This is a genomic window from Halomonas sp. 11-S5 (assembly GCF_029889825.1).
GTDB lineage: Bacteria > Pseudomonadota > Gammaproteobacteria > Pseudomonadales > Halomonadaceae > Halomonas.
In genome coordinates this window covers 1-55,876 of the sequence record NZ_JARANW010000011.1, presented here as the reverse complement: position 1 = coordinate 55,876, position 55,876 = coordinate 1, and the positions used below count along the sequence as shown (strand labels likewise).

Genomic DNA, 55,876 nt, shown 5'->3' with positions numbered 1-55,876 from the left:
GGGTCTCCTTGCGTCCGATGGCGGCATTGCGCGCCTTCTCGGTGGCGACGTCGGCGCTGAAGGGCGGGGCACCGTCGAGGCGGCGCAGGCCGAGGAGGTGGCCGCCGTCGTCGGCCACGGCGATGGTCACGGCCCAGCCGTTGGCCTCGGCTTCCTTCTGGCCAGCGTGCAGCAGGGCGTTGACGTCATCCAGGGTCAGGACGGGCTTGGTGTTCATCAGTAGGATTCCTTTATTTGAGTGAAGCTATAACGGATAGCAGGACTCGTGGCTGCCTCGTCGGCAAGCCCCGACGTGTCGGACCATCGGGGAGGCGCTGTGAATACATCCTTGTACGCTACCGACGCCCTGCTTCGCTCTCGCGTCCTGCTCCGCTTGCAGGACCTGTGCTGGCCATCCATGGCCAGCCCGTTCGAAGCGGTGCTTCTCACCCATGGCGTAGGACCTCCCCTTCGGCTTGCCACCGACGCCCCTCGCTATCAGTTCGAGGTGAGCATCATGCCAGTGCCTCGTCGACGATCTCGATCCAGTGGCGTACTGGCGTTCTGTTGGCGCCGGCCAGGTGGGTCTGACAGCCGATGTTGGCCGTGACGATCACCTCCGGGTTGCCGGCCTCGAGGTTGTCGAGCTTGTTGTTGCGCAACTGGGTGGCAAGTTCCGGCTGGGTGACGGAGTAGGTGCCGGCCGAGCCGCAGCAGAGATGGGCGTCCTGCACCGGGGTGAGGGCGAAGCCGAGCCGGCCGAGCACCTGCTCCACGGCGCCACCGAGCCGTTGGGCATGCTGCAGGGTGCAGGGGCAGTGGAAGGCGAGCCGGCGCTGTTCCTTCGCCTCCAGGGCGCTGAGGTCATCGTCGCGCAGCACCTCCACCAGGTCCTTGGCAAGCGCACTGATGCGCTCGGCCTTGTGGGCATAATCAGGGTCGTCGGCAAGCATCTCGCCATACTCCTTGACGAAGGCGCCGCAGCCGCTGGCGGTCTGCACGATCGCTTCGCAGCCGGCCTCCACGTGGGGCCACCAGGCGTCGATGTTGGCGCGCATGCGGGCCCGCCCGGCCTCCTGGGCGTTGAGGTGGAAGTCGACGGCGCCACAGCAGCCGGCTTCGGGGGCCGGGGTCAGGCCGATGCCCAGGCGGTCCAGCACCCGGGCGGTGGCGGCGTTGGTGTTGGGCGAGAGCCCGGGCTGCACGCAGCCCTCGAGAATGAGCATCTGGCGCGCGTGGCGCTTGCCCTTGGGGCGGGCGCCCGCATCTACCGGCGTCGGGGGCATCTTGTTGGCCAGCGCGCCAGGCACCAGTGGGCGGAAGGTCTGGCCCAGCTTGAGCAGCGCCTTGAAGCGCTTCGGCTCCACGAGTGCCTTGCGCAGCCCGTAGCGCAGGGCACGGTCGGCGGGCTTGCGCGGCACCCGCCGCTCGATCTCGGCGCGGCCGATATTGAGGAGCTTGTGGTACTCCACCCCGGAGGGACAGGTGGTCTCGCAGTTGAGGCAGGTGAGGCAGCGGTCGAGGTGCAGCCGGGTCTCCTCGGTGACCTGGGTGTCGTCTTCCGGGCTCTCGAGCATCTCCTTCATCAGGTAGATGCGTCCGCGGGGGCCGTCGCGCTCGTCGCCCAGCAGCTGGTAGGTGGGGCAGGTGGCATTGCAGAAGCCGCAGTGCACGCAGCTGCGCAGGACGCGGTCGGCCTCGCGGATATGGGGTTTCTGGAGGTCTTCCTCGGTAAAGTGCGTCTGCATCTCAGAGCTCCGCGTAGAGTCGGCCCGGGTTGAAGATGCCCTTCGGATCCAGCTGGGCCTTCAGGTTTCGATGGTACTTCGCCACCACCGGTTCCAGCGGCATGAAGGGGTCGGGCTGGCCCGGCCCCTCGCGGGACCCCAGGCAGGTGGCGTGGCCGCCGCCGCGGGCGCAGGCCTCGCGGATGATGTCGGCGGGCAGGTCGCTGCGCAGCCAGCGCTGGGTACCGGCCCAGTCGTGGAGCAGGTCCGCTTTCTGGACACCGGCAAGCGCCAGCGAGGGCGTGTTGTGGGGCAGCGAGAGGCGCCACAGGGCGCGGGCGTCGTCCCGGGAGAAGAAGTCCAGCGTCTGCTCGCGAAGCGCCGTCCAGAAGTCGGCGTCCAGCTCGTCGCCCCCAAGGCGCTCACGCGTGGCGGCGACCGAGCTGGGCCCGCCCTCCAGGCGCAGGTGCAGGGCACCGGCGTGCCAGGCGGCGGCGGTGATGGGCAGTGGCTGCCGCCCCCACTCGGCGAGCTTCGCCTGGGCGTCGGCCAGCGGCATCTCGAGGCGCAGGCTGTGGCTGGCGCCGGGCCGGGGCAGCACCTTGAGCGAGACCTCGGTGATCGGCCCCAGGGTGCCCTGGGCGCCGACCATCAGCCGCGACAGGTCGTACCCGGCGACGTTCTTCATCACCTCGCCGCCGAAGCGCTGCTGATGCCCCTCGTGGCTGATCACCCGGGTGCCCAGCACGAAGTCGCGTACGCTGCCGGCCCAGGGCCGACGGGGGCCGGAGAGGCCGGTGGCAACCATGCCGCCGACGGTGGCGTCCGTGCCGAAGTGGGGTGGCTCGCAGCCGAGCATCTGGCCATTGTCGGCGAGGGTGGCCTCGAGCTCGGCCAGCGGCGTGCCGCTGCGCACCGAGACGATCAGCTCCACCGGGTCGTAGTAGGTGATCCCGCGGTGCTCGCGGGTCGAGAGCGTCTCGATCTCCTCGGGGCGGCCCTGAATTTCTCGACCCTGAACTTTTCGGCCATAGAAGGCCTTGGTGTCACCGCCGACGATGCGCAGCGGTCTACTCTCGGCAGTGGCCCGCCGAACGCGTTCGGTGAGCGCCTCGCTGATGTTCTGGTCGGTCGGTTGGGGTCGCGTCTGGGCCATGGGGAATCCTCAGAATCGGGGCAGCTCGGGGTGCGGAAGTTCGTTGTTGTGCACGTGCATGGCACCGAACTCGGCGCAGCGGGCGAGGGTGGGGATGTTCTTGCCCGGGTTGAGCAGACGGTCGGGGTCGAAGGCCGCCTTGACCGCATGGAAGGTGGTCAGTTCGCCCGGGTTGAACTGGGCACACATCTGGTTGATCTTCTCGCGGCCCACGCCGTGCTCGCCGGTGATCGAGCCGCCGACCTCCACGCACAGCTCGAGGATCTTGCCGCCGAGTTCCTCGGCCTGCTCCAGCTCGCCGGGACGGTTGGCATCGAAGAGGATCAGCGGGTGCATGTTGCCGTCGCCGGCGTGGAAGACGTTGGCGACCCGCAGGCCATATTCCTCGGAGAAGTCGGCGATGCCCTTCAGTACCCGCGGCAGCTCGCGGCGCGGAATGGTGCCGTCCATGCAGTAGTAGTCCGGCGACATGCGGCCCACCGCCGGGAAGGCGTTCTTGCGACCGGCCCAGAAGGTGGCGCGCTCGGCCTCGTCGCGGGCCTGCTGGATGCCAGTGGCTCCAGCCTTCTCGAGCACCGCGCGTACGGTGGCGCAGTCGTCATCGACGTCGGCCTCCACCCCGTCCAGCTCGCAGAGCAGGATGGCCTCGGCCTCGACCGGGTAGCCGGCCTTGACGAAGTCCTCGGCGGCGCGGATGGCCAGCTTGTCCATCATCTCGAGCCCCCCGGGGATGATGCCCGCGGCGATGATGTCGCCCACCGCGCGCCCGGCCTTCTCGACGTCATCGAAGCTGGCCATCAGCACCTTGGCGGTCTCGGGCTTGGGCAGCAGCTTGACGGTGATCTCGGTGACCACGCCGAGCATGCCCTCGGAGCCGTTGAACAGAGCGAGCAGGTCGAGGCCGGGAGCGTCCAGCGCCTCGCTGCCCAGGGTCATGCGCTCGCCTTCGATGGTGATCACCTCCACCTTCATGACGTTGTGCACGGTCAGCCCGTACTTCAGGCAGTGCACCCCGCCGGCATTCTCGGCCACGTTGCCGCCGATGGAGCAGGCAATCTGCGAGGAGGGGTCCGGGGCATAGTAGAGGCCGTAGGGGGCTGCCGCCTCGGAGATGGCCAGGTTGCGCACGCCGGGCTGCAGCCGTGCGATGCGCGCGTCCGGGTCGATGTCGAGGATACGGTTGAAGCGCGACATCACCAGCAGCACGCCCTTCTCGAGGGGCAGGGCGCCCCCGGAGAGGCCGGTGCCGGCGCCGCGGGTCACCACCGGCACGCCGAGTGCCCGGCAGCGCTTCATCAGCGTCTCGACCTGCTCGAGGGTCTCGGGCAGGGCGACCAGCATGGGCAGCACGCGGTAGGCAGAGAGGCCGTCACACTCGAAGGGGCGCAGGTCCTCCTCGCGGTGCAGCAGGGTGAGCCCGGGCGCGGCTTGCTGCAGGTCGGCCAGGACCTCGGCCTTGTCGATTGCCGGCAACTCGCCGTCGAGCCGCTCGTCATAGAGGATGTTCATGTGGCTTCCTCGCTGGATGGCCCATGACCCGCGCGGGCCGGGCAGGTGACCGATGTTGGCCTCCAATCTGGGCTTTCTTGACGGGCGTGTCCAGTCTCTGGTTCGCTGGTCAGACCAGTTGTGAGTATAATTCTGGAAAAGATTTCCACGATACACCCTCGCGCCGCGGGAAGACATCCCCCGGAGGATACGGTCATGCCCGGTTACCATGATGCGCTGGTCACTACCTCACGCACCCCCGATGCCATCGCGGCCAGGCTCGAGGAGCTGATCCTCGACGGCGTGTTCCGCCCGGGCCAGCTGCTGCCCTCCGAGCGGCGATTGAGCGAACGGCTGCAGGTCTCTCGTGCTTCGTTGAGAGAGGCGCTCAGGACGCTGCGCAGCAAGGGGGTGATCATCACCCGGCAGGGGCGTGGCTCGGTGGTGGCGCAGCTGGTCACGGCGGCGCAGGACACGCCGCTGATGCATCTCTTCCGCGATCACCCGCGGACGCTGTTCGACCTGCTGGAGGTGCGGGCCCTGCTCGAGGGCGAGTCGGCCAGCCTGGCGGCCAGCCGCGGCACGCCGTCGGACCGGGTGCTGATCACCCGCCGTTATCAGGCGATGGTCGACTATGTGGAGCGCGCCGAGTCGGTCGACGTCGAACGCCTGGCACGGCTCGATCACGGCTTCCACCTGGCCATCTGCCAGGCCTCCCACAACCCGGTGCTGGTCCACACCCTGCAGAGCCTGACCGACCTGCTGCTGAGCTCGGTGTTCGCCTCGGTGAAGAACCTCTATCACCGCCCGAGCTCCCGAGAGATGATCAATCGCCAGCACGCGCGGCTCCATCGCGCGGTGATCGAGGGCAAGCCGGTCCTCGCCCGGCGTGTCGCCCTGGAGCACCTCTCCGGCGTGGGCGAGCAGCTGCGCGAGATCGAGGCGGAGAACCAGCGGCTGGAGCGCTCGGCCATGCGCCTCGAGGGCTGGGGGTAGGGGTCAGGAGGTGGCGACGTCGAGGGCGGCCTCGTCCTCGATCACGCCGGCAAGGGAGGCCACCTCGAGCTTGTTGCAGAGATGGTCGCGCAGGATCTGGCCCAGGCGCCTGCCGTCGCGTGCCTCCAGGGCAAGGATCATGTGCTCGTGGTCCTGGACCGCCTTGCGCCAGAAGTCATCCGTCATCTTCTTTGAATAGCGGACCCGCTTCACCCGCTGGTTGAGGTTGCTGTACGTCTCCAGCAGCACCTCGTTCCCCGAGGCGGCCAGGATCCCCTCGTGGATCCTCTGGTTGACCCGGAAGTAGTCCGGCAGGTTGCCATCGCGATAGTGCCCAAGCATCTCGTCATGCAGCGCACGGATGGCCTTGATCCCCTCGTCGCTGATGTTCTGGCAGGCGAGCTCGCCGGACAGCCCCTCGAGGGCCCCCATCAGGTCATAGGTATCCTTCACCATCTTCAGGGTCAGGCGCACGACCCTGGCGCCGCGATTGGGCAGCAGCTCGACCAGGCCCTCGGAGGCGAGCACCTTCAGCGCCTCCCGAAGCGGCGTGCGGGAGACCCCGAACCGCTCGCAGAGCTGCTTCTCCGATATCCGCTCTCCCGGTGCGAGATCCCCCCGCTCGATGAGCTCCCGGACGCGGTCGGCCACGTCCAGGTAGAGGCTGCGCTGCTGGATCTTGCTCATGGCATGGGTCCCTCGAGGCAATGACGTTCTGATGGTCTCGGCCGCGTCACCAGATCTGTCGGTTCTTTCCCGGTTGGGTACAGGCCAGGGTGGTATTCTTCCACAAAAGGTATTATGAATTCAAAATGCAACCAATATCCACCCCGACGATCATCAGGAGTCTTCCATGGCCGGCAAGGTCTTTCGCAGTCATTTCCAACTTGGCCGTTTTCAGGCCAGGGCCATCCTGGACGGGGCCTTCGCCAGGGCACGTGATGCCTCGATGGAGCCTCTCACGATAGTCGTGCTCGATGGTGGCGGGCACGTTGTCGCCGCCGAGCGCGAGGACGGCTGTGCCCCGCTGCGCTTCCCGGTGGCCCAGGGCAAGGCCTTCGCCTCCCTGGGCAATGGCGCCTCGAGCGGCGTGGTCGGGGCCCGCAATGCCGAGCGACCGGCCTTCCTCGCCAGCGTAGCCGCCGCCTCGGGCGGGCACTTCGTCCCGGTACCGGGAGGCGTGCTGATCCTGGACGACGACGCCCGGGTGATCGGCGCCGTGGGCGCCAGTGGCGCCTCTTCGGGTGAGGACGAGGCCGCCGCCATCGCCGGCATCGAGGTGGCGGGACTGGCCTGGGGGCTGGAGCCCGCCTGAGCCGGCGACCCGCCTCCTCGACCAAAGTTTAATATCGAATAATGAATTTTGAATTCAAATTGAACTCGTGACGGTCGGACTCACCGAGCCGTTGGATGGCCGAGGATGACTCGGGCCGTCGGGACAGTTTCCGCGGCCCTGCAGGAGCCACCACGGCCTGGAGACTGCCCCGAGAGGGCGCAACGCCCGGGCAGCACACCTACAACAACAAGTCAGCACTGGAGTATCCGATGAAGATGATCAAGACAGCAGTCGCCAGCGCCGCCCTGGCCCTGAGCCTGACGCCAGCGCTCGGTCTCGCCCAGACCGAGCTGCCGTTCGGTCATGTGGGCAATCCCGGTTCGCTGTTCGATGCCTCCGCCAGCGAGTTCGCCAGGCTGGCCAACGAGCGGCTGGGGGACGACTACGAGGTGGTGGTCTACGGCTCGAGCCAGCTGGGCGGCGACAGCTCCATGATGCAGAAGCTCAAGCTCGGCCAGCTGACCTTCACGCTGCCGTCCTCCGTGATGTCCTCGGTGGTCGACGAGTTCGGGCTGTTCGAGATGCCCTACCTGATCAAGGACCGGGAGCACATGAAACGGGTCATCGACGAGGTCCTCGAGCCCGACCTCTTCCCGCTGGCGGAAGAGAAGGGCTACAAGATCCTCGCCGTGTGGGAGAACGGCTTTCGCCAGATCACCAACAACGTGCGGCCCATCAACACGCCGGAGGATCTCGACGGCTTGAAGCTGCGCACGCCCAAGGGCACCTGGCGGGTGCGAATGTTCGAGGAGTACGGCGCGAACCCGTCGCCCATGGCGCTCTCCGAGGTATTCACCGCGCTGCAGACCGGCACCATGGATGGCCAGGAGAATCCGCTGGTGCAGATCTACTCCCAGAAGTTCCAGGAGGTCCAGGACTACCTGTCGCTGACGGGCCACGTCTATACCCCGGCCTACGTGGTGGTCTCCAGCAATCACTGGGAGGCCCTGCCCGAGGACGTCCGCAGCGTCCTGATGGAGACGGCCCGGGAGGTCCAGGACTTCGTCTACGCGACCGCCGCCCGGCAGGATGAAGAGCTCCTCGGCAAGATGGAAGCCGCCGGCATGGAGATCAACGAGGCCGACAAGCAGGCGTTCATCGATGCCAGCGGCCCCATCTACACGCTCTTCGACGAGGAAGTGGAAGGCGGCGGCGACCTGGTCGACCGCGCGCTGGCACTCGGCGAGGAAGAGTAGGCCGTTCCGCCCCCCGACCGAGGACCGCCCCGCCCGGGGCGGTCCCCCTAACGCTGTTCGACGGAGTGGCTTCCATGTCCCTTGCGAGACTGCGATCTGGCTTCGAGTGGCTGCTCGAGGTCATCACCATGCTGCTGGTGGTGTCCCTGACGGTGGTCGTGCTGCTCGGTGTCACCTTTCGCTTTGCCGGCAACTCCCTCGGCTGGTACGACGAGGTGGCCGCCGTGATGCTGGCCTGGGTGACCTACTACGGCGCCGCTCTCGCCGCCCTCAAGCGCGCCCATATCAGCGTGCCCGGGCTCGTCTATTCGCGGCCACGTGCCGTGCGCGTGACGCTGGTGGTGATCGGCGAGGCCATCATCATCACCTTCTTCGTGATGCTTGCCGTCTATGGCGTGCATGTCATCCAGATCCTCGGCGGGTCGACCCTGGTCAGCGTGCCGATCCCGATCGCCGTCACCCAGTCGACCATTCCCATCGGGGCAGGGCTCTACGTGATCGCCGAGCTGGTCAACCTGCCCACCATCCTGCGCGAAGCCTGGCATGGCAAGGCGCCGCCCTCGGAGCATGACATCGTGGAGGAAGCGCAATGACGACTGCCCTGATCCTCCTGGCCGGCCTGGCGATGATCTTCATCAATATCCCCATCGCCGTGGCGCTGGGCGCGGTGTCTCTGCTGGCCATGCTGGTGCTGCAGGGCCCGAACAGCCTGCTCAGCTTCCCCATCGTGATGTTCGATGGCTCGACCAAGTTCCCGCTGATCGCCATCCCGTTGTTCGTGTTGGCCGGGGCGATCATGAATACCGGCGGTATCTCCCGGCGGCTGATCGACTTCGCCTCGGCGCTGCTCGGCTTCATCCGCGGTGGGCTGGCGATGGTCAACATCGGCACCTCGCTGTTCTTCGCCGAGATTTCGGGCTCGGCGGTGGCCGACGTCGCCGCCCTCGGCTCCATCCTGATGCCGGCGATGAAGAAGAAGGGCTATCCGGCGGACTTCACCGCCGCGATCACCTCGTCCTCGGCGTCGCTGGCGATCATCATCCCGCCGTCCATCCCGATGATCCTCTACGCCGCCATGGCCGATACCTCGGTGGTGCAGCTGTTCGTGGCCGGCATCGTCCCCGGGCTGCTTGGCGGCTTGTCGATGATGGCGCTCGCCTGGTACTTCGCCGTCCGCTACAACTACCCGGTCGAGGAGGCCTTCCAGCTCGAGCGGGTCTGGGCCACCTTCAAGGCGGCGGGGCTTGCCTTCCTGCTGCCGCTGATCATCCTCGGGGGCATCTTCGGCGGCTTCATGACCGCCACCGAGGGCGCCGCCCTGGCGGTGGTCGCGGCGCTGCTGATCAGCTTCCGCTACGGCGAGCTGCGTTGGAGCACGCTGCGCGGGGCCATGGTCGACGGCGGTGTCCAGACCGCCGTGGTGATGCTGCTGGTGGCAAGCTCCGCGCTGCTCGGGGACTTCCTCACCCGGGCCCAGCTGCCCCAGACCCTGGCCGCGGTGATCGGCGACTTCACCAGCAACAAGTACATGGTGCTGGCGCTGCTCAACGTCTTCCTGCTGGCGATCGGCATGATCCTGCACTCGGCGGCCGCCATCATCCTCACCGTGCCCATCGTCATGCCGTTGGTGATGATGGTCGGCATCGACCCGGTGCACTTCGGCATGATCGTCACCCTGAACCTGGCCATCGGCCAGCAGACGCCCCCGGTGGCGAGCGTGCTGATGACGGCCTGCTCGGTGGCCAAGGCGGACATCTGGGACGTGGCCAAGGCCAACGTGCCGTTCATGATCCTGCTGTTCGTGCTGCTGATGCTGGTCACCTACGTGCCGGTGGTCCCCATGGGCCTGGTGGAGCTGTTCTACCGATGAACCCGATGAACCTGGAGGGAGGATTCCCATGTCCGACGAATCCCTGATCTTCCGCCGCGAGGGCGCCATCGCCTGGATCGGCTTCAACCGCCCCGAGAGCCGCAACGCCATGACCTGGGCGATGTACGACGCCCTGGAGGCCTGCTGTGACCGGCTGGCGGAGGATGACTCGGTGGTGGCGGTGGTGCTGCACGGGGTGGGGGGCGAGGCCTTCGTGGCCGGCACCGACATCACCCAGTTCACACACTTCGCCTCTCCCGAGGATGCCATCGGCTACGAGCGGCGCATCGACCGGGTGGTGGGCAAGCTCGAGGCCCTGCCCAAGCCCACCATCGCCATGATCGAGGGGGCCTGCGTGGGGGGTGGGGCGGCCCTGGCGCTGGTCTGCGACTTCCGCTACTGCACGCCCACCATGAAGTTCGGCGTGCCCATCGCCAGGACGCTGGGCAACACCCTGTCGATGAGCAACGTCTCACGGCTGGTCGACATGATCGGCGTGGCCCGCACCAAGGAGGCGCTGATGATGGGCCGGCTGTTCGGGGCCGAGGAGGCCCGCCAGGCGGGGCTGGTCAACGCGGTGTTCGACCCCGGGAGCATCGCCGCCGAGGTCGCCGCGATCGCCGCCGAGTTCGCCCATCGCGCCCCGCTCACCGTCCAGGCCAGCAAGGCGCTGGTGGGACGGGTGCTGGCCGAGCGTCGCGCCGCCCCCGAGGCCGGCGACGACTGGGTCACCACCTGCTACATGAGCAACGACTTCAAGGCGGCGGTGAACCGGTTCGTCCACAAGACGCCCTTCGAGTGGACCGGGCGCTAGCCATGCCGACAGAACCCCAAGGAGGGAGCACGCCGATGCTGCCACTGCAGAACCTCAAGGTCCTCGACATCTCCCAGATCATGGCCGGCCCCTACTGCACCATGGTGCTGGCCGACATGGGCGCGGAGGTGATCAAGGTCGAGAAGCTCAACGGCGGCGACGACAGCCGCCAGATGGGCCCCTACGTCAACGACGAGTCGACCTGCTTCTCGCAGATCAACCGCAACAAGAAGAGCATCTCACTCAACCTCAAGGACGACCGGGCCCGAGAGATCTTCTACCGCCTGGCGCGCGACACCGACGTCATCGTCGAGAACTACCGCACCGGCGTGACCCGGTCGCTTGCGATCGACTACGACACCATCAAGGCGATCAATCCCGGCATCGTCTACTGCTCGATCTCCGGCTACGGCCAGACCGGGCCATACAGCCATCGCGGCGGCTTCGACCTGGTCGCCCAGGGCATGACCGGGCTGATGTCGATGACCGGCGAGCCGGGGCGCCGGCCGCTCAAGACCGGCATCGCGGTCTACGACATTGGCGCCGGCCTGACCGCCACCTACTCCATCCTGGCCGCCGTCATCCACCAGATGAACACCGGCGAGGGCCAGCACATCGATATCGCCATCACCGAGTGCGGCCTGCCCTGGTTCACCTGGGAAGCGGCGGCCTACTTCGCCGAGGGCCGGGTGCCACAGCCCACCGGCTGGCGGCATCGTGTGTCGGCGCCCTACCAGGCGATCAAGGCCCGAGACGGCTACCTGATGCTCGGTTGCGCCAACCAGCGCACCTGGGAGCGGTTCGCCCGGGACGTGCTGGACCGCGAGGACCTGATGGCCGACGAGCGCTTCCTGACCAACCAGGACCGTGGCCAGCACGTCGAGGAGCTCGAGGCGCTGCTGGAGACGATCATGGCCGACCGGGGTGTCGACGACTGGCTCGAGCGTTGCGACGCGGCCGGGGTGCCCGCCGGGCCGATCAACGACTTCGCCCAGGCCATGAGCGACGAGCACTACCTGGCGCGCGGCATGGTGCAGGAGATGGACCACCCCAAGATCGGCCGGATGAAGACCATCGGCTTTCCCAGCAAGTTCTCGCGCACCCCGTCGCAGATCCGCCAACCGGCACCGCTGTTCGGCCAGCATACCGATGAGGTGCTGGGTGAGCTCGGCATGACCCCCGACGAACTCGCCGCGTTGCGTGACGACGGCTGCATCCGCTAGCCGCGCCGCCCCCGACAAGATCCCCACGGAGAGCTCCCATGCTGAACCTCGACTTCCATCCCTCAGGCCGCCACTTCCTGCAGATTCCCGGCCCCTCTCCGGTGCCGGATCGCATCCTGCGCGCCATGAGCCTGCCGACCATCGACCACCGGGGCCCTGAGTTCGGGGCGCTGGGCCGCGAGCTGCTCGGCAAGGTCAAGAAAGTCTTCAAGACCGAGAACCCGGTGATCATCTACCCGGCGTCGGGCACCGGCGCCTGGGAGGCGGCACTGATCAATACCCTGTCGCCGGGCGACGAGGTGCTGATGTTCGAGACCGGCCACTTCGCCAGCCTGTGGCACAGGATGGCCACCCGCCTGGGCCTGGCGCCGGAGTTCATCGGCCTGCCGGGCTACGAGGGCTGGCGCCACGGCGTGCAGGCCGACATGATCGAGGCGCGGCTGCGCGAGGATGGCGACCATCGGCTCAAGGCGGTGTGCGTGGTACATAACGAGACCTCCACCGGGGTGACCAGCGATATCGCCGCGGTGCGTCGCGCCATCGACGCCGCCGGTCACCCGGCGCTGCTGCTGGTCGATACCATCTCGGGGCTGGCCAGTGCCGACTACCGTCACGACGAGTGGGGGGTCGACGTCACCATCTCCGGCTCCCAGAAGGGGCTGATGCTGCCGCCAGGCATCAGCTTCAACGCGATCTCCGACAAGGCCATCGAGGCCAGCCGCCACAACCGCATGCCCAAGAGCTTCTGGGCCTGGGACGAGATCCTCGAGGCTAACCAGAACGGCTACTGGCCCTATACCCCCAGCACCAACCTGCTCTACGGCCTCAAGGAGTCGCTGGACATGCTGCTCGACGAGGGGCTGGATCACGTGCTGGCGCGCCACCAGCGCTGGGCCGCCGGGGTGCGCACGGCGGTTGAGGCCTGGGGGCTGGAGATACAGTGCCAGGACCCGGCCGTCTACTCGCCGGTGCTCACCGGGGTGGTGATGCCGGAGGGCACTGATGCCGACGAGGTGCGCAAGATCATCTACGAGCGTTTCGACCTGTCGCTGGGCACCGGCCTCGGCAAGGCCAAGGGCAAGATGTTCCGCATCGGCCACCTGGGCGACTGCAACGACCTGACCCTGATCGCCACCCTGGGTGGCTGCGAGGCCGGCATGAAGCTCGCCGGCGTGCCCCTGAAGGGCAGCGGCGTGACGGCCGCGCTGGACTACTTCGCCGGCCAACCCCTCGAGGCCGCCCACTGATCATCGGCAGTGCCACGCATGGCGGAGGAAGACCAGATGACGTCCCTGAAGGACAATTCCCGGGCCGGCAGGGCCCCCGATGCCCGGATCAAGCCGGTCACCGACCTGGCGGCCAGGCTGTCACGCGAGCTCGAGGGCGAGGTGCTGTTCGATGACGCCTCCCGGGGCCGCTACTCGACGGATGCCTCGATCTATCAGGTCACCCCGGTGGGCGTGGCGATTCCCCGCCATCAGCGGGACCTGGCGCTGGCGCTGGAGATCGCCCGGGACGCCGGGGTGCCGGTACTGGCGCGCGGCGCCGGCACCAGCCAGTGCGGCCAGACGGTGGGCGAGGCGCTGGTGATCGACAGCACCCGCTGGCTCGACGAGATCGTCGAGTTCGACCCCGAGGCGCGCACCGTGGTGGTCGAGCCCGGGATCGTGCTCGACCACCTCAACGCCTGGCTCAAGCCCCATGGCCTCTGGTACCCGGTGGACGTCTCCACCAGCGCCCAGTGCACCATCGGCGGCATGGCCGGCAACAACTCCTGCGGCTCGCGCTCGATCCGCTACGGCAACATGGTGCACAACGTGCTGGGCGTGGATGCGCTGCTGGCCGACAGCAGCGAGGGGCACTTCGGCTTCGTCGACCAGCTCCCTGCCACGGGGAGGGTGCGCGAACTGGCCGAGCGGGTGAAGGCCGTCGCCGACGGGGTGGCCCCCGAGATCCGCGAGCACTTCCCCAAGGTGCTGCGCCGCGTCGGCGGCTATAATCTCGACCTCTTCGACTGCCAGAACCCCAAGCCCTACGACCCGGACGGGCGCGCCAACATGGCCCACCTGCTGGTGGGCTCCGAGGGCACCCTGGGCGTGAGCCGCCGGATCACCCTGCGCCTCTCGCCGCTGCCGGAGCACAAGGTGCTCGGGGTGGTGAACGTCCCCACCTTCTACCAGGCGATGGACCTCACCCAGCACATCGTCACCCTGGATCCTTCCGCCGTGGAACTGGTCGACCGCACCATGATCGACCTCTCGCTGGAGAACCCGGCCTTCCGCCCGGTGATCGAGAAGGCGCTGATCGGCAGGCCCCAGGCCGTGCTGCTGGTGGAGTTCGCCGGCCAGGATCGCGAGGCCCAGCTCCGCTCCCTCAGGCGCCTGAACGAGCTGATGGCCGACCTGGGCCTGCCGGAGAGCGTGGTGGAGATGCCCGAGCCCGCCGAGCAGAAGGCGCTGTGGAACGTGCGCAAGGCGGGGCTCAACATCATGATGAGCATGAAGGGGGACGGCAAGCCGGTCTCCTTCATCGAGGACTGCGCGGTGCCGCTGGAGCACCTGGCCGAGTACACCGACAGGCTGACCGAGGTGTTCCATCGCCATGGCACCGAAGGCACCTGGTACGCCCATGCCAGCGTGGGCACCCTGCACGTGCGGCCGATCCTCGACATGCGCCGCGACGGCGCCCATAAGATGCGCGAGATCGCCGAGCAGGCCTCCGCCCTGGTGCGCGAGTACAAGGGCGCCTACTCCGGCGAGCACGGCGATGGCCTGTGCCGCGGCGAGTGGGTGGCCTGGCAGTTCGGTCATACCGTCAACGACGCCTTCAGGGAGGTCAAGCAACTCTTCGACCCCGGGAACCTGCTCAATCCGGGCAAGATCGTCGACACCCCGCGGATGGATGACGAGCGCTACTTCCGTTTTTCCTCCACCTACCGGACGATCCCGATGACGCCGGTGTTCGACTGGTCGGGCTGGAACGTCACCCGCGACCCGCTCTCCGGCGAGCAGGGCGAGCCCGGCAGCGCCGGCGACCCCACCCATGGCCTGGCCATGGCGGTGGAGATGTGCAACAACAACGGCCACTGCCGCAAGTTCGATGCCGGCACCATGTGCCCGAGCTATCGCATCACCCGCGACGAGCAGCACCTCACCCGCGGGCGCGCCAACACCCTGCGCCTGGTGCTCTCCGGCCAGCTCGGCGACGCGGGCCTGGCCAGCGACGACGTCAAGGAGGCGCTCGACCTCTGCGTCTCCTGCAAAGGCTGCAAGCGCGACTGTCCCACCGGGGTCGACATGGCAAAGTTCAAGATCGAGGCGCGCACCGCCCGGGCGAAGGCCAGGGGGCTGTCATGGCGAGATCGCATGGTCGGCGAGATGCCACGCTATGCCCCCTGGGCCAGCCGATTCTCCGGCCTGCTGGGTGCAGTGGAGCGCGTGCCGTTCCTCTCGCGCCGGGTCAAGACGGCCCTGGGGCTCGCGGTGCAGCGTGACTTTCCACGCTTTCGCGGCAACTTCCTCGCCGAATCGCAGGGTGAAGTGGTCCAGGCCCCCCGGGAGGTGCTGTTGTTCGTCGATACCTTCAACAACTACCTGGAGGGCGAGAATGCCCGGGCGGCCAAGCGGGTGCTGGAGGCCGCCGGCTACCGGGTGCACCTCAACGTCAGGCAGGGCGAGCGGCCGCTGTGCTGCGGGCGTACCTATCTCTCCTCCGGGCAGTTCGATAAGGCGCGACTGGAGGCGCGGCGCACCCTGGACCACCTGATGCCCCATGTCAGGCGGGGCGTGGCGATCGTCGGGCTCGAGCCCTCCTGCCTGCTGACCCTGCGCGACGAGTTCCTGCAGTATGGTTTCGGCAAGGAGGCCAAGGCCCTCTCCGAGTCGGCTTTCCTGTTCGAGGAATTCCTGGTCCGTGCCCATGAGTCGGGCGAGTTGCCGCTCGACCTCAAGCCGGTGGATCACCCACGGGCGTTGCTGCACGGCCACTGCCACCAGAAGGCCTTCGATGCGCTGCGCCCGGTCGAGCAGGTGCTCGCCTGGATCCCCGGCCTCGAGGTCGAGACCATCGCGTCCTCCTGCTGCGGCATGGCGGGCAGCTTCGGCTACGAGGCGGAGCACTATGACGCCTCGATGAAGATGGCCGAGCTGTCGCTGCTGCCGGCGATTCGCGACGCCGCCGCCGACGCGGTGCTGGTGGCCGATGGCACCAGCTGTCGCCACCAGATCCGGGATGGCAGCGGCCGTGAGGCCATTCATGTGGCCCGGCTCCTCGAGCAGGCGCTGGCCTGAGACGGCGGCTGGCAGGGGGAAGGTGCCCCAGGTCGCCGCCGGTTCGCCCCGCGACGGCCCACATGGCATCCTTTCCCGAGCCCTTTTCGCAGGAGGAACCCCCATGGCGATCTATCAGTATGGCGACGACCGTCCGGCGATCGGTGACGACGTCTACGTGGCCGAGACGGCGGACGTGATCGGTCGGGTCACCCTGAAGCGCAACGCCAGCGTCTGGTACCAGGCGGTGCTGCGCGGCGACACCGACCACCTCGAGGTCGGCGAGGGCAGCAATATCCAGGACGGGGCGGTGCTGCACGCCGACCCCGGCTACCCGCTGACGGTCGGCACGGGCGTGACCGTGGGCCACCAGGCGATGCTGCATGGCTGCACCATCGGCGACGGCAGCCTGGTGGGGATTCAGGCGGTGATCCTCAACGGGGCGGTGATCGGCAACAACTGCCTGGTGGCCGCCGGGGCGGTGGTTAAGGAGAACGCCAGTTTCCCCGACAACTCGCTGATCGTGGGGGCGCCGGCCAGGGTGGTGCGCGAGCTCTCCGAGGAGGCTATCGCGGGCCTGAGGAAGAACGCCGAGGGCTACGTGGAGCGCGGCCGGCACCATGCGGCGCAGCTCAAGCGAATCGGCTGAGCCCTGCGACCTGTCCTGTCCGGACAGCGGGCCCACGGTGGCCAAGGCCGCCACCACGTAGTGGATGTCGATCATGTAGCCCGCCGCGGCGTTGGCGGTGTCCGGCAAAGGCTGGCACTATCGAGCCATACCCATGAGCGGATACCAGGAGGTAGCATGACACGTGTGCTATATGAGCTCTGCGGCATCGACGAGGGGCTACGCTTTTCGCCCTTTTGCTGGCGCGTTCGCTACGCGCTGGCCCACAAGGGGCTGGAGGTGGAGACGCACCCCTTGCACTTCACCGACAAACAGGCCCTGGCCTTCGCTGACTATGACAAGGTGCCGGTGCTGGTCGACGGCGACGAGGTGGTCACCGACAGCTACGAGATCCTGCGCTACCTCGATCGCACCTATCCCGAGGCGCCGCTGTTGGGCGAGGGGCTGACCGAGGCGCGGGGACGCTTCTTCAAGCACTATGCCGAACGTTCACTGGCCCCAGCGATGATACGCACCATCATCATGGACCTGTTCAATGCCATCCACCCCGACGACCGCGCTTACTTCCGCGAGACCCGCGAGAAGCGCTTCGGTCGGACTCTCGAGGAGTTCCACTCCCCGGCCAAGGGCCTGGCCCAGCTGGATGCCGCCCTGGAGCCGCTGCGCGGACGGCTCAAGGAGGCCGACTATCTCGACGGCGAGGCGCCGGCCGGCGCCGACTACCTGGTCTTCGGCAACTTCATGTGGGCACGCTGCGTCTCCAGTGCCGACCTGGTCTCCAACGCCGACCCGGTCCATGCCTGGATCGAGCGCATGCTCGATCAGCACGATGGCCTGGGGCGCAAGGCGCTGCGCATCACCGACATCGAGGGGGCCTATCGCTGAGGCGAAGGGCCCGAAGGTGACCGCTGAATGACGCGGTCTCGTCTGTCACTGCGACGCCTGGCTCCGGCCGGGCGTCGTGGTTCATGGCCGGCGGCATTGGCAGGTTTCATATGTTGCGCTGCACAAAAAAGCCTGCTATGTTGCAATGCAGCACGAGGCGACAGGCCTCGGTGTCCCACCACAGATGGAGGTGTTTCATGAGCAAGGCAACCACCCAACAGGCCACCGAACAGTTCGAGTCCCTGTTCGTGGCACCCGCACGCAACGTCGGCGCCCTCAACCTCGATTATACCGAGAAGCTGGTCGCCGCCCAGTTCGACGCGGTACGCGCCCTGACCGACATGGGTCTGGCCCAGGCCCGCGGCTGGCTGGATGTCCGTGACGCCGACAGCCTGAAGTCGGTCGTGGCGTCCCAGCAGAAGGCCAGCCAGGACATGGGCGAGCGCCTGCGCGGCGACGCCGAGAAGATCATGAGCTTGAGCCAGGAGTACGCCCAGAAGAGCCAGAAGCTCGCCGAGGACGGGGTCAAGGCTGCCACCACGGCAACCAAGTAAGGCGACAGGCGATCGAGCATGGCAAGCGCCGGCTCCGGCCGGCATTCACGGGTCGTTACCCTCGGGTGGCGCCCGTGTTCTTTTTTGTGGGCCTCCTTTGGCCGTTCAGCCGTGCTCGCTGCCCAGCAGCGCGATGACTTGCTCGTCCTCCACCTGCTCGAAGTCGACGAAGAACTGCCCCACGGCCTGGAAATTCCAGGGCGTCTCCAGGCAGACCACCTCGTCGGCCAGAGCCTCGATGCGTGCCACGGTGTCGGGCGGCGCCGCCCCCATGGCGGCGATCAGCGTCTGCGGACCCCGTGATCTCAGGGTGCTCAGGGCCGCCGCCATGGTGGCGCCGGTGGCGCTGCCGTCATCCACCACCACCACGATGCGTCCCTTCGGATCAATGGGGGCCCGCACCGGCGTATAGCGACGGCGGCGCTCCTCGAGCAGGGCTCGCTGCCGCTCCGTCTCGCGGGTCACCGCTTCCTCGCGGTAGTGCCGCGCCGTCTCCTCCAGCGCCACGCTGCCATCCTCGCTGACCGCGCCGATGGCATATTCGGGGTTGCCCGGCGCCCCCACCTTGCGTACCAGCACCACGTCCAGGTCGCCCTCCAGGGCATCGGCGATCAGCCGGCCCATGGGCACCGCACCCCGCGGGATGGCCAGGATCAGGGGATTGTGCCCCTTCAGGTGGGAGAGGCGTCGAGCCAGGCGCTCGGCGGCATCGAGTCGATCACGGAACATGACGATGCTCCTCGTTGGGAAGACGTGTCTCCAGTGTAGGTCGCCACGCCTGCGGGACAAAACGCGCGTCCCGCGCGGGTGTCGATCGTGTCGGAGGACCCCTTCGCTCAGCCGCGACGGGCGTCCAGGCGGAAGCTGGCGATGCGGTTGATCTGCTCGATGGCGGTGCGGCGCTCCTCGGCCGGGTCATTGGGCAGGCGTGCCTCGAAGGCGGCGAGGATGGCGTGGCGGTCGCTGCCCGTGACGGCCATCACGAAGGGGAAGCCGAACTTCGCCTTGTAGTTGGCGTTGAGGCGTTCGAAGCGGGCCAGCTCCTCGGGTGCGCACTGGTCGAGTCCGGCACCGGCCTGCTCGCGGGTGGAGTCGTCGGTCAGCTCGCCGGCGACGGCCGCCTTGCCGGCGAGGTCCGGATGGGCGCGGATCACCTCGAGCTGGCGTTCGGGGCTGGCCTCGCGAAGCACGGCCCCCATCACCTCGGCCAGCCCCTGTGGGGTGTCCTGGTCGAGGGACAGGCCGCGCTGCCAGGCGAGCTCGGCGACCCAGGGGGAGTGCTCGTAGATGTCGCCGTAGTGGGCCACGAAGGCCTGCTGGTCCAGCTGGCTGGGGCGCGGGGTGAGAATCTTGTCGGTCATCCTGGGGCTCCTCTGCTGGGTGAGGCGGCCTGGCGGCGCACGCAGTACCAGGCAGGCCGGGGAGGGGGCAGCGAGGGATCTCGATGCTTTTGCCATAAAGTGTATACAAAAAATATTGAAATGTACCCCAGTAAAGGCTAACACTGTCTTCATTGTGGACTTCATGATGCCTGCCCGGTGAGGGCATCGCCAGGCACGTACCGACCCGACACGCGAAGGAGAACCCCATGGGATACCTGACCACGCATGTGCTGGACACCGCCCAGGGCCGTCCCGGCCAGGGCATCCGCATCGAGGTCTTCCGCTTCGAGGGCGAGACCCGCACCCGGCTCAAGGCGGTCGTCACCAATGATGACGGGCGCTGTGATGCCCCCCTCCTGGAGGGCGACGACTTCGCCACCGGCGAGTATGAGCTGCTCTTCCATGCCGGTGACTACCTGCGCGCCCGGGGCGTCGAGGCCGATGAGCCGCGCTTCCTCGACGTGATTCCGCTGCGCTTCGGCGTGGCCGATGCCGCGCAGCACTATCATGTGCCGCTGCTGCTCTCGCCCTATGGCTATTCCACCTACCGCGGAAGCTGAGGGGCTTCCCGTCCCGATACGCCCATAACAAGACGCTTGACGAGGCCCCTCATGCAAGCCTACCTGCTGGATTTCACCAACTTCATGCTGCGCTGGCTGCACGTCATCGCCGCCATCGCCTGGATCGGCGAGTCGATCTACTTCGTGATGCTCGACAACAGCCTGCGCCAACCCAAGGCCGCCGAGGACCGGGAGAAGGGTGTCTTCGGCGAGATGTGGGCGGTCCATGGTGGCGGTTTCTATCACAACCAGAAATACGCCAGTGCCCCCGACAAGCTGCCCGAGGACCTTCACTGGTCGTTCTGGAAGGCCTATACCACCTGGCTCACCGGCTTCGGCCTGTTCGTCATCCTCTACATGGTCAACCCGAGCGTATACCTGGTGAACCCGGGCAGCGACTGGGCCTGGGCGGCGAACCTGAGCGGCTGGCAGGCTAATGTGGTGGCGCTGGCCTTCCTGCTGGCCGGCTGGGTGGTCTACAACGAGCTGTGCAAGCGCATCAGCCCCGACATGCAGCGCGACGGCCTGCTGAGCCTCGCCGTGGCGGTGATGATGGTGGTGGTGGCCTACCTGAGCAGCCAGATCTTCTCGGGGCGTGCTGCCTTCCTGCTCACCGGTGCGGTGATGGCCACCGCCATGTCGGCCAACGTCTTCTTCTGGATCATTCCCGGCCAGCGCCGCATGGTGACGGCGATGAAGGCCGGCGAGACCCCCAATCCCCTGGACGGCAAGCGCGGCAAGCAGCGCTCGGTACACAACACCTACTTCACTCTGCCGGTGGTGCTGCTGATGGTCAGCAACCACTACTCCTTCGCCTACTCCCATGAACTGGCCTGGGTGATCATGTCGCTGTTCATCTTCGCCGGCGCCCTGATCCGCCAGTACTTCGTGCTGATGCACGCCGGCCGCAAGCGCCCGGCGTATCCGGCGGCCGGGGTGGCGTTGATCCTGGTGGCGTTCTGGATGGCGGCCCCCTCGAGTAGCGGCCAGGCCACTGCCACGGCCGCGGTGGCCCCCGAGCTGGACGAGGTGCACGCGATCGTCGAGGCGCGCTGCGTGGCCTGCCATTCCCGCGAGCCGAGCCAGCCGGGCTTCACTGCGCCGCCGGCCGGCATGGCCTATGACACTCCCGAACAGCTCCGGGCCCAGCAGGCGAAGGTCAAGGAGGTGGTAGCGAGCGGCTACATGCCGCTGGGCAACATGACCGGGATGACCGATGAGGAGCGTGCGGTCATCGCCGCCTGGGAGGAGTGAGCCGGCCGGTCGCCGGCAGGCCGGCGATATGTATACAATGATCGCGCATGCCGGTGACGATCAGGGGAGGAGGGGACTCGATGAACCAGCGCCAGACGGTTGCCGAACGTGGCGGCGCGGGCCGACCGGGCAAGAGGGGAGACGGCGCCGAGCGCCACGAGGAGATCCACCGCTCGATCAGCGATGCCATCATCGAGCACCGCCTCCGGCCCGGGGCGCGCCTGCGTGAGGACGCCCTGGCCGAGGTCTTCGGCATCAGCCGCACCGGCATCCGCAAGATCCTCCAGCGCCTGGCCCTGGAGCAGCTGGTCACGCTGACGCCGCGCCGCGGGGCCAGCGTGACCCGGCCCACGGCCGACGAGGCCAAGGACGTGTTCGACGCCCGCCAGATGGTCGAGTGCGGGCTGATGCCGGAGGTCGCCCGGCGCATCACCGCGGAGGACCTGCGCGAGCTTCGCGACATGGCCCTGCGCGAGCGCCAGGCGCTGAAGTCCGGCGAGCAGAGCACGGCGATCCGGCTGTCGGCGGACTTTCACGCCCGTCTGGCGTGCATCGCCGGCAATGCCACCCTGGCCGACTTCGTCGAGCGGCTCTGCTCGCGCTCCTCGCTGATCCTCGCCGTCTATGGCAACCCCGGCCACCTGGGCTGCGAGTCCCACGACCACGACGACCTGATCGGCCACCTGGCGGCCGGCAACGGGGAGCGCGCCCAGGCCTTCATGAGCCGCCACCTCAAGGCCATCGAGGCCTCCCTCTCCATCGTCGAGGAGGAGGCGGAGGCGCCGGACCTGCACCGGATCTTCTCTGACTGAAACGGATCTTCTCCGACTGAGGCTCAGGCCAGTCGTAGCGCCGGCTCGGCGAGGCCGGGCACCCCGGGGGCGGCGACGAAGAGGTGACCGGCGTCGGGCTCCTCCCGGCGCCGGGCCGGGTCCATGCCTTCCCGCGCGGTGGTGATGTAGAGCCGCTCGAGGCGCGCCCCGCCGAAGGCCGGGCAGGAGGGCTGCGAGGTCGGCAGCGCGATGGCGTCCACCTCGCGGCCCTTCGAGTCCAGGCGTACCACCCGGCTGGCGCCCCACAGGGCGAGCCACAGGTGCCCCTCCGCATCGACCACCGCCCCGTCGGGATTGCCCGGCCGCGCCGAGACGTCGGCCCAGGGGGCCGGTTCGCCCAGGGGCCAGCCCTCGCGGTCCAGCGCCCAGCGCATCACTACCCCGCTCGGGGTATCGGTGAACCAGGCGGCCTCGCCCCCGGGGGAGAAGCAGATCGCGTTGGGAATGGTCAGGCCTGTGCGCAGTCGGGTGAGCTCGCCGCGATGGAGGCGGTAGAGGCTGCCGGCACCGGGCTCGGCGCCCTTGCCCATGCTGGAGAGCCAGAGGCTGCCGTGGCGGTCGACCCGGGCGTCGTTGCTGCGGGTGATCGGGTTGTCGGCCTCGAAGTCGCAGAAGCGCTCCAGGGCACCGGTCGCCGGGTCGAATCGGCTAAGACGATCCTCGCCCACCAGCAGCAGGCCGCCGTCCTCGAGCGGGGCGGCCAGCGAGACCATCCGGTCGAGGTCATGATGCCCGGTGGCGCCGGAGGCCGGCTCTAGCCAGTGCAGCCGGCGGCCGAGGATATCGCACCAGTAGAGTCGGCCCGTGGCGGCGTGCCACTGCGGCCCCTCGCCGAGCTCGCAGCCGCAGGCGACCGCCACCCCGGCCCTGGCGCCGCTCATCATGGCTCACCGTCGGCCGCGCGCCAGGCGGCGACCAGCGACCTGGCCCGTTCGCCCACCTCGCCGGCGGTGAGGCCGGGGGTGTAGAGCGCGCTGCCCAGGCCGGCGCCGTCGACACCGGCGGCGCGCCAGGCGGCGAAGTTGCCGGCGCCGATGCCCCCCACCGCGTAGAGCCGGGTGCCCGGCGGCAGCACGGCGCGCAGGGCCTTCATGCCCTCGATACCGACCTGTACCGCCGGGAACAGCTTCAGCCCGGAGGCGCCGGCGTCCAGGGCGTCGAAGGCCTCGGACGGGGTCACCACGCCGGGCCAGGATTCCATGACCAGGTGGCGGCTCTCCTCGATCACCGCCGGGCGGCAGTTGGGGGAGACCACCAGGCGTCCGCCGGCCGCGAAGACGTCGCGCACCTGGCCCGGGGTCAGCACGGTGCCGGCGCCGATCAGGGCCCGGTCGCCCAGCGCCTTAGCGAGCCGGCGAATGCTCTCCAGCGGGTCGGGGGAGTTGAGTGGCACCTCGATGCGCTCGATGCCGGCGGCGAGCAGCGCCTCGCCGACCTCGACGGCATCATCAGGGGAGATGCCGCGCAGGATGCCGATCAGGGGAAGGGACATGAGTGATCTCCTAAGGGGGGCAGGCGCCGGGGGCGTGGCTCAGGCTGGCGTGGGCCAGCCCGAGGCCGGCCAGCACCGCGGTTTCGCCGTCGACGCGGCGGCAGTCGATGCCCTGCGCTTCCAGGGCCAGGGCATAGCGGGTGCAGAGTGCCTCGGCACCGACCAGGGTGACGGTCTCGCCCTCGGTCAGCACCGCCCGGGCGCCGGCCAGCTCCAGGCCGATCACCAGGCCCGAGAGGCGGGCCGCCAGTCGGGCGCCGCGTGCCTGGCCACTCGGCAGGTCGCCGTCCAGCAGGTCCTGGGCGCGCAGGCCGAACAGCCGGTTGCCGAAGCTCTCGGGGGCGGCAGCCACCTCCTGCACTGCCGCCACGAAGGCCTGGTGGTCGCCGGGCTCGGCCAGGTCGTCCTCGCCCTGCCCGTGATTCAGGGAGTGCCGGAGCACCGACTGGCCGGCGAGCCACTGGTAGAGCTCGCCGGTGAGGAAGGTGGCGAAGCGCGTGACCGCGCCGGCCTCGAGGCGGGCCCACTTGGCATGGGTGCCGGGCAGGCAGACGGGCCCCGAGGCCTCGCCTTCCCGGGCGACCAGGCCGGCGAGCTGGGTCTCCTCGCCGCGCATTACATCGAACCGGCGGCCGGCGTCATCGGGGTGCTGGCAGAGTCCCGGCAGCAGCGCGACGTCCAGGCGCGGACCCTCGACGGCGGGCCTGACCGCGCCCCGGGCCAGGCCATCCAGGCGCGTCGGCACCGGCAGGTAGGCGGCCTCCCGCCAGCCCTGGCGGGCGCCGGCCATGCCGCAGATGCGCACCGGTACGCGGCCATCAGCGGGCAGCCAGTCGCCGATCGTCGACAGCAGGGTGGCCTCGTAGTCGCTCGGGGCCAGCGACAGCATGCCGCGCTCGGACCCGGCCCGTGCCAGTACCTCGCCGTGCGCGTCCAGGGCCCAGGCGCGCAGGTTGCTCGAGCCCCAGTCCACGCCGACCCAGGCCAGGCGCTCGGCGATCTCGCGTGTCTGGCTCATGCCCGCCCTCCGTCGACGATCAGTTCCTGGCTGGTCATCATCCTTGAGGCCTTTGATGCCAGGAACAGGCAGGGGCCGATCATGTCCTCCACCGGAATCGCCTCCTTGAGGCACTGCTGATCCAGGCACTCGGCCAGGTCGGTGTCGTTGACCCACAGCGCCTTCTGGCGCTCGGTCATCACCCAGCCGGGGATCAGGCAGTTGACGCGGATGGCATCACCGCCGAGCTCTCGGGCCAGCGCCCGGGTCAGGCCCAGGATGCCGGCCTTGGCGGTGACATAGGTCGGGTAGCCGGAAAGGCCCAGGTGAACGCTGTTGGACGACAGGTTGATGATGGCGCCGCCGCCCAGCTCGCGCATGTCCTTCGCCACCGCCTGGGCGGTGAAGAACTGCGGGCGCAGGTTGGTGGCCAGCGAGTCGTCCCAGTCCTCGACGCTCCAGTCGTCCAACGAGTGGCGGGTGTCCCGGGCGGCGTTGTTGACCAGCACGCCGATCGGGCCGTGGGCCTTGCGGGCCCGGGCGATGGCGGCCTTGAGCGCCGCCACGTCGCGGATATCGCACTCGATGAACAGGGGCCGGTTGGCGTACTTCGCCTCCATGGCGTCGCAGAACTCGCCGGCGTCGGACAGGCCGACGAAGGCCACCTTCGCGCCCTGGGCCAGGAAGCCCTCGGTCAGCGCCGCGCCGATGCCCGAGCCGCCGCCGGTGATAAAGACGCTCTGGCCCTTCAGGTCGCCGAAGGCCAGATCGTGAAAATCGAAACTCATGTCGTTCTCCTTGTTCCCTACCATTCGGCGATGGAACCGTCCTCATGCGTCCACACCGGATTGCGCCAGCGGTGGCCGACCTGCGCGCGCTCCTCGACGAAGGCCTCGTCGATCTCCACGCCGAGTCCCGGCCCCTGGGGAATGGCGCAGAAGCCCTCCTCGATGGCCAGCGCGGACTTGTCGACCAGGTAGTCGAGCACGTCGTTGTCGCGGTTGTAGTGGATGCCCATGCTCTGCTCCTGGATGAAGGCGTTGTGGCACACCGCATCGAGCTGCAGGGAGGCGGCCAGGGTCAGCGGGCCGAGCGGGCAGTGCGGGGCCAGCGCCACGTCATGGGCCGAAGCCAGGGCGGCGATCTTCAGCCCCTCGCTGATGCCGCCACAATGGGAGAGGTCGGGCTGGATGATGTCGATCATGCCGTCGGCGAGCAGGTCGCGGAACTCGAAGCGGGTGTGCAGGCGCTCGCCGGTGGCCAGCGGATAGCCCAGGCCGCCGGCGATCTGCTTGAGGCAGGGCAGGTGCTCGGGGGCCACCGGCTCCTCGACGAACATCGGGTGGAAGGGCTCGAGCTCGCGCAGCAGCGCCTTGGCCATGGGGCGATGCACCCGTCCGTGGAAGTCGATGCCGATGCCCACGTCGGGCCCCACGGCGTCGCGGGCCTCCGCTACCCGGGCCACCGCCTCGTCGACCTTGCGGTGGGAGTCGACGATCGCCAGCTCCGGGGTGCCGTTCATCTTGAAGGCGGTGAAGCCCTGCTCGACCAGGGCCCGGGCGCCGGCGCCCACGTCGCTGGGGCGGTCGCCGCCGGTCCAGGCGTACATGCGCATCCTGTCGCGCACCGCGCCGCCCAGCAGCTGGTGCACCGGCACGCCCAGGTCGCGGCCCTTGAGGTCCCACAGCGCCTGGTCGATGCCGGCGATGGCGCTCATCAGGATCGGCCCGCCGCGATAGAATCCGGCGCGATACAGTGTGTTCCACAGGTGCTCGATGCGATGCGGGTCCTGGCCGACCAGGTAGTCGGCGAGCTCATGGACGGCGGCCTCGACGGTGGCCGCACGGCCCTCGATGACCGGCTCGCCCCAGCCGTAGCAGCCCGCGTCGGTCTCGATCTTGAGGAACAGCCAGCGCGGTGGCACCTGCCAGGTCTTGAGTCGGGTGATCTTCATGCGGGGTGTCCTTCGGTGTGGGAAGTGGGGGTGGGTATCAATCCCAGGTCCGTCGCCGTGCGCTCGAGCACCGCCCGGGCCGCCCGGCGAGCGGCCTGTGGCTGGCGCAGGCGGATCGCCTCCATCACCCGCCGGTGGCGTTCCAGGCTGTCCTCCAGGGAGGCGGCCTGATGCTGGGAGTGCTGGATCAGCGCGATGATGGAGGGACGCAGCAGGTGGCCCATCTGGCGCCACACCAGGTTATGGCTGGCCTGGTAGACGGCATCATGGAAGGCCACGTCATGCTCGGCGTGCTGCTGGTGCATGCCGGTGCCGGCGGTGTCGCGCATGCCCGCGAAAGCGGCCTCCAGGCGCGCCAGGTCACGGCCGTCGGCCGCCAGGGCGGCCAGCTCGGCCACCTGTGGCTCCGCGGAGAGGCGGAAGGCATAGATCTCGCGGACCAGGCGCGGGTCCGGACGGGCCAGCCCGGTCAGCCAGTCGCTCATCAGGGGATCGAGCAGGTGCCAGCCGGTAATCTCTCGCACCCGGCTGCCGCGTCCCGCGGTGCGCTCGACCAGACCGGTGGCGGCCAGGCTGGCCAGGGCATTGCGCACCCGATTGCGGCTCACGGCGAAGCGGTCGCAGAGATCCTTCTCCCGCGGGAAGTCGCTCCCGGCCGGCAGCTGCCCCGAGAGGATGGCGCGGGCGAGCACCGCCGCCAGGGCCGGGGCGCCGCCATCGGCGGGAAGGACAAGGTCGTCGAGCATCATCGGCTCCAGAAAATATCTGATCTTATAGTAGTTAATGTCAGACATTTTGCAAGGGGCACGATGGGTAGCGCGCCGATGAGCTATCCCCGCGCCGGCGAGGGCTTCGGCGAAGGGTTGCGGATGGGGTGGGTGCACTCTATCTTTGCATTGTATACACGATATCCGCCGCCGCCCGGCTCCTTCTCGACGGCGGAGGGTGCCAGAACAACCAGGAAGTTCCACCATGACGCACGTTCCCTCATCCGACTATCCCCGTGATCTGATCGGCTATGGCCGCACCCCCCCCCACGCCCACTGGCCGGGCGGGGCGAGGGTTGCCGTGCAGTTCGTGCTCAACTACGAGGAAGGCAGCGAGAGCTGCGTGCTGCATGGCGACGAGGGCTCCGAGCAGTTCCTCTCCGAGATCATCGGTGCCCCCGCCTTCCCTGATCGTCACCTGAGCATGGAGTCGATCTACGAGTACGGTTCCCGGGTCGGGGTGTGGCGCATCCTGCGCGAGTTCGAGCGCCGCGGCTTGCCGCTCACCGTGTTCGGCGTGGCCATGGCCCTGGAGCGCCACCCCGAGGTGGCCCATGCCTTCAAGGAACTGGGCCACGAGGTCGCCTGCCACGGCTACCGCTGGATCCATTACCAGGAGGTGCCGGAAGACGTCGAGCGTGAGCACCTGAAGAAGGCGATGGCGATCTTCCAGCGCCTCTATGGCGAGAAGCCGCTGGGCTGGTACACCGGCCGCGACAGCCCCAACACCCGCCGGCTGGTGCTCGATGAGGGCGGCTTCCTCTACGACAGCGACTACTACGGCGATGACCTGCCATTCTGGACCCGGGAGCGCGACAGCCAGGGCATCGAGCACGACCACTTGATCGTTCCCTACACCCTGGACAGCAACGACATGCGCTTCGCCGCGCCCCAGGGCTTCAACACCGCGGATCACTTCTTCACCTACCTGCGTGACGCCTTCGACGTGCTCTATGCGGAAGGGGAGGAGTCGCCGAAGATGCTCTCGGTGGGCATGCACTGTCGCCTGCTGGGCCGCCCCGGGCGCTTCCGCGCCCTGCAGTGCTTCCTCGACCATATCGAGGCCCATGATCGGGTGTGGGTGGCACGACGCGTGGATATCGCCCGCCACTGGGTGGAGCATCATCCGGCGCCGGCGCGCTGAGTTACATCGCACGTTAGGGTGAGTGCCATCCTGGCGAGAGTCTTTGAACTGCCGCTGCCCGAAGCGAGAGGCGCCGGGGACAGGTCTGGAGGGGGTCCTATGCCAGGGATGGCATCGGTAGCGCCCAGGGAGGGGTTCACAGCGCCCCCGAACAGGCCTGTCGACGGAACAGCCTCGAGCGATGTCTACGATGGCACGGCTTTCGGCCCCAACGTTTTTTCAGGACGCCCCATGAACCAACGTACCTACTATGCCCCTGCCGGCGGGCATCCGCCCCAGACCCAGCTGCTCTCCGACCGGGCGGTGTTCACCGAGGCCTATGCGGTCATCCCCAAGGGCGTGTTCGGCGATATCGTCACCAGCAACCTGCCGTTCTGGGAGGGCACCCGCCTCTGGGTGCTGGCGCGCCCGCTTTCCGGCTTCGCCGAGACCTTCTCCCAGTACATCATGGAGGTCGCCCCGGGGGGCGGCAGCGAGCGCCCCGAACTCGACCCCGAGGCTGAGGGCGTGCTCTTCGTGGTGGAGGGCGAGATGGTGCTGACCCTGGCCGGCGAGCGCCACCGCATGGTCCCCGGTGGCTATGCCTTCCTCCCGCCGGGAAGCCGTTGGCAGGTCAGGAACGAGGCCGAGGCCCCGGTGCGCTTCCACTGGGTGCGCAAGGCCTACGAGCGGGTCGAGGGCATCGAGGTGCCCGAGGCCTTCGTGGTCAACGAGAACGATATCGCGCCCCACGAGATGCCGGACACCGAGGGGCGCTGGGCGACCACGCGCTTCGTCGACCCGGCCGACGTGCGCCATGACATGCACGTCAACATCGTCACCTTCCAGCCCGGTGCGGTGATCCCCTTCGACGAGACCCACGTCATGGAACACGGCCTCTATGTGCTCGAGGGCAAGGCGGTCTACCACCTCAACCAGAACTGGGTGGAGGTCGAGGCCGGCGACTTCATGTGGCTGCGCGCCTTCTGTCCCCAGGCCTGCTACGCCGGCGGCCCGGGCCCGTTCCGCTACCTGCTCTACAAGGACGTCAACCGCCACCCGAAGCTGCGCCTGGGTGGCCGCTAGGAGGTCGACATGCTGCATCTGAAAGCCGAGCCGCTGACGCCCGAGGCCTTCGCCCCCTTCGGCGACGTCATCGATACGCGCACGGCGGACTGGTTTCCCATCAACGCCGGGAGGACCCGTCGCTACCACGACCTGGCGAGGGTCGAGACGCTGGGGGAGGAGGCGAGGGCGCTGATCAGCATCTTCGTCAGCCAGCCGGTGGCGATGCCGCTGGAACTTGACTTCCTGGAGCGCCACCCGCTGGGCAGCCAGGCCTTCATGCCACTCCATGAAGAAAGGTTTGTGGTGGTCGTCGCGCCACCGGGGGATCGGATCGATCCCGCCGAGGTGCGCGCCTTCGTCACCGACGGCCGCCAGGGGGTCAACTACCAGGCGGGCACCTGGCACGCCATCCAGTCGGTGCTGGAGCAGGAAGGGGAGTTCCTGGTGGTGGACCGGGGAGGCGAGGGCAGCAACTGTGATGAGACCCCTCTGGCGCTGCGGGTGACCCTCGCCGTGACCCCGGCACCTCGCCGTGTCTAAAACACAGGACTTGTATACGATGAACCTGTTTGATGAGGTCATTCCGCTCGCGGGATGAGACGCTGGCGGCACGAACAGGCAGGGGGACAGCGTATGCACGAGTGGCAGCAGGAGGTGCTGGCCGAGGTCAGGGCCGGAAGTCGCAACGGTGACCGTCGCATCGGCGACCGGGATATCGTCGACAAGGTGCGCCGAGCGGTGCTGATGCAGCGCCTGCCGCCCGGCACCCGGTTGCCGGAGGTGACCCTCGGCGAGGTCTTCGGAGTGAGTCGCTCGGTGGTGCGCAAGGCCCTGACCCGGCTGGCCTCCGAGCGCGTGGTGGACCAGCGTCCCAACCAGGTGGCACGGGTCCGCGCGCCGAGCATCGAGGAGACCCGCGAGACCTTCGCGGCCCGCCGCCTGGTGGAGGGGGAGGTGGCCGCGTTGCTGGCGGGCCGCCTCGATGCGGCCTCGCGGGACCGGCTCGCGGCACAGGCTCGGGACGAGATCGAGGCCCACGGGCGGGGCGACGAGCCGGCCCGCATCGAGCACTCTCTGGCCATCCACCACCTGCTGGCCGAGCACTCGCCCAACCGCGTGCTGGGGGCCATGCTCACCGACCTGATCCTGCGCACCTCCATCGTCATCGCTCTCTACAAGCGGCCGAACCTGGCCTCCTGCTTCCTGGAGGGCGATCACACGGCGCTGCTGGCAGCGCTCGAGCAAGGCGATGCCCAGGCGGCCCGGGAGGGCATCCAGCACCATCTGGTGAGCCTCGAGGCGCTGCTCGACCTGAGCCCCCGCGAGACCCGCATCGACCTGATGGCGATTCTCGGGCGTTCCCACCAGCAGGCCTGACCGAGTGCGAGGCCCTGTCTGACCCGCATCAAGGCCGAGGTGAGTTCCACGAGCTCGCCTTGTTCATCGGGGCAGGCCTGGTCGACAATGGCGCGACCCTATCGCCATTCGGGAATCCTGCATGTTCTCTTTCCTACGCTGGGCCCTGGTCGCCTGGCTCGTCCTGACCTCTCCTGCGGCCCTGGCCGAGGCGCCCACCGTGGCGGCGGCCTCGTCATTGCAGTTCGTGTTCCCCGAGCTCGTCGCGGCCTACCGTGACGAGACCGGCAATGATGTCAGGGTAAACTTCGGCGCCTCGGGCAACCTGAGTCGCCAGATCCTGCAGCATGCCCCCTTCGAGCTGTTTCTTTCGGCGGACGAGGCGAACGTGCGCGTGCTCGAGGAGGCGGGCCTCACCGAGGGGGAGGGCGTGGTCTACGCCGTGGGACGATTGGTCTGGTTGCAGGCCAGGGGACGTGGCGCGCTGCCCTCGAGCGATGAGCCGTTGGCCGGCGTGCGTGTGGCCATCGACGCCCACCGGGCCGGGCAGGACCGGCCGCGCATTGCCCTGGCCAATCCCGAGCATGCCCCTTACGGCGTGGCGGCCCGCCAGGCCCTCGACCATGCCGGGCTCTGGGAAGCGTCGGCCCCGCTGCGCATCCTCGGCGAGAACGTCTCCCAGGCCGCGCGCTTCGCCCTGGCGGACGAGGCCCGCGGCGGCCTGGTGGCCTACTCCCTGGCGCTGGCCCCGACGGTGGCCGAGCAGGCCGAACATGTCCTGATTCCCGCCGACTGGCACGCTCCGCTGGTGCAGCGCATGGCCTTGATCGATGGGGCCGGGGAGGGGGCGCGGACCTTCTATGCCTGGCTCCAGGGGGAGCAGGCACGGTCGATCCTCGAGCGCCGTGGCTTCGAGCCACCCCCGCGGGATGATGCCTCCTGATGGATTGGCCGGCGCTCTCGGTCTCGTTGCGCCTGGCGGCGTTGACCAGCCTGCTGTTGATTCCTCTGGGCCTCTGGCTGGGGCGCACCCTGGCGCTCTCGCGTTTTCGCGGCAAGCCGCTGTGCGAGGCGCTGGTGGCGCTGCCGCTGGTGATGCCGCCGACGGTGCTGGGCTTCTACCTGATGCAGAGCTTCGGCCAGCAGGCCCCCTTCGGTGCCGTCTGGGCCTCGCTGACTGGCACGACCCTCAACTTCACCTTCAGTGGCATCCTGCTCGCCTCGCTGGTGACCAACCTGCCCTTCGCCGTGCAGCCGATCCAGCGTGCCTTCGAGTCGATTCCCCCCAACCTGCGCGAGGCCGCCTGGTGCAGCGGCCTCTCGCCCGGCCGCACGCTGTGGCGCATCGAGCTGCCGCTGGTGTGGCCGGGGCTGGTTTCGGCCCTGGCGCTGACCTTTGCTCATACCCTAGGCGAGTTCGGCGTGATCCTGATGGTTGGTGGGTCGATCGATGGCGAGACCCGCACCCTGGCCATCGCCATCTACGACCGGGTGCAGGCCTTCGACGAATCTGGAGCCGCCGTCATGTCGGCCATGCTGTTGCTGGTCTCTTTCCTGACCATCGGGGTGGTCTACGGCCTGGCAGGACGCCGGAGGTGGCGGCGTGGCTGAGCCGGAACTGCCCGCGAGCCAGGCTCGCCTGGCGGTGCAGCTGCAGCAGGCGGGGCCGATCCCGCTGGACGCCGACTTCCACTGCGAGCCCGGCGAGCTGCTGGCCCTGGTGGGCCCTTCAGGGAGCGGCAAGACCACCCTGCTGCGGGCCATCGCCGGGCTCTACCGGCCGGCGCGAGGCGTGATCCACTGTGCCGGCGAGACCTGGTTCGATGCCGAGGCGGGGCGCTCGCTGCGTCCCCAGCAGCGTCGCGTGGGGCTGGTGTTCCAGGACTATGCGCTCTTCCCGCACCTGGATGCGCGCGCCAACGTCATGGTGGCCCTGGACCATCTGCCCGCCGCCGAGCGCGGTCGGGCCGCCGAGCAGTGGCTGGCCCGGGTGCGCCTCGACGGCCTGGCCGGCCGGCTGCCGTCCGAGCTCTCCGGCGGCCAGCGCCAGCGGGTCGCCCTGGCCCGGGCCCTGGCCAGAAGCCCGCGGGTGCTGCTGCTCGACGAGCCCTTCTCGGCGGTGGACCAGGTCACCCGGCGCCGCCTGCAACGCGAACTCGCCCTGCTGCGCGAGGAGATCCACATCCCCATCGTGCTGGTCACCCATGACCTCGACGAGGCCGCCGCCCTGGCCGACCGGCTCTGCGTGCTGCACGCCGGCCGCAGCCTGCAGCAGGCGCCGGCCGAGCAGCTCTTCCGCCGGCCGGCCAGCCCTGAGGTGGCGCGGCTGCTCGACCGCCACAATGTCTTCACCGGCAGGGTGGCCGCGGATGACGAGGGGCGCCGCCTGCAATGGGGCCCCTGGCGCCTGGAAGTGGCGGAGGGCCTGGCGGGACTGAGGCCCGGGCAGCGAGTCAGCTGGTACCTGCCGCCCTCGGACGTGGTCCTTCATCGTCGCGGCCGCCCCTCGCGGGGCGAACGCGAGAATCCGGTCCAGGGCCAGGTGGTAGAGATGGCGGTGTTGGGCGGCATCACCTCCGTGGCGCTGGCCTTCGATCACTGCGACGATACCCTGCGCTTCGAGCTCCCCACCCATGCGGCGCGGCGCAATGGCCTGGCCCGCGGCGAGGCGGTGGGGGTCTCGCTGCTGGCCGACGGCATCCACCTGATGCCCGACGCCCCTGTCACCCATCCCGACCGCTGAGGAAACTGCCATGAACGCCACCCGCCGCCAGCTGCTGCTGGGCCTGGCCCTGCTGCCCGCCGCCTCCCTGCTGCCGCGTGTCCTGCCCGCCGCCGGGCCCGATTCGGGGACACAGGCCCTCGAGACCGTCCCCCTGGTGATCCACGGCGAGCAGGGCCCCCGGCGCCTCGCGGTGGAGGTGGCGCGCACCATCCACCAGCGCAGCCGTGGCCTGATGGAACGCGACCAGCTGGCGGAGCAGGCCGGCATGCTGTTCCTCTACGACCGCCCCCAGTCCTCGCGCAACGGCTTCTGGATGTATCGCACGCGCATTCCGCTGGATATCGCCTTCATCGACGAGGCGGGCCGCATCGCCGAGATCCACCGCATGGCGCCGTGCACGGCCGCCCGGCCGGGGGAGTGCCCGGTGACGCGCCCCGCGGTACCCTATCGGGCGGCCCTGGAGGTCAATGCCGGCGCCTTCGAGGCGATGGGCGTGGCGGCGGGCGATTGTGTCAGCTGGCCGGGCGACGGCGGGCTCTGTGCGGGGGCCGCCGCGAAATGAATCCCACCGCGGGACGACGCGAAAGGTCCCAGAACAGCAAGTGCGTTGAACCCGGGGACAGGGCAGGGCGGCGTCCTGCCTTGCATGCACACGGGATGACAGGGCATCTTGAGGTTCGCGGCGTCGATGACGCCTACCTATAACGATGCCGGGCAGTCCCGTCGCGGGCCTGCCCCGAGCCCGACACAGCAAGGACACGCCATGAACTCGTCTCGTCACCTGACCCGGCTGGCCGCCCTGGCCGGCGTCGCCGCCGTCTCCCTCTCGCTGTCCGTCTCTGCCGCTCAGGCCCGCGAGCTCTCCGTCTCCACCGTGCTCTCCGATGCCTTCCCCTGGGGCCAGGCCGCCGAGAAGTGGGCCGAGCTGGTCGCCGAGCGCTCCGACGGCGAGCTGACCCTGCGGGTCTACCCCAATTCCCAGCTCGTCAACGGCGACCAGACCCGGGAGTTCTCCGCCATGCGCTCGGGGCTGATCGACGCCGCCGTGGGCTCGACCATCAACTGGTCGCCCCAGGTGCCGGAGCTCAACCTCTTCTCGCTGCCCTTCTTCATGGCCGACCTGGATGCCGTGGATGCGGTGACCGGCGGCGCCGCCGGCGAGATGGTCTTTTCCGCCATCGAGTCCCGTGGCGTGGTGCCCCTGGCCTGGGGCGAGAACGGCTTTCGCCAGCTCTCCAACTCGCGTGGGCCCATCGACGAGCCGGGCGACCTCGACGGCCTGAAGGTTCGCGTGGTGGGCTCGCCGCTGTTCCAGGACACCTTCTCGGCGCTGGGCGCCAACCCCACCCAGATGAGCTGGGCCGATGCCAAGCCGGCGCTGACCACCGGGGCGGTGGATGGCCAGGAGAACCCGCTCTCGGTGTTCGACGTGGCGCGCATCGACCAGGTAGGCCAGGAGCACCTGACCCTGTGGAACTACATGAACGACCCCCTGGTCTTCGCGGTGAACCAGCAGGTCTGGGACTCCCTCTCCGAAGAGGAGCACACCCTGCTGCGGGAGGCCGCCGAGGAAGCCGGCGCCTGGGAGATCGCCATGACCCGCGAGCAGGAACCCGAGCGCCTGGCGGCGATCAAGGCACGCGGCGTCACGGTCACCGAGCTCGACGAGGCGCAGCACCAGGCCTTCGTCGAGGCCACCGAGAACGTCCACGATGAGTGGCTGCCGCGCATCGGCAGCGAGATCGTCGAGGCGGCCCGCGCCGACATGCAGGGCGAGTGACCTCCCGCAGCGCCCGTGCCATCGGCCCCTCCGCGGGGCCGATGGCGTTTCCCACCCCATGACACCGCGACGCCCATGAAACGTCCCGATGCAAGACTCGAGCGCCTGCTGGCGACCCTGGCGATCCTGGTCATCAGCCTGATCAGCCTGGCCAACGTGCTGGTGCGCTATATCACCGATGCCTCCTTCGCCTTCACCGAGGAGTTCTCGGTGTTCCTGCTGGTGGTGCTGACCTTCGCCGGTGCCTCGGTGGCGCTGCGCCGCAACGGTCATATCCGTATCGGCCTGCTGGAGCGCGCCCTGCCCCGGGCCGCGCGCCAGGCGCTGATCCTCTTCCAGGGAGGCTGCGGGCTCATCGTGCTGGGGCTGATCACCTGGTTCGGGGGCAAGCTGACCTGGCAGGAGTTCCAGTGGGGTTCGCTCTCCCCGGGGCTGGGGCTGCCGCAGTGGTGGTACCTCGCCTGGCTGCCGCTGCTCTCGGGGCTGATGCTGCTGCGCCAGGTGCAGCAGACCCGCGATCGCCTGCGCGGGAGGCTCGAGGATGAGTCCTGATCTGTGGATGCTGCTGGCCTTCGCCGGCTTGCTGATCGCCGGGGTGCCGGTGGCCTTCTCGCTGGGTCTGGCCGGCGCCGTGGGGATACTGGCCGGGCTGTCGCCGGCCATGCTGGCCACACTCGGCACCAACACCTACAACAGCATCGCCAAGTACCCGCTGATCGCCATCCCGCTGTTCATCCTCACCGGCCTGATCTTCGAGCGGGCCGGGGTGGCGGCGCGGCTGGTGCGCTTCGCCCAGGCGCTGATCGGGCCGCGCCATGGCGGCCTCGCCCTGGTGGCGGTACTGGTCTGCATGATCATGGGCGGGATGAGCGGCTCGGGCCCCGCGGATGCCGCGGCGGTGGCCATGGTGATGCTGCCGAGCATGACCCGGGCCGGCTACCCCCGGCCCTTCTCGGCGACCCTGATCGCCGCCTCGGCCTCCACGGCGATCCTGATCCCGCCCTCGGTGGCGCTGATCCTCTACTCCATCGTGGTGCCGGGGGTCGACCTGCGGGCGCTGTTCGCTGCGGGGCTCTTCCCCGGCATCCTCGCCGGGTTGGCGCTGCTGGGGCCGGCGCTGCTGGTCTCCCGTCGCTATGGTTGGGAAGGGAGTGGCCGGGAAGGGGGCACGCCCGTGGAGGGGGCGGAGCATCCCCGGGTGGGCGAGAGCTTCAAGCAGGCGCTGCCGGCGCTGTTCGCCCCGGTGCTGATCCTCGGCGGGCTGCGCAGCGGGCTCTTCACCCCCACCGAGGCGGCCGTGGTGGCGGTCGCCTATGGCGCCCTGGTGGGCCTCTTCCTGACCCGGGAAATGAGCTGGCGGGACCTATGGGGGCTGCTCGGTGAGGCGGCGGTGATCTCGGGGGTGGTGATGCTGATCATCGCCCTGGCCGGCATCTTCGCCTGGGCCGGCACCATGCTCGGCACCTTCCGGCACCTGGCGGAGTGGATCGTCGGGCTCTCCGACAGCGGCCCCCTGCTGCTGGTCCTGGTCATGCTGGCGGTGCTGGTGGCCGGGATGCTGCTGGATGCCATCTCCATCTACCTGATCATGATGCCGATCCTGATTCCGGTGATGCAGCACTTCGGCTGGAATCCGGTGTGGTTCGGCATCCTGCTGGCGATGAACATCGCCATCGGCCAGTTCACGCCGCCGGTGGCGGTGAACCTGATGGTGACGACGGAGGTCGCGAAGGTCCGCCTGGAGCAGACCCTGGGCTGGGCACTGCTGTTCGTGGCGGCCATGGCGGGCGCGCTCGTTCTGGTGGCGGTGTTCCCCGAGATTGCCCTCTGGTTGCCGCGGATGCTGGGCTACAACCTAGGGTAGATGACCCCTGACTGCGCTCTCCAGGGTCGCCAGGGTGCGCTGGTAGAGCGCGGTGCTGTCGGCATCGAAGAGCACGAAGCGCACCCGCTCGATGCCCGGGCACTCGGGCAGCGTCTGCAGCACCGTGGCGAGCGCCACGCGGGCGGCCTCGGCCGGTGGGTAGCCGAAGGCTCCGGCGGAGAGGGCCGGAAAGGCGATGGAGCGGATGCCTTCGTGCTGCGCCAGTTCGAGGGCGTTGCGGTAGCAGGCGGCCAGCAGCTCGTCGGCGGGCTCGTCGACGCCGTAGACCGGCCCCAGGCAGTGGATGACGTGGCGGTTGGGTAGCCCGTGGGCACCGGTAATCACCGCCTGGCCGGGCCGGATCGGCGCCAGCGGGCGGCACTCTTCGGCGAGCCCGGGGCCCGCGGCGCGATGCAGGGCACCGGCCACGCCACCGCCGCTGCGCAGCTGTGCGTTGGCGGCATTGACCACGGCGTCGATGTCGGCCTGGCGGGCGATATCGCCCTGGACGCATTCGATGGTGCCCATCACGCTCTCCTCCTGACGGCTGATGCGGTTCAGTCTGGTCGCCAGAGCGGCAGGACTTCAAGGTCTTTGCGGCGGTCCCGGGACAGCGGCAGACGCGCTCGCGCCGCCTTTACCGCCTGCTTATCCAGACTCAGCCAGCGCCACTGCTCGTCGCTGCCAAAAGCGAGAGAAGGGTGGTCGTCGTCCACCAGCGGCGGGCAGAACAGCGACTGGCCCCAGGACTCTCCTGCACGGTTGAGGCTCAGCCAGTAGAGCTGATTCTCCATGGCGCGCGTGGTGACGAAAGCGTGCCAGCTGGCGAAGCTGAAGTCCCGGGTGAAGGCCACCGGGTGCAGGATCAGCTCGGCGCCCTCGTCGGTCAGGCGCCTGGCCAGTTCGGGGAAGCGCAGGTCGTAGCAGATCATCACCCCGACCCGCCAGCCGGCGACCTCGGTGACCAGCAGCCGCTCGCCCGGCGAGAAGTGGGCGGCCTCGCCGGAGGCCCCGAACTGGGCGCAGTGCAGCTTGTCGTAGACGCCGGCCAGGCGGCCGTCGGGACCGACCAGTATCTGGCTGATATGGCGCCGGCCAGCGGCGCGCCGGGCCACGCCGAAGGCGATGGTGGTGCCGAGTTCCCGGGCCAGCTCGGCGAACACCCCGACAACCGGGCCGCTCAGGTCGTCGTCCAGGGCCTCCAGGCAGGCAAAGGCCTCGTCGCCGTATTCCTGGGCCGCCAGCTCCGGCAGCACGACCAGGTCGGGGGTGCCCCGGGCACAGGCGCCTCGTATGCGCTCGGCAACGCGGCGCAGGTGGGTGAGCTGCTCATCGCGGCAGCGGGTGCGGGGGATGGCGATCTGGCCGGCGAGTATCTGCATGCGGGCTCCTGTTGCGACCCATGGGGCGCACCGCGCGGCATCCACCGGGGCGCTGGCGTGGAATTCGCAGTCTACCCCCTGCCCGCTCCCCCGTCCGGAGTCACCGATGTTGTTTGCCCCGTGTTTCGCCCCGGCGGTGTTTGCCGCGCTGCTGATCAGCCACCCCCGGGCGCGGAGCCGAACCGGTTCACCCGCGCCGGCTTCGGTATTGCACATTCGTTGCAGTTGTCCGTCAAAAGCGTGACATTCGTTGCAAATCGGCGCAGAAACTTGCAGCGATGTCAGCGAGCCTGTACCAATGGCCACCCTCGAACCACTCGCGGTGCCCCGGTTCTGCCGGCGCAGCGGATGATCTCGTCCGCCGTGCAGGGCCCCATGGCCGCCCGCTGCCGCACAACGACATCAGGAGGTGGCATGAACCAGCGCGTGAACATCGATCTTGGCGATCCCCGGGCCGAGGCCTTCGAGGCCCGCCAGTTCAAGGTCTATACCCACCGCCAGCTGGACAAGATCGAGGCCATCCAGCACCTGCCCGAGGACCTGCGCTTCGACATGCGGGTGGTCAGTCAGGTGTTGCCGTTTCGCGTCAACGAGTACGTGATCGACGAGCTGATCGACTGGAATGACGTGCCCCAGGATCCGGTCTTCCAGCTCACCTTCCCCCAGCGCGGCATGCTGCTCCCCGAGCACTTTGAGGAGGTGGCCGCGCTGATGCGCCGCGACGCCCCCGCCGCCGAGATGAAGCCGGTGATCGAGCGCATCCGCTCCGAACTCAACCCCCACCCGGCGGGGCAGATGGACTTGAACCTGCCGCTGCTCGACGGCGAGCCGCTGCCGGGCATGCAGCACAAGTACCGCGAGACGGTGCTGTTCTTCCCCAGCCAGGGGCAGGTGTGCCACAGCTACTGCACCTTCTGCTTCCGCTGGGCGCAATTCGTCGGCGACAAGGAGCTGAAGTTCGCCTCCAGCGAGGCGGACTCGCTGCACCGCTATCTCGCCGAGCACACCGAGGTGCGTGATCTGCTGATGACCGGCGGCGACCCCATGGTGATGAAGGCCAAGCACCTGCGCCAGTACCTGGAGGGGCTGATGGCGCCGGAGATGGATCATGTCCAGGACATCCGCATCGGTACCAAGAGCCTGACCTTCTGGCCCTACCGCTTCGTCACCGACCCCGATGCCGAGGATATCCTCGCGCTCTTCCGGGAGCTGACGGCGGCCGGCAAGCACGTGGCCTTCATGGCGCACTTCAACCACTGGAAGGAGATGGACACCCCCATCTGCCGCGAGGCGATCCGCCGTATCCGCGCCACCGGGGCGGAGATCCGCACCCAGGCGCCGCTCTTGAAGCATATCAACGACGATGCCGACCAGTGGGCGAGGATGTGGACCACCCAGGTGCGCCTGGGGATGATCCCCTACTATATGTTCGTGGAGCGTGACACCGGTGCCCGCCACTACTTCGAGGTGCCGCTGGTCAAGGCGTGGGAGATCTACCGCGAGGCGATGAAGCAGGTATCGGGCCTGGCGCGCACCGCCCGTGGGCCGTCGATGTCCGCCGATCCGGGCAAGGTGGAGATCCAGGGGGTGACCGAGATCCACGGCGAGAAGGTCTTCGTGCTGCGTTTCATCCAGGGCCGCGACAGCGACTGGGTGCAGCGCCCCTTCTTCGCCAGGTACGACGAGGCCGCCACCTGGCTGAACCAACTGGAGCCCGCGCTGGGGGAGCGCGAGTTCTTCTATGAGGCCGAATTCGCGGCGATGAAGGACGCGAAGCAGGCACTGATCATGAAGGCGTCGTGAGGCATGCCATCCGGGTCCGATGAAGCGGCTTGCGTGAGAAGAAGCGGCGAAAATTAACGCTCTCTAAACGTGCGCGGGGGTCTAGACTCCAACTCATGGAAAAAGGCCACATCAAATGTCCGCTTTTTTCGCTAAAGTAGGAGGGGACGGCAAGGCCGCCGGCAGTCGCGTCACGGGGCTGCCATATCGGAACCCGTTTGCTCAACACGTTTGTTGAAAATAAGTTTGTTGAAAATAAAGAGGTGTGTTCATGAAACGCCATGCATTCTCTGCTGCTGCCTTCACCGGCGCGATTCTGGGGGCCGCGATGTTCGCGTCGCCGGCCATGGCCCAGGATCAAGAGAAGTTCATCACCATCGGTACCGGTGGCCAGACCGGCGTCTACTATGTGGTCGGCCAGTCGGTCTGCCGCCTGGTGAACCGTCTGGAAGACGCCAACATCAAGTGCAACGCGCCCTCCACCGGCGGCTCGGTGGCCAACGTCAACGGCATCAAGTCCGGCGAGCTGGACATGGGCGTGGTCCAGTCCGACGTGCAGTACCAAGCCTACAATGGTACCGGCAACTTCGAGGGTGACGCCTACAAGGACCTGCGCGCGGTCTTCCGCGTCCACGGCGAGCCGCTGACCCTGCTGGCCCGCGCCGATTCCGGCATCGAGACTCTCGATGACCTGGAAGGCAAGCGCGTCAACATCGGTAACCCGGGCTCCGGCCAGCGCAATACCATGGAAGTGGTGATGGAAGCCAAGGGCTGGACCGAGGATACCTTCGCCCTGGCCTCCCAGCTGGATGCCGCCGAGCAGGCCGCGGCCCTGGCCGACAACAACGTCGATGCCATGGTCTATGTGGTCGGCCATCCCAACGGCTCCATCCAGGAGGCCACCACCACCGTGGATGCGCGCCTGATCCCGCTGAATGGCGAGGCCATCGACGGCATCGTCGAGGAGCATCCCTACTACTCCAAGGCGATCATTCCCGGCGGCCTCTACAAGGGCAACGACGAGGACGTCGAGACCTTCGGCGTGGCGGCCACCTTCGTGACCACCGCTCAGGCCGACGAGGAGATTGTCTACCAGACCGTCAAGGCGATCTTCGACAACTTCGACCGTTTCAAGCGCCTGCATCCGGCCTTCGAGAACCTCGATCCGGAAGAGATGGTCACCTCCGGCCTCTCCGCGCCGCTGCACGAGGGGGCCGCCCGCTACTATCGCGAGCAGGGCTGGATCGAGTGATCCGACAACCTGAGGTGATTTCACCTCGGTGAAGAATGCGCGGTCACCCGAGGGGGCCGCGCATTCTGTTTGGGATGCCCAAGGGCATCACCAGCAGGGGTTCCCAGGGCACACGTTACAGAGCAGGGCATGCTTATGACTGAGGACAACAAGAGGACCGCCGGGCACGAGGTCGACCTGGAGGATATGGTCGCCTCGACCGATACCGGGGCCCGCAAGCCGGCCGGGACGCCGGGCAAGCTGCTGGTCAGCATTGCCGCCGTCTGGTCGCTCTTCCAGCTGTGGATCGCGTCCCCGCTGCCGTTCATGATCGGCTTCGGGGTCTTCAACGCCACCGAGTCCCGTTCCATCCATCTGGCCTTCGCGCTCTTCCTGGCCTACATGGCCTATCCGGCGCTCAAGCGCTCGCCCCGCGACCGTATCCCCGTCCAGGACTGGGTGCTGGCGGCGGCGGCGGCCTTCTGCGGCGCCTACATGTTCATGTTCTACGAGCAGCTGGCCCAGCGCCCGGGCGCGCCGATCCTGCAGGACGTGATCATCGGCGTGGCCGGCATCCTGCTGCTCCTCGAGGCCACGCGACGGGCGCTCGGCCCGCCGCTTGCGATCATCGCCTCGATCTTCATCTTCTACTCGCTGGCCGGGCCCTACATGCCGGGCATCCTCTCCCACCGCGGGGTCAGCCTCTTCGGCCTGGTGAACCACCAGTGGCTGACCACCCAGGGGGTCTTCGGCATCGCCCTGGGGGTCTCGACCAGCTTCGTCTTCCTGTTCGTGCTGTTCGGTGCCCTGCTCGACAAGGCCGGGGCCGGCAACTACTTCATCAAGGTCGCCTTCTCGCTGCTGGGCCACTACAAGGGCGGCCCGGCCAAGGCCGCCGTGGTGGCCTCGGGCATGACCGGCCTGATCTCCGGCTCCTCCATCGCCAACGTGGTGACCACCGGTACCTTCACCGTGCCGATGATGAAGCGGGTCGGCTTCTCCGCCGAGAAGGCCGGTGCGGTGGAGGTGTCCTCCTCGGTCAACGGCCAGATCATGCCGCCGGTCATGGGCGCTGCGGCCTTCCTGATGGTCGAGTACGTGGGCATCTCCTACGTGGAGGTGATCAAGCACGCCTTCCTGCCGGCGCTGATCTCCTATATCGCGCTGATCTACATCGTCCACCTCGAGGCCCTCAAGGCCGGCCTGCAGGGGCTGGAGAGCAGCAATCCGCCCAAGCCCCTGGTGCGCAAGGTGATCGGCTTCCTTGGCGGCCTGCTGCTGATGATGATCACGGCCCTCGCGGTCTACTACGGTCTGGGCTGGCTCAAGCCGGTGCTGGGTGATGCCACTCCCTGGGTGGTGGCCGTGGGGCTGGCGGCGATCTATGTGGGACTGCTCAAGGTCGCCTCGCACTATCCCGAGCTGGAGCTCGATGACCCGGACACTCCCATCTACACGTTGCCCCAGACCCGGCCTACGGTGATGGTCGGCCTGCAGTTCATCCTGCCGGTGATCGTGCTGATCTGGTGTCTGATGGTGGAGCGCCTCTCGCCGGGGTTGTCGGCCTTCTGGGCGACGGTGTTCATGGTCTTCATCATCCTCACTCAGCGTCCCATCACGGCGATCTTCCGCGGTCGCAGTGACATGGCGGCGGATCTGCGCGAGGGTGCCCTGGACCTGTGGAACGGCCTGGTCACCGGTGCCCGCAACATGATCGGCATCGGCATCGCCACCGCCACCGCCGGCATCATTGTCGGCGCGGTCTCCCAGACCGGTGTCGGCCTGGTACTGGCCGACGTGGTGGAGATCCTCTCCATGGGCAACCTGATGCTGATCCTGATCTTCACCGCGGTGCTCAGCCTGATCCTCGGCATGGGCCTGCCCACCACGGCCAACTACATCGTGGTCTCGGCGCTGCTGGCCCCGGTGATCGTCCAGCTGGGCGAGCAGAACGGCCTGCTGGTGCCACTGATCGCGGTGCACCTGTTCGTGTTCTACTTCGGGATCATGGCGGACGTCACGCCGCCGGTGGGGCTCGCCTCCTTCGCGGCGGCCGCCGTCTCGGGCGGCGACCCGATCCGCACCGGCTTCCAGGCCTTCTACTACAGCCTGCGCACCGCGGCGCTGCCGTTCCTGTTCATCTTCAACACCGACCTGCTGCTGATCGATGTGACGTTCCTGCAGGGGATAGTGATCTTCGTGGTCTCGACCATCGCCATGCTGATCTTTGCCGCGGCCACCCAGGGCTTCATGATCGCCCGCAACCGCTGGTACGAGTCCATTGTGCTGCTGCTGGTGGCCTTCACCCTCTTCCGGCCGGGCTTCTGGATGGACATGATCCATGACCCCTACGAGTCGGTGCCGCCATCGCAGTTTGTCGAGGCGCTCGGCAGCGTCGACGAGGAGAGCGCCCTGCGCCTGCAGATTCGCGGCGAGGATGACTTCGGCGACCCGCTGACCACCTACATGCAGCTGCCGGTGCCGCAGGGCGAGACCGGCCAGGAGCGCCTGGAGAGCCTGGGCCTCGAGCTGATCATCGAGGACGGTCGGGCCGTGGTCGACATGGTGGCCTACGGCAGCCAGGCCGCGGACCTGGGCTTCGACTTCGACCAGGAGATCATCGAGGTGCTGGCCCCGGTGGACCGCTGGACCAAGGAGCTGATGTGGATCCCGGCCTTCCTGGTGTTCGGCCTGATCGTAGTGATGCAGCGTCGGCGGCGTGATCGCATTGCCGCCGCGGCGTCAGCCTGAAGGAGAGAGCGTCATGTACCAGAAGATCATGTTGCCGGTGGACCTCAACGAGGAGGCCTCCTGGACCAAGGCGCTGCCGACGGCGGTGGCGCTATGCCGCAGCTTCGGCGCGTCGCTGCATGTGGTGACGGTGCTGCCGGACTACCGCATGCCGCTGGTCGGCTCCTACTTTCCCAAGGACTTCGCCAAGAAGGCCCATGAGGCGATCTCCGAGGCCCAGCACGAGTTCATCCGCGAACACGTGCCCGAGGACATCACGGCCCAGAGCGTGATCGTCGACGGCTCCCCCTGGGAGGCCATCATCAAGGCGGCGAAGAAGCTCGAGGTGGACCTGATCGTCATGGCCTCCCACAACAAGCGCAAGTTCGCCGACTACGTGCTCGGGCCCAATGCCGAGCATGTCGTTCATCACACCAAGATCTCGGTGATGATCGTGCGCTGAGCGGGACCACCGTCTTGTGTCGTACCCGACGAACGCCTCCCCTCGAGGGGAGGCGTTCGTGCATGGGCATGCTGGTCAGCGTGGTGATGATGACCTAGGGCAAGACCCTGGCGTGACGCCCTGCACCGCCAGGATATTCTGCGTTGAGTGCCGGGATCCAACCCACCCTGCGAGGTTGGCTGTCGTCGTCTACATTGATCAGGTGTCAAGAGATGAAGGGCGCATGACGGCCGCGTGCCGGGATGTGACCTTGAACCGGCCCGGCAGCACCGGGACTCAACAGGCGGCAAACAGGGGTGTGATCATGAATGCAGCGACGTCAAAAGAGCATGGCAAGGGTGCTGCGCCCAATGTCAGGATCAGCATCCGGTCGGTGGGCATGGACAAGCCGCGAGCCTGGCTGGCAGCAGGGTTCGAGGATTTTCGCCAGGCCATGTCGGTCAGCCTGGCCTACGGCATGTTCTGGGTGGGGCTGAGTGTCGCCGTCACCGCCGGCGCTTTCACGCTGGGTCTCTGGCACTGGCTGCTGCCGCTGGTGGCCGGCTTCATGTTCATCGGCCCCCTGGTGGCGGTGGGTTCCTACGGCATCAGCCGTGCCCTGGAGGCAGGCCGTCCCCCCAACCTGGGCGATGCCTTCGGCGGCTGGAAGGGCCATGCGGGGCAGCTGGCGATGATGGGCGTGATGATGATGATCTTCTTCCTCGCCTGGATTCGCCTGGCGACTCTGCTGTTCGCGTTGTTCTTCGGCCTCGAGGCCCCCAGCCCCGAAACGCTCTACGCCTCGCTGCTGACTACCACCGATGGCCTGGTGATGCTGGCGGTAGGCACCGCGATCGGCGCCGTCCTGGCGTTCGGCGCCTTCACCATCAGCGTGGTGGCCATTCCGACCCTGATGGACCAGGATCTGACCTTCATGGAGGGCATCGAGGCCAGCATCCGTTCGGTATCGAAGAACTTCCGTCCGATGCTGTTGTGGGCGATGATCCTCATCGGCTGCGTGCTGGTCGGGGTGATGACCTTCTACATCGGCCTGGCACTGATCCTGCCGGTCCTGGGCCACGCCAGCTGGCACGCCTACGAGGACCTGGTGCGCATCGAGCCGGTGGAGGAGCTGAAGAGCTGACGCGATCTCCCCGTAAGTACTGGAAACCTCAGGGGGCGCTCGGCGCCCCCTGAGGTTTTTACAGGACGCTCTCCTGACCTCCGACGCCGAATCGCGTACGCTTGGAGCACCTTTCCCGTTCGCAGGAAGCCTGCCGATGCTGACCGGTATCGCCCTTCGTCCGCTCGTATTGCTGCTCTTGGCCCTGGTGCCGTTCTCCATCGCCCTGGCTGCGCCGCTACCGGCGCCCACCGGGAAAGTGCTGCTGACCCTCAGTGGTGACATCGCGCACGCCAATGTGGGCGACGAGGCGCAATTCGACCGGGCCATGCTCGAGGCCCTGCCGGCGCGGGTCATCGAGACCCATACGCCCTGGCATCGCGACAGGGGACGCTACCAGGGCCCGCTGGTCCTGGCCCTGCTCGAGGCGGTCGGTGCCGATGATGTTGAGCAGGTGCGCATCCGGGCGCTCAACCACTACGAGGCGGAGGTCCCGGTGGCGGATTTCCGGCGCCACGGCGTGATCCTGGCCATGACCCGCGACGGCGAGCCGCTGACTATCCGCGAGTACGGGCCGCTGTTCGTGCTCTACCCCTTCGACGACCGCCCCGAACTGCTCACCGAGGCCATCCGCTTCCGCTCGGTGTGGCAAGTCGAGCGGATCATCGTGCCCTGAGCCTGGCCGGCTGCGGAGGCCTGAATTGCTGCGCTATCCCCTGCGTCTCAAGCTGGGTGCCATCGCCGCCCTGGTGTTCTTCGCCGCCGCCCTGGTGGTGGTCGGCCTGGTGGCCTGGCGCCAGGACAGCCTGGCCGAGAGCGTGGGCGGGGATGCCGCCTGGCACGCCTACAAGCTCGACCGGGACACGGTGCAGCTGCGCAACTTCCTCATCGACCGCTCTGGCGAGTCGCTGCAGGCCCTGCGCCTGCGCTTCGAGCTGCTCTATAGCCGTCTCACCTTGCTGCAGGATGGCGACATCACCGAGCTGCTCGGCAACATTCGCGTGGCCGAGCAGCTGGTGCTGGAGATCGAGCGACACCTGCAGGCCCTGGACCAGCAGATTCGTGACCTCGAGCGCCTCGATGACGTCGCCCGGGCCAGCCTGATCCAGCGACTCGAGGCCCTGGGCGGCGTGACCGAGCGGTTAATCATCGCCATCAACGGCCACCTGGCCGAGACCACCACTCGGGAACGCGAGCGGCTGCAGACCCTCTATGGCGTGCTGCTGCTGCTGATCCTGGCCATGAGCCTGGCGGGTTCGCTGGTGGTCGCCTTCCTGTTTCGTGAGGCCCGCGACAATGCCGCCGCCCGGCGGGACCTGGAGACGCTGAGCCGTGAGCTGGAGGTCACCGCCCGACAGGCCGAGTTGGCCAACCGTGCCAAGTCGGAGTTCCTGGCCACCGTCAGTCACGAGATCCGTACCCCGCTCAACGGCGTCATCGGCATGAGCGACCTGCTGCAGGACCAACCGCTTCCCGACCGGGCGCGTCACTATGCCGACACCATCCATGACAGCGCCCGGTTGTTGCTCGAGTTGATCAACGACATCCTGGACTTCTCCAAGATCGAGGCCCAGCGCCTGGAGCTCGAGGCGCGCCCCTTCGCCCTCGGCGAGCTGGTCGATGGGGCCATCTCGCTGTTCGCGCCCCGCGCCGAGGCCCGGGGCATTCGCCTGGCGTGCGAGCTGGATCCCGGGCTGCCGCCGTATCTCGTGGGGGATGCCGGCCGACTGCGCCAGGTGCTGCTCAACCTGCTCTCCAACGCCATCAAGTTCACCGAGCAGGGCGAGGTTCGCTTGCGGGTGCAGGACGAGGGCGAGGGGCAGGTGCTGTTCGAGGTCATCGACACGGGGGGCGGGATCGCCTCCGGCCGCCAGGACCAGCTGTTCGAGCCCTTCCAGCAGGGCGACCCCTCCACCGCCCGACGCTTCGGCGGCACCGGCCTGGGGCTGGCCATCAGCAAGCGGCTGGTGGAGGCTCAGGGAGGGCGTATCGGGCTGAAGAGCGAGGTGGGCCACGGCAGCCGCTTCTGGTTCGTGTTGCCGCTGAGCGAGGCGGACAGCGGCGAGGCGGCGGAGAACGCGGTGGCGGCGGTCCCCGAGCAGCGTGTGGCCGATGCCGGGTTGCTGGTGGTCGAGGACAATCCGGTCAACCAGCAGGTCGCCCGTGCCATGCTCGAACGGCTGGGCTGCCGGGTCAGCGTGGCCGACTCGGCGGACGCGGCGCTCCGCCAGGCGGCCCGGGAACGCTTCGACCTGATCTTCATGGACGTGCAGCTGCCCGGCATGGACGGGCTGGAGGCGACGCGCCGGCTGCGTGCCCGCGGCGGCTGGTCGTCCGAGGTGCCGGTGGTGGCCATGACCGCCGGGGGGCCGGGCGGGGACCGGGCCCGCTGCCTGGCGGCCGGCATGAATGGCTACCTCACCAAGCCCCTGTTCCAGGATGCCCTGATGGCCACGCTGCAGCGACACCTGCGCCAGGGGGGGAGGACGTCCGGTGTCGGGCGTCCTGTCGTCACGGCGGGGAAGAATCCGGCCGGCCAGCCGCTGGAAGCCGCCACCCTCTCGGCACTGGGCGAGAGCCTGGGCGAGCAGGGACTGGCCGCCCTGATCACCCTCTTCCGGCAACAGGCGGCTGAGCACCTGGCGGGCCTGGAGCAGGCCGTGGCGGAGGCGGCGCCTCGCCGGGTCGAGTACCTCGCCCACCAGCTCAAGGGGGAGTCCTCGAGCCTGGGCGCGGTGAAGGTGGCCGGGCTGGCCACTCGGCTGGAACGCCTGGGCAGAGAGGGGCGGCTGGACGAGGTGGCGGTCGCGCTGGGTGCCCTGCATCGCTGCCTGGCCGTGACCCTGACGTCGCTGGAGGCCTGGACGCCGGGTGAGTGAGCCCCTCAGGCCCGGCTGGCGGCCCGCCCGGGAAGGCGCCAGCGCAGGTGGCGCGCGACCACCTGCAGGCCGGGCCGGTAGTCGCCCCGCGAGGCGGCGAGGGCACAGGCCAGGGTCAGGGTGGCGATGCGGTCATGGTCCTGGACGGCGGCGTTGACCGGCAGGGGCAGGAAGTCCAGCAGGCGGCTGTCGCCGAAGGTGGCCAGGCGCAGTGCTGGCGGCAGGCCGCCACCCTCTAGCAGCACGTCGAAGACCCCGTCGAGCAGGGTGTAGGAGGCGGTGACCAGGGCGTCGGGCATGCCGTGGCCATCGAGCAGCTCGCGCATCAGCCGGGCCCCCTCGACGCGGTCGTAGCGCTGAGCGCCGCAGGTGATCACCTCCAGCGGAGGATGGTCGGCCAGTGCCTGCTGGAAGCCGGCGCGGCGCTCGCGGCTGATCGACAGGGCCGGGACCGCATCCAGCCAGGCGATACTCGACACCCCGTCATCGAGCACCGAGCGGGTCAGCCACTCGGCGGCCTCGCGGTCGTTGCTGACCACGCTGGCGAAGTGGCGCGGGTCGAGGCCACGGTCCACGGCCACCACTGGCAGGCCGGCCGCCATCAGTTCGGCATAGAAGGGGTCCTCCATGGGCAGGCAGCTGGCAGTGATCAGCACCTCGCAGCGCTGGGCGCGCAGCGCCAGGGCCAGCTCGCGCTCGCTCTCCGGGTCGTCGTCGGAGCCGACGATCAGCAGCCGATAGCCCGCCTCTCGGGCACCGCGCTCGAGCCGCTTGGCCAGGCGTGCATAGCTGACGTTCTCCAGGTCGGGGATGATCAGCCCCAGGAGGCGGCTCGCCCCCCGACGCAGCGCGGCGGCCTGGGCGTCGACCCGATAGCCGTGCTGCGCCACCACGGCCATCACTCGGTCGATGGTCGCCTGGCTGATGCGCCGCCCCCGGGCCTTTCCGTTGATGACATAGCTGGCCGTGGTGCGGGAGACCCCGGCCTGGCGAGCGATTTCAGCGAGTGTCATGAGTGTCCTCGGTAACGGGTGGGGCGATTCTACGCCACTGACCGTGGCCGCCACCCCCTGCCAAAGTCGTAGTGTGTCGGCCTTGCCAACCAGTATGAATCGATTCAGCATGAATGACATCACAGGTGACACGATTCAGCCAGCAAGCGCATCGATCTCCGAGACGGCTGAGCGAGAGGCGACCACCGCCCGTCACCGAGCGAACAGGAGAAACCCATGTTGACCCTACGCCAGGACGATATCCTGCTCGATTGTCGGGCCGAAGATTGGCGCATGGCGCTGGATCATGCCGCCGAGGCCCTGCACGAGGCGGGCATGGTCGAGCGCGGTTACCGCGATGGCCTGCTCGACCGCGAGGCGCAGTCCTCGACCTTCCTGGGCAATGCCATCGCCATTCCCCACGGCACCCCCGAGAGCCGCCAGCACGTGCGCCGAACCGGTGTACGCGTGCTGCAGTTCCCGGACGGCATCGAGTGGCACGACGGCAACCGCGTGCATGTGCTGGTGACCATCGCCGCCCAGAGCGATGAGCACCTGGATATCCTGCGCCAGCTGACCCATGTGCTGGACCGCGAGGGCGTCGCCGAGCGCCTGGCTGCCGCCGGCTCCCGCAGCGAGATCGCCGGGCTGCTCTCGAAGGCGGTGGTGGAGGCGCGACTGGATGCCGAGACCCTCTGTCTGGGCTTTCCCGCCCGTGACCGCCAGGAGCTGGCGCTGGCCGGGGCGGCGCGCCTGCGCCAGGCCGGTTGCGTGGGCAGCGACTTCGTGGCCAGCGTCGCCGAACGCGCCCCCCAGGGGCTCGGCCAGGGGCTCTGGCTGGTCAGCAGCGATCGTGGTGTCGAGGTGCCGGCGCTGTCGCTGGCGACCTCCGACGCGGTCCTGGAGGAGGCGGGCGAGCCGGTGACTGGTGTCTTCTGCCTGGCCGCCCAGGGCGATGCTCACCGCGGCCTGCTGGAGCGCATCCTCGCCCTGCTGGACGCCGGTGTCGCACGCGAGCTGCACGGCCTCGATGCCGAGACGCTGCTGGCGCGACTCGCCGGCGAATCCGCCGCGGCCCGCACCCGCCCGGCCCGGGTGCTCAATGCCCATGGCCTGCACGCCCGGCCGGCCAAGCAGCTGGTACAGGTGGCGCGTGCACAGGGCCTGGCGATCCGCGTGCGCCTGGCCGACGGCGGCTTCGATGCGGTCTCGGCCAGCAGCCTGACCAAGGTGATCAACCTGGGCGCGCGCCGCGGGCAGCAGCTCATCTTCTCGGCCGAGGGGGAGGGGGCCGAGGCCGCCCTGGAGGCGGTCTGCAACGCCGTGGCCGAAGGGCTCGGTGAGCAGGTGCTGCCCTTCGACGAGAGCCGCGAGCAGACGGCGGCGGTGGTCGACGAGCCGGCAGCGGAGCCGCTGCCGGCCGACCAGCCCCACCCGGCCGTGGCCGCCTCCCCGGGGCTGGCCATCGCGCCGGTCTTCGTGCTGCGCACGCCGCACTTCGACTATCCCCAGCGGGCCGAGGATCCCGCCGCCGAGGTGCGCCGCCTCGAGCAGGCGATCCGCGAGGGCAGCGAGCAGCTCGAGGCCCTGGTGCGCGAGGCCCGTGGCGGTGAAGTCGCCCAGATTCTCTCCATGCACGAGGAGATGCTGGGCGACCCCGAGCTTTTCGAGGCCGCCCGGGAGCAGATCCAGGAAGGTCGATCCGCCGAGGCCGCCTGGTGGGACGCCATCGAGACCGCCGCCCACGCCCAGGAGATGCTCGCCGACCGGCTGCTCGCCGAGCGCGCCGCCGACCTGCGCGACGTCGGCCGGCGGGTGCTGGGTGTCCTCTGCCATGTCGAGCTCCCCGACCCGCCGGACCACCCCTACATCCTGGTCACCGACGATGTCGGCCCCTCCGATGTGGCCCGCCTCGATACCTCCCGGGTGCGCGGCCTGCTCACCGCCCGCGGCGGCGCCACCTCCCACAGCGCGATTCTGGCCCGGGCACTGGGCATTCCCGCGGTGGTGGGGGCCGGCAAGCGGGTGCTGACCCTGGAGGACGGCAGCGAGCTGATTCTCGATGGCGAGCGCGGTCGGATCGTCCCGGCCCCCTCCGCCGATCGTCGCGAGGCCGCCGAGCAGCGCCTGGCCGAGCACCGCCGCCGCGAGGCCGAGGCTTGGGAGGCGCGCTTCCAGGAGGCCCGCACCCGTGACGGCCACCGCGTCGAGGTGGCCGCCAACCTGGGCAACACCGCCCATGCCGCCGATGCCGTGGAGCGTGGCGCCGAGGGCGTCGGCCTGCTGCGCACCGAGTTCCTGTTCATGGCCCATGCCCAGGAGCCGGACCTCGACACCCAGATCGCCGAGTACCGCGAGGCTCTGGAGGCCCTGGACGGCCGCCCGCTGGTGGCGCGCACCCTGGACGTCGGCGGCGACAAGCCGCTGCCCTACTGGCCGGTGCCGAAGGAGGACAACCCCTTCCTCGGCCTGCGCGGCATACGCCTGGCTCTCACCCGCCCGCAGGTCCTGGAGACCCAGTTCCGCGCCATGCTGATGGCGGCGGCAGGCGGTCCTGCGGCCGGCGCTCCGGCGGCCGGCGTTCCAAGCAACGACAAGCCGCTGCGCATCATGCTGCCGATGGTCAAGGACGTCAGCGAGTTTCGCGCCGCCAAGGCGATCCTCGACCGCCTGCTCGAGGAGATTCCCGAGGCCGAGCGGACCACCGACGTCCAGCTCGGGGTGATGATCGAGGTGCCCTCCTGCGCCCTGCTGGCGCCGACCCTGGCCGCCGAGGTGGACTTCTTCTCGGTGGGGACCAACGACCTGACCCAGTACACCCTGGCCATCGACCGCGGCCACCCGGAGCTTTCCGCCCAGTCCGATGGCTTGCACCCGGCGGTGCTCAAGCTGATCGAGATGACCGTTGCCGCCGCCCATGCCCAGGGCAAGTGGGTCGGGGTCTGCGGGGAGCTCGCCAGTGACGCCGTCGCCGTGCCGGTGCTGGTGGGACTCGGCGTCGACGAGCTGTCGGTCAGCGCCCGCCAGGTGCCGATGGTCAAGGCGCGGCTGCGCGAGTTCGACCTCGAGGAGGCCCGCCGCCAGGCCGAGCTGGCCCTGGCCCAGGCCACCAGCGAGGCGGTTCGCGACGCCCTGGAGGTGCGCTGATGGCCCGCATCCTGACCCTCACCCTCAATCCCGCCCTGGACCTCTCGGTGAGCCTCGACAGCCTGTTGCCGGGCGAGGTCAATCGCACCCGCGAGACGCACCTCGCCGCCGCCGGCAAGGGCGTCAACGTGGCCCGGGTGCTGGTCGCCCTCGGCCACGAAGTCAGCGTCTCGGGCTTCCTCGGCGCCGACAACGACGGCCCCTTCCTGCGCGCCTTCGAGGCCCTGGCGGTGGAGGACGCCTTCATCCGGGTGCCCGGCGAGACGCGGATCAACGCCAAGATCGCCGAGGCCGACGGACGGGTCACCGATATCAACGGACCGGGCGCCACCATCGGTGCTGATGCCTGGCAGCGCCTGCTCGACGGGCTCGACGCCCGCGCCGCCGACCCCCGGCGGCGTCCCGAGGCGGTGGTGATCGCCGGCAGCCTGCCGCCGGGAGTGTCTCCCGAGGACCTCGCCGACCTGGTCGCCCGCCTGCGCGCGGCCGACCTGCCGGTATGGGTCGACACCAGTGGCGAGGCCCTGGGAGCGGCCATCGAGGCACGCCCCTCGGCGGTCAAGCCCAACGAGCAGGAACTGGCCGCCTGGGCAGACACCTCGCTGACCAGCGCCAACGCCCGGCTCAAGGCAGCGCTCAGGCTCTATGCTCACGGGGTCGAGGAGGCGCTGATCTCCGCCGGCCCCGAGGGCGTGCTCTGGGTCAGCCGGCGCGGCGCCTGGCAGGCGCTGCCGCCGCGTCTGGATGTCGCCAGCACCGTGGGTGCCGGCGACACCCTGGTCGCCGCCATGCTGCACGGCGTGCTCTCGGGGCATCCCCCCGAGCAGGCGCTGCGCCTGGCCACGGCGCTGTCCGCCGAATCCGTCCGCCATGTCGGCGTGGGTGACCCCCACGCCCCGGACTTCCCGCAACTCCAACAACAGACTCGCGTTCGTCGTCTCAACGACGTCGATGCGGGGGGAGCTCTCGCATGAACACCATCATCATCACCGCCTGCCCCAGCGGCATGGCCACCACCTTCCTCGCCGCCCGCCGCCTCGAACAGGCCGCCGAGCGCCTCGGCTGGCAGACCCATGTCGAGATGCACGGCGAGCTCGAGCCGCACACCCCGGTCAGTGCCGAGGCCATCGCCGCCGCCGATCTGGTGGTGGTCGCCGCCGATCACGTGCCGGTGCCGGAGCGTTTCGCCGGCAAGCGCCTGTTCCGCGCCTCCATCGACCAGGCGCTGCCCGACCCGCGTGCCTTCCTCGAGCGCGCCAGCCGCGAGGCCAGCGACTTCCAGCCATCGGCGCAAGAGGCCACCCCGGCGGCGCCCGCCGGCAACCCCGACGGCGCCCGACGCGACGGCGCCCGAAAGATCGTGGCGGTGACCGCCTGTCCGACCGGCGTGGCCCATACCTTCATGGCCGCCGAGGCGCTGGCCGAGGCGGGCAAGTCGCTGGGCCACGAGATCCGCGTGGAGACCCAGGGGTCGGTGGGCGCCCAGGACCAGCTCACCGACGAGGAGATCGCCGCGGCCGACCTGGTGATCCTCGCCTGTGACATCGAGGTCGACCCGACCCGCTTCGCTGGCAAGCGCGTTTACCGCACCTCCACCGGCAATGCGCTGAAGAAGCCGAAGCCGACCATCGAGGCGGCCCTCGAGGAGGCCGAGGTGGAACAGGCGGGCGGTGGCGCGTCGTCGGGTCAGGGCGAGGCGAAGAAGGGGGCCAAGGAGAAGGGCGTCTACAAGCACCTGCTCACCGGGGTGTCCTTCATGCTGCCGATGGTGGTGGCGGGGGGCCTGCTGATCGCGCTGTCCTTCGTGTTCGGCATCGAGGCCTTCAAGGAGGAGGGAACCCTGGCCGCGGCGCTGATGCAGATCGGCGGGGGCACCGCCTTTGCGCTGATGGTGCCGGTGCTGGCCGGCTATATCGCCTATTCGATCGCCGACCGCCCGGGCATCGCGCCGGGGATGATCGGCGGCATGCTGGCCTCGGAGATCGGCGCCGGCTTCATCGGCGGTATCCTGGCCGGTTTCCTGGCCGGTTACGTTGCCAAGGCGGTCGCCCAACACGTCAAACTGCCCTCGAGCATCGAGTCCCTCAAGCCGATCCTGATCATCCCGCTGATCGCCAGCCTGTTCACCGGTCTGGTGATGATCTACGTGGTCGGCGAGCCGGTGGCGGCCATCCTCTCGGCGCTGACCACCTTCCTCGAGAACATGGGCTCGGCCAACGCCGTGCTGCTGGGCATCCTGCTCGGCTCGATGATGTGCTTCGACATGGGCGGGCCGGTCAACAAGGCCGCCTACACCTTCGGCGTGGGGTTGCTGGCCTCGGAGACCTATGCGCCGATGGCCGCCGTGATGGCCGCGGGCATGGTGCCGGCGATCGGCATGGGCATCGCCAGCTTCGTCGCCAAGGCGAAGTTCTCCGAGCCCGAGCGCGAGGCGGGCAAGGCCTCCTTCGTGCTCGGGCTGTGCTTCATCAGCGAGGGCGCCATCCCCTTCGCCGCCAAGGACCCGCTGCGGGTCATCCCGGTGTGCATGGTCGGCGGGGCGATCACCGGTGCCATCTCGATGCTGGTCGGTGCCAAGCTGATGGCGCCGCATGGCGGCATCTTCGTGCTGCTGATCCCCAACGCCATCAGCCCGGTGCTGCTGTATCTCGCCGCCATCGTCATCGGCTCGCTGGTGACTGGCCTCGGCTATGCAGCGATCAAGCGCGGCGGCCAGGCGGTATCCGTGAGCGCCACCGCCTGAGCCGTCGGGCGGACAGGCTTTTCAGATAACAAGAGGTCAACCATGTTCCAGCTCACCCGCAGCGTCACCTGGCAGGCCCTCAAGGGCCTGCAGGAGACCACCGCCAACGACCGCATCCGCGATTACTTCGCCGCCGACCCTAAGCGCTTC

Annotated in this window: 52 protein-coding genes (1 of these 52 cut by a window edge); 36 read left to right on the top strand and 16 right to left on the bottom strand. The window is 68.7% G+C overall.

The window, feature by feature from the left end; translation table 11 throughout:
- The 4 genes from OP497_RS09795 to glcD all read right to left on the bottom strand — a co-directional run.
- On the bottom strand, positions 1–217 hold the 5' portion of the coding sequence (locus tag OP497_RS09795) for a heme-binding protein (protein WP_280548027.1). It extends 185 nt beyond the left edge of the window; the window shows 217 of its 402 coding nt (coding positions 1–217); its start codon is at positions 215–217; its stop codon lies beyond the left edge, outside the window.
- A 277-nt stretch (positions 218–494) separates the two neighbouring features.
- Positions 495–1,727 carry a glycolate oxidase subunit GlcF gene (glcF, locus tag OP497_RS09790; RefSeq protein WP_280548026.1) on the bottom strand — a complete coding sequence of 411 codons (1,233 nt, stop codon included), beginning with the start codon at positions 1,725–1,727 and terminating at the stop codon, positions 495–497.
- A 1-nt stretch (position 1,728) separates the two neighbouring features.
- On the bottom strand, positions 1,729–2,862 hold the full coding sequence (gene glcE, locus OP497_RS09785) for a glycolate oxidase subunit GlcE (protein ID WP_280548025.1): 1,134 nt from the start codon (positions 2,860–2,862) through the stop codon (positions 1,729–1,731).
- A gap of 9 nt (positions 2,863–2,871) precedes the next feature.
- Positions 2,872–4,371: a glycolate oxidase subunit GlcD gene (gene glcD / locus OP497_RS09780; RefSeq protein WP_280548024.1), complete on the bottom strand. Its 1,500-nt coding sequence runs from the start codon at positions 4,369–4,371 to the stop codon at positions 2,872–2,874.
- Between the two features lie 195 nt (positions 4,372–4,566).
- On the opposite strand from glcD, the gene glcC reads away from it, so the two are divergent.
- Positions 4,567–5,346, top strand: coding sequence for a transcriptional regulator GlcC (glcC, locus tag OP497_RS09775; RefSeq protein ID WP_280548023.1), 780 nt, complete (start codon positions 4,567–4,569; stop codon positions 5,344–5,346).
- 3 nt (positions 5,347–5,349) lie between these two features.
- On the opposite strand, the gene OP497_RS09770 is transcribed toward glcC, so the two are convergent.
- Positions 5,350–6,033, bottom strand: coding sequence for a GntR family transcriptional regulator (locus OP497_RS09770; RefSeq protein WP_280548022.1), 684 nt, complete (start codon positions 6,031–6,033; stop codon positions 5,350–5,352).
- Between the two features lie 166 nt (positions 6,034–6,199).
- Between OP497_RS09770 and OP497_RS09765 the strand changes: the two genes are divergently transcribed.
- The 11 genes from OP497_RS09765 (at position 6,200) to OP497_RS09715 (ending at position 18,120) form a co-directional block, all read left to right on the top strand.
- Positions 6,200–6,661, top strand: coding sequence for a heme-binding protein (locus OP497_RS09765; protein ID WP_280548020.1), 462 nt, complete (start codon positions 6,200–6,202; stop codon positions 6,659–6,661).
- Between the two features lie 230 nt (positions 6,662–6,891).
- Positions 6,892–7,878: a TRAP transporter substrate-binding protein gene (locus tag OP497_RS09760; protein WP_280548019.1), complete on the top strand. Its 987-nt coding sequence runs from the start codon at positions 6,892–6,894 to the stop codon at positions 7,876–7,878.
- A 74-nt stretch (positions 7,879–7,952) separates the two neighbouring features.
- Complete coding sequence (locus tag OP497_RS09755; protein ID WP_280548018.1) at positions 7,953–8,471, top strand: TRAP transporter small permease subunit; 519 nt, start codon at positions 7,953–7,955, stop codon at positions 8,469–8,471.
- The gene (locus tag OP497_RS09750) at positions 8,468–9,748 is read left to right on the top strand and encodes a TRAP transporter large permease (RefSeq protein WP_280548016.1); all 1,281 of its coding nucleotides are present in this window, start codon (positions 8,468–8,470) and stop codon (positions 9,746–9,748) included. The genes OP497_RS09755 and OP497_RS09750 overlap by 4 nt, the downstream gene beginning before the upstream one ends.
- 28 nt (positions 9,749–9,776) lie before the next feature.
- Complete coding sequence (locus OP497_RS09745; protein ID WP_280548015.1) at positions 9,777–10,562, top strand: enoyl-CoA hydratase; 786 nt, start codon at positions 9,777–9,779, stop codon at positions 10,560–10,562.
- Positions 10,563–10,597: 35 nt separating this feature from the next.
- The gene (locus tag OP497_RS09740; RefSeq protein WP_280548014.1) at positions 10,598–11,785 is read left to right on the top strand and encodes a CoA transferase; all 1,188 of its coding nucleotides are present in this window, start codon (positions 10,598–10,600) and stop codon (positions 11,783–11,785) included.
- Positions 11,786–11,823: 38 nt separating this feature from the next.
- A complete protein-coding gene (locus tag OP497_RS09735; protein WP_280548013.1) occupies positions 11,824–13,032 on the top strand; it encodes an aminotransferase class V-fold PLP-dependent enzyme in 1,209 nt (402 codons plus the stop codon).
- A gap of 36 nt (positions 13,033–13,068) precedes the next feature.
- Positions 13,069–16,074 carry an FAD-binding and (Fe-S)-binding domain-containing protein gene (locus tag OP497_RS09730; protein ID WP_280548012.1) on the top strand — a complete coding sequence of 1,002 codons (3,006 nt, stop codon included), beginning with the start codon at positions 13,069–13,071 and terminating at the stop codon, positions 16,072–16,074.
- Positions 16,075–16,177: 103 nt separating this feature from the next.
- A complete protein-coding gene (locus OP497_RS09725; RefSeq protein WP_280548011.1) occupies positions 16,178–16,702 on the top strand; it encodes a gamma carbonic anhydrase family protein in 525 nt (174 codons plus the stop codon).
- A gap of 156 nt (positions 16,703–16,858) precedes the next feature.
- Positions 16,859–17,566 (top strand): glutathione S-transferase N-terminal domain-containing protein, encoded by a 708-nt coding sequence (locus OP497_RS09720; protein WP_280548009.1) that lies wholly within the window; start codon positions 16,859–16,861, stop codon positions 17,564–17,566.
- A 197-nt stretch (positions 17,567–17,763) separates the two neighbouring features.
- Entirely contained in the window at positions 17,764–18,120 is a 357-nt protein-coding gene (locus tag OP497_RS09715; protein ID WP_280548008.1) for a phasin family protein, read from the top strand.
- 105 nt (positions 18,121–18,225) lie between these two features.
- On the opposite strand, the gene OP497_RS09710 is transcribed toward OP497_RS09715, so the two are convergent.
- Both OP497_RS09710 and uraD read right to left on the bottom strand, forming a co-directional pair.
- Positions 18,226–18,849, bottom strand: a complete 624-nt coding sequence (locus OP497_RS09710; protein ID WP_280548007.1) for a phosphoribosyltransferase family protein — start codon at positions 18,847–18,849, stop codon at positions 18,226–18,228.
- 107 nt (positions 18,850–18,956) lie between these two features.
- Positions 18,957–19,481 carry a 2-oxo-4-hydroxy-4-carboxy-5-ureidoimidazoline decarboxylase gene (uraD, locus tag OP497_RS09705; RefSeq protein WP_280548006.1) on the bottom strand — a complete coding sequence of 175 codons (525 nt, stop codon included), beginning with the start codon at positions 19,479–19,481 and terminating at the stop codon, positions 18,957–18,959.
- Positions 19,482–19,708: 227 nt separating this feature from the next.
- On the opposite strand from uraD, the gene uraH reads away from it, so the two are divergent.
- The 3 genes from uraH to OP497_RS09690 all read left to right on the top strand — a co-directional run bounded on the left by uraH (position 19,709) and on the right by OP497_RS09690 (position 22,128).
- Positions 19,709–20,062 (top strand): hydroxyisourate hydrolase, encoded by a 354-nt coding sequence (uraH, locus tag OP497_RS09700; RefSeq protein ID WP_280548005.1) that lies wholly within the window; start codon positions 19,709–19,711, stop codon positions 20,060–20,062.
- A gap of 51 nt (positions 20,063–20,113) precedes the next feature.
- Positions 20,114–21,316 carry a urate hydroxylase PuuD gene (locus OP497_RS09695; RefSeq protein ID WP_280548004.1) on the top strand — a complete coding sequence of 401 codons (1,203 nt, stop codon included), beginning with the start codon at positions 20,114–20,116 and terminating at the stop codon, positions 21,314–21,316.
- Between the two features lie 80 nt (positions 21,317–21,396).
- Entirely contained in the window at positions 21,397–22,128 is a 732-nt protein-coding gene (locus OP497_RS09690; protein WP_280548003.1) for a GntR family transcriptional regulator, read from the top strand.
- Positions 22,129–22,151: 23 nt separating this feature from the next.
- Here OP497_RS09690 and OP497_RS09685 read toward each other — a convergent pair whose 3' ends face one another.
- Genes OP497_RS09685 through OP497_RS09660 form a run of 6 tightly spaced genes read right to left on the bottom strand, consistent with a single transcriptional unit; the run spans position 22,152 to position 27,338 of the window.
- Positions 22,152–23,030, bottom strand: a complete 879-nt coding sequence (locus tag OP497_RS09685; protein WP_280548002.1) for an SMP-30/gluconolactonase/LRE family protein — start codon at positions 23,028–23,030, stop codon at positions 22,152–22,154.
- On the bottom strand, positions 23,030–23,641 hold the full coding sequence (locus OP497_RS09680) for a 2-dehydro-3-deoxy-6-phosphogalactonate aldolase (protein WP_280548000.1): 612 nt from the start codon (positions 23,639–23,641) through the stop codon (positions 23,030–23,032). The genes OP497_RS09685 and OP497_RS09680 overlap by 1 nt, the downstream gene beginning before the upstream one ends.
- A gap of 10 nt (positions 23,642–23,651) precedes the next feature.
- A complete protein-coding gene (locus OP497_RS09675) occupies positions 23,652–24,659 on the bottom strand; it encodes a 2-dehydro-3-deoxygalactonokinase (RefSeq protein ID WP_280547999.1) in 1,008 nt (335 codons plus the stop codon).
- The gene (locus tag OP497_RS09670) at positions 24,656–25,426 is read right to left on the bottom strand and encodes an SDR family oxidoreductase (protein WP_280547998.1); all 771 of its coding nucleotides are present in this window, start codon (positions 25,424–25,426) and stop codon (positions 24,656–24,658) included. The genes OP497_RS09675 and OP497_RS09670 overlap by 4 nt, the downstream gene beginning before the upstream one ends.
- Positions 25,427–25,443: 17 nt before the next feature.
- A complete protein-coding gene (gene dgoD / locus OP497_RS09665; protein WP_280547997.1) occupies positions 25,444–26,592 on the bottom strand; it encodes a galactonate dehydratase in 1,149 nt (382 codons plus the stop codon).
- Positions 26,589–27,338: an FCD domain-containing protein gene (locus tag OP497_RS09660; RefSeq protein WP_280547996.1), complete on the bottom strand. Its 750-nt coding sequence runs from the start codon at positions 27,336–27,338 to the stop codon at positions 26,589–26,591. Before OP497_RS09660 ends, dgoD begins: the two co-directional genes overlap by 4 nt.
- Positions 27,339–27,564: 226 nt before the next feature.
- On the opposite strand from OP497_RS09660, the gene puuE reads away from it, so the two are divergent.
- The 11 genes from puuE (at position 27,565) to OP497_RS09605 (ending at position 37,275) form a co-directional block, all read left to right on the top strand.
- Complete coding sequence (gene puuE, locus OP497_RS09655; RefSeq protein WP_280547995.1) at positions 27,565–28,503, top strand: allantoinase PuuE; 939 nt, start codon at positions 27,565–27,567, stop codon at positions 28,501–28,503.
- A gap of 231 nt (positions 28,504–28,734) precedes the next feature.
- Positions 28,735–29,568: a bifunctional allantoicase/(S)-ureidoglycine aminohydrolase gene (locus OP497_RS09650; RefSeq protein ID WP_280547994.1), complete on the top strand. Its 834-nt coding sequence runs from the start codon at positions 28,735–28,737 to the stop codon at positions 29,566–29,568.
- 9 nt (positions 29,569–29,577) lie between these two features.
- Entirely contained in the window at positions 29,578–30,090 is a 513-nt protein-coding gene (locus OP497_RS09645; RefSeq protein ID WP_280547993.1) for an ureidoglycolate lyase, read from the top strand.
- Positions 30,091–30,183: 93 nt separating this feature from the next.
- Positions 30,184–30,927, top strand: coding sequence for a GntR family transcriptional regulator (locus OP497_RS09640; RefSeq protein WP_280547992.1), 744 nt, complete (start codon positions 30,184–30,186; stop codon positions 30,925–30,927).
- Between the two features lie 121 nt (positions 30,928–31,048).
- On the top strand, positions 31,049–31,849 hold the full coding sequence (modA, locus tag OP497_RS09635) for a molybdate ABC transporter substrate-binding protein (RefSeq protein WP_280547991.1): 801 nt from the start codon (positions 31,049–31,051) through the stop codon (positions 31,847–31,849).
- Positions 31,849–32,517: a molybdate ABC transporter permease subunit gene (modB, locus tag OP497_RS09630; protein WP_280547990.1), complete on the top strand. Its 669-nt coding sequence runs from the start codon at positions 31,849–31,851 to the stop codon at positions 32,515–32,517. Before modA ends, modB begins: the two co-directional genes overlap by 1 nt.
- Positions 32,510–33,649: an ABC transporter ATP-binding protein gene (locus tag OP497_RS09625; protein WP_280547989.1), complete on the top strand. Its 1,140-nt coding sequence runs from the start codon at positions 32,510–32,512 to the stop codon at positions 33,647–33,649. The genes modB and OP497_RS09625 overlap by 8 nt, the downstream gene beginning before the upstream one ends.
- 10 nt (positions 33,650–33,659) lie before the next feature.
- A complete protein-coding gene (locus OP497_RS09620; RefSeq protein WP_280547988.1) occupies positions 33,660–34,193 on the top strand; it encodes a DUF192 domain-containing protein in 534 nt (177 codons plus the stop codon).
- Positions 34,194–34,394: 201 nt separating this feature from the next.
- Positions 34,395–35,411: a DctP family TRAP transporter solute-binding subunit gene (locus OP497_RS09615; protein ID WP_280547987.1), complete on the top strand. Its 1,017-nt coding sequence runs from the start codon at positions 34,395–34,397 to the stop codon at positions 35,409–35,411.
- A gap of 75 nt (positions 35,412–35,486) precedes the next feature.
- Positions 35,487–35,963, top strand: coding sequence for a TRAP transporter small permease (locus OP497_RS09610; protein WP_280547986.1), 477 nt, complete (start codon positions 35,487–35,489; stop codon positions 35,961–35,963).
- Positions 35,953–37,275, top strand: coding sequence for a TRAP transporter large permease (locus OP497_RS09605; RefSeq protein WP_280547985.1), 1,323 nt, complete (start codon positions 35,953–35,955; stop codon positions 37,273–37,275). The genes OP497_RS09610 and OP497_RS09605 overlap by 11 nt, the downstream gene beginning before the upstream one ends.
- Here the strand turns inward: OP497_RS09605 and OP497_RS09600 are convergent.
- Complete coding sequence (locus OP497_RS09600) at positions 37,267–37,803, bottom strand: macro domain-containing protein (RefSeq protein WP_280547984.1); 537 nt, start codon at positions 37,801–37,803, stop codon at positions 37,267–37,269. The two genes, OP497_RS09605 and OP497_RS09600, sit on opposite strands and share 9 nt — an antisense overlap.
- Positions 37,804–37,832: 29 nt before the next feature.
- Positions 37,833–38,657 (bottom strand): carbon-nitrogen hydrolase family protein, encoded by an 825-nt coding sequence (locus OP497_RS09595; protein ID WP_280547983.1) that lies wholly within the window; start codon positions 38,655–38,657, stop codon positions 37,833–37,835.
- Positions 38,658–39,071: 414 nt separating this feature from the next.
- Between OP497_RS09595 and OP497_RS09590 the strand changes: the two genes are divergently transcribed.
- From OP497_RS09590 to OP497_RS09560, 7 genes are all read left to right on the top strand, one after another.
- Positions 39,072–40,460: a lysine 2,3-aminomutase gene (locus tag OP497_RS09590; RefSeq protein WP_280547982.1), complete on the top strand. Its 1,389-nt coding sequence runs from the start codon at positions 39,072–39,074 to the stop codon at positions 40,458–40,460.
- A gap of 250 nt (positions 40,461–40,710) precedes the next feature.
- Positions 40,711–41,691, top strand: a complete 981-nt coding sequence (locus OP497_RS09585; RefSeq protein ID WP_280547981.1) for a TAXI family TRAP transporter solute-binding subunit — start codon at positions 40,711–40,713, stop codon at positions 41,689–41,691.
- 135 nt (positions 41,692–41,826) lie between these two features.
- Positions 41,827–44,421 (top strand): TRAP transporter permease, encoded by a 2,595-nt coding sequence (locus OP497_RS09580; protein ID WP_280548071.1) that lies wholly within the window; start codon positions 41,827–41,829, stop codon positions 44,419–44,421.
- A 13-nt stretch (positions 44,422–44,434) separates the two neighbouring features.
- Positions 44,435–44,863, top strand: coding sequence for a universal stress protein (locus OP497_RS09575; protein ID WP_280547980.1), 429 nt, complete (start codon positions 44,435–44,437; stop codon positions 44,861–44,863).
- Positions 44,864–45,167: 304 nt separating this feature from the next.
- Positions 45,168–45,986, top strand: coding sequence for a DUF2189 domain-containing protein (locus tag OP497_RS09570; RefSeq protein WP_280547979.1), 819 nt, complete (start codon positions 45,168–45,170; stop codon positions 45,984–45,986).
- 136 nt (positions 45,987–46,122) lie between these two features.
- A complete protein-coding gene (locus OP497_RS09565; RefSeq protein WP_280547978.1) occupies positions 46,123–46,641 on the top strand; it encodes a molybdopterin-dependent oxidoreductase in 519 nt (172 codons plus the stop codon).
- A 25-nt stretch (positions 46,642–46,666) separates the two neighbouring features.
- Positions 46,667–48,844: an ATP-binding protein gene (locus OP497_RS09560; protein WP_280547977.1), complete on the top strand. Its 2,178-nt coding sequence runs from the start codon at positions 46,667–46,669 to the stop codon at positions 48,842–48,844.
- A 5-nt stretch (positions 48,845–48,849) separates the two neighbouring features.
- Here the strand turns inward: OP497_RS09560 and cra are convergent, their stop codons facing one another.
- Positions 48,850–49,857 (bottom strand): catabolite repressor/activator, encoded by a 1,008-nt coding sequence (cra, locus tag OP497_RS09555; protein ID WP_280547976.1) that lies wholly within the window; start codon positions 49,855–49,857, stop codon positions 48,850–48,852.
- 216 nt (positions 49,858–50,073) lie between these two features.
- Between cra and ptsP the strand changes: the two genes are divergently transcribed.
- From ptsP to OP497_RS09540, 3 genes are read left to right on the top strand one after another with little or no spacing between them, the layout of a single operon-like run.
- Entirely contained in the window at positions 50,074–52,983 is a 2,910-nt protein-coding gene (gene ptsP, locus OP497_RS09550; RefSeq protein WP_280547975.1) for a phosphoenolpyruvate--protein phosphotransferase, read from the top strand.
- Positions 52,983–53,957, top strand: coding sequence for a 1-phosphofructokinase (gene pfkB, locus OP497_RS09545; RefSeq protein ID WP_280547974.1), 975 nt, complete (start codon positions 52,983–52,985; stop codon positions 53,955–53,957). Before ptsP ends, pfkB begins: the two co-directional genes overlap by 1 nt.
- On the top strand, positions 53,954–55,726 hold the full coding sequence (locus OP497_RS09540; RefSeq protein ID WP_280547973.1) for a PTS fructose-like transporter subunit IIB: 1,773 nt from the start codon (positions 53,954–53,956) through the stop codon (positions 55,724–55,726). Before pfkB ends, OP497_RS09540 begins: the two co-directional genes overlap by 4 nt.
- Positions 55,727–55,876: the final 150 nt, after the last annotated feature.

Excerpts from the sequence above, each read along its gene's own strand:
- OP497_RS09675 (WP_280547999.1), bottom strand. The coding sequence starts at position 24,659 with ATGAGCCAGACACGCGAGATCGCCGAGCGCCTGGCCTGGGTCGGCGTG.
- OP497_RS09750 (WP_280548016.1), top strand. The coding sequence starts at position 8,468 with ATGACGACTGCCCTGATCCTCCTGGCCGGCCTGGCGATGATCTTCATC.
- OP497_RS09755 (WP_280548018.1), top strand. The coding sequence starts at position 7,953 with ATGTCCCTTGCGAGACTGCGATCTGGCTTCGAGTGGCTGCTCGAGGTC.
- OP497_RS09735 (WP_280548013.1), top strand. The coding sequence starts at position 11,824 with ATGCTGAACCTCGACTTCCATCCCTCAGGCCGCCACTTCCTGCAGATT.
- dgoD (WP_280547997.1), bottom strand. The coding sequence starts at position 26,592 with ATGAAGATCACCCGACTCAAGACCTGGCAGGTGCCACCGCGCTGGCTG.
- OP497_RS09615 (WP_280547987.1), top strand. The coding sequence starts at position 34,395 with ATGAACTCGTCTCGTCACCTGACCCGGCTGGCCGCCCTGGCCGGCGTC.
- OP497_RS09540 (WP_280547973.1), top strand. The coding sequence starts at position 53,954 with ATGAACACCATCATCATCACCGCCTGCCCCAGCGGCATGGCCACCACC.
- OP497_RS09770 (WP_280548022.1), bottom strand. The coding sequence starts at position 6,033 with ATGAGCAAGATCCAGCAGCGCAGCCTCTACCTGGACGTGGCCGACCGC.
- OP497_RS09570 (WP_280547979.1), top strand. The coding sequence starts at position 45,168 with ATGAATGCAGCGACGTCAAAAGAGCATGGCAAGGGTGCTGCGCCCAAT.
- glcC (WP_280548023.1), top strand. The coding sequence starts at position 4,567 with ATGCCCGGTTACCATGATGCGCTGGTCACTACCTCACGCACCCCCGAT.
- OP497_RS09585 (WP_280547981.1), top strand. The coding sequence starts at position 40,711 with ATGAAACGCCATGCATTCTCTGCTGCTGCCTTCACCGGCGCGATTCTG.
- OP497_RS09690 (WP_280548003.1), top strand. The coding sequence starts at position 21,397 with ATGAACCAGCGCCAGACGGTTGCCGAACGTGGCGGCGCGGGCCGACCG.
- OP497_RS09640 (WP_280547992.1), top strand. The coding sequence starts at position 30,184 with ATGCACGAGTGGCAGCAGGAGGTGCTGGCCGAGGTCAGGGCCGGAAGT.
- OP497_RS09710 (WP_280548007.1), bottom strand. The coding sequence starts at position 18,849 with ATGTTCCGTGATCGACTCGATGCCGCCGAGCGCCTGGCTCGACGCCTC.
- OP497_RS09670 (WP_280547998.1), bottom strand. The coding sequence starts at position 25,426 with ATGAGTTTCGATTTTCACGATCTGGCCTTCGGCGACCTGAAGGGCCAG.
- modA (WP_280547991.1), top strand. The coding sequence starts at position 31,049 with ATGTTCTCTTTCCTACGCTGGGCCCTGGTCGCCTGGCTCGTCCTGACC.
- OP497_RS09575 (WP_280547980.1), top strand. The coding sequence starts at position 44,435 with ATGTACCAGAAGATCATGTTGCCGGTGGACCTCAACGAGGAGGCCTCC.
- OP497_RS09650 (WP_280547994.1), top strand. The coding sequence starts at position 28,735 with ATGAACCAACGTACCTACTATGCCCCTGCCGGCGGGCATCCGCCCCAG.
- OP497_RS09740 (WP_280548014.1), top strand. The coding sequence starts at position 10,598 with ATGCTGCCACTGCAGAACCTCAAGGTCCTCGACATCTCCCAGATCATG.
- OP497_RS09730 (WP_280548012.1), top strand. The coding sequence starts at position 13,069 with ATGACGTCCCTGAAGGACAATTCCCGGGCCGGCAGGGCCCCCGATGCC.
- OP497_RS09590 (WP_280547982.1), top strand. The coding sequence starts at position 39,072 with ATGAACCAGCGCGTGAACATCGATCTTGGCGATCCCCGGGCCGAGGCC.
- pfkB (WP_280547974.1), top strand. The coding sequence starts at position 52,983 with ATGGCCCGCATCCTGACCCTCACCCTCAATCCCGCCCTGGACCTCTCG.
- glcD (WP_280548024.1), bottom strand. The coding sequence starts at position 4,371 with ATGAACATCCTCTATGACGAGCGGCTCGACGGCGAGTTGCCGGCAATC.
- OP497_RS09720 (WP_280548009.1), top strand. The coding sequence starts at position 16,859 with ATGACACGTGTGCTATATGAGCTCTGCGGCATCGACGAGGGGCTACGC.
- glcF (WP_280548026.1), bottom strand. The coding sequence starts at position 1,727 with ATGCAGACGCACTTTACCGAGGAAGACCTCCAGAAACCCCATATCCGC.
- OP497_RS09695 (WP_280548004.1), top strand. The coding sequence starts at position 20,114 with ATGCAAGCCTACCTGCTGGATTTCACCAACTTCATGCTGCGCTGGCTG.
- uraH (WP_280548005.1), top strand. The coding sequence starts at position 19,709 with ATGGGATACCTGACCACGCATGTGCTGGACACCGCCCAGGGCCGTCCC.
- OP497_RS09715 (WP_280548008.1), top strand. The coding sequence starts at position 17,764 with ATGAGCAAGGCAACCACCCAACAGGCCACCGAACAGTTCGAGTCCCTG.
- OP497_RS09595 (WP_280547983.1), bottom strand. The coding sequence starts at position 38,657 with ATGCAGATACTCGCCGGCCAGATCGCCATCCCCCGCACCCGCTGCCGC.
- OP497_RS09605 (WP_280547985.1), top strand. The coding sequence starts at position 35,953 with ATGAGTCCTGATCTGTGGATGCTGCTGGCCTTCGCCGGCTTGCTGATC.
- OP497_RS09660 (WP_280547996.1), bottom strand. The coding sequence starts at position 27,338 with ATGCTCGACGACCTTGTCCTTCCCGCCGATGGCGGCGCCCCGGCCCTG.
- OP497_RS09760 (WP_280548019.1), top strand. The coding sequence starts at position 6,892 with ATGAAGATGATCAAGACAGCAGTCGCCAGCGCCGCCCTGGCCCTGAGC.
- OP497_RS09745 (WP_280548015.1), top strand. The coding sequence starts at position 9,777 with ATGTCCGACGAATCCCTGATCTTCCGCCGCGAGGGCGCCATCGCCTGG.
- glcE (WP_280548025.1), bottom strand. The coding sequence starts at position 2,862 with ATGGCCCAGACGCGACCCCAACCGACCGACCAGAACATCAGCGAGGCG.
- OP497_RS09610 (WP_280547986.1), top strand. The coding sequence starts at position 35,487 with ATGAAACGTCCCGATGCAAGACTCGAGCGCCTGCTGGCGACCCTGGCG.
- OP497_RS09620 (WP_280547988.1), top strand. The coding sequence starts at position 33,660 with ATGAACGCCACCCGCCGCCAGCTGCTGCTGGGCCTGGCCCTGCTGCCC.
- OP497_RS09680 (WP_280548000.1), bottom strand. The coding sequence starts at position 23,641 with ATGTCCCTTCCCCTGATCGGCATCCTGCGCGGCATCTCCCCTGATGAT.
- ptsP (WP_280547975.1), top strand. The coding sequence starts at position 50,074 with ATGTTGACCCTACGCCAGGACGATATCCTGCTCGATTGTCGGGCCGAA.
- OP497_RS09600 (WP_280547984.1), bottom strand. The coding sequence starts at position 37,803 with ATGGGCACCATCGAATGCGTCCAGGGCGATATCGCCCGCCAGGCCGAC.
- cra (WP_280547976.1), bottom strand. The coding sequence starts at position 49,857 with ATGACACTCGCTGAAATCGCTCGCCAGGCCGGGGTCTCCCGCACCACG.
- OP497_RS09685 (WP_280548002.1), bottom strand. The coding sequence starts at position 23,030 with ATGAGCGGCGCCAGGGCCGGGGTGGCGGTCGCCTGCGGCTGCGAGCTC.
- OP497_RS09645 (WP_280547993.1), top strand. The coding sequence starts at position 29,578 with ATGCTGCATCTGAAAGCCGAGCCGCTGACGCCCGAGGCCTTCGCCCCC.
- OP497_RS09565 (WP_280547978.1), top strand. The coding sequence starts at position 46,123 with ATGCTGACCGGTATCGCCCTTCGTCCGCTCGTATTGCTGCTCTTGGCC.
- uraD (WP_280548006.1), bottom strand. The coding sequence starts at position 19,481 with ATGACCGACAAGATTCTCACCCCGCGCCCCAGCCAGCTGGACCAGCAG.
- OP497_RS09765 (WP_280548020.1), top strand. The coding sequence starts at position 6,200 with ATGGCCGGCAAGGTCTTTCGCAGTCATTTCCAACTTGGCCGTTTTCAG.
- modB (WP_280547990.1), top strand. The coding sequence starts at position 31,849 with ATGGATTGGCCGGCGCTCTCGGTCTCGTTGCGCCTGGCGGCGTTGACC.
- puuE (WP_280547995.1), top strand. The coding sequence starts at position 27,565 with ATGACGCACGTTCCCTCATCCGACTATCCCCGTGATCTGATCGGCTAT.
- OP497_RS09725 (WP_280548011.1), top strand. The coding sequence starts at position 16,178 with ATGGCGATCTATCAGTATGGCGACGACCGTCCGGCGATCGGTGACGAC.
- OP497_RS09580 (WP_280548071.1), top strand. The coding sequence starts at position 41,827 with ATGACTGAGGACAACAAGAGGACCGCCGGGCACGAGGTCGACCTGGAG.